This window comes from Endozoicomonas ascidiicola (genome assembly GCF_001646945.1).
GTDB classification, from domain to species: Bacteria; Pseudomonadota; Gammaproteobacteria; order Pseudomonadales; family Endozoicomonadaceae; genus Endozoicomonas; species Endozoicomonas ascidiicola.
Window position 1 is genome coordinate 315,380 of record NZ_LUTV01000002.1, and the last position, 50,244, is coordinate 365,623.

Consider the following 50,244-nt stretch of genomic DNA (forward strand, 5'->3'; position numbering starts at 1 on the left):
CCAATTATTCTGACAAACCAACACCAGAAGAAATCAGCACAAAAGCCCGTGAGTTAGTGGAGACAATGGTAACTCCGGAGAGTGTGGATCAGATTCTGAATAATCCCGTCATGCGTTTTAACTTGATTGCAGACAGGTGCCATGGCCTCACCGCATCAGAAATTCAGCCTGTTCAAATGGCTGGTCTGGCGCTGGCTGCTACTGGTAACTTGATCAGTAGAAAAACACTGTCTTCTTTTTTTACACGCACCCTTTTTCATCACCCAGCCTATCAAAATGAAGATAAACCGGCTTTTTTCAATCCGGACGATATGCTTACTGAGCCGGTGGTTTTCACGAAAGAGAATATTGTGGATGCCATCATGGCATCCGGTTCTATTCCTGCGGTGATGCAGGGGATTCGTAATATCAGTGGCGCCCCCCCTGGCATGTACCGTGACGGTGGGATTACCGATTACCACTTCGATATGCCATTTAATCACGGAGAAGGGGTGGTTCTGTATCCTCACTTCTATTCCCGAATGATTCCTGGCTGGTTTGATAAGGCACTAAAACATCGCAAGCCTTCCGCTAAAAATACAGATAATATCGTTTTGGTGTCCCCTTCCCAGTCGTTTGTAGACAGCCTTCCCTATGGAAAAATTCCAGACCGTAACGATTTTGCCAACTTGTCTTATGAGGATCGGGTGAAGTATTGGGCGAAGGTTGTTAAGGAAAGCCAACACTTGGGAGATGCTTTTCTTGAGCTGGCTGCTAATGGAGGGATTCGTCAGCAAGTGGTGCCATTGTGAGTTGAGTAATGTTCGTATATTGAACTAAATGATTGGTCATGTTGTCCACTATATCCAAAGGATTTCAAGTTGCTGCGCGTGCGCGGTCAACAAAGTAGCAACTTGAAAAACGATGGGTATATAGCTGTTTTAATTTGCCTCTAAGGGTATGTTGTGGACATTTATCAAATCGATAATCTGTATTGTGTGTTCAACTCCGCGCCAATTGGAATGGCGTATGAGCAGGCTAACGCTATTAGTCCAACGATTGATCTTACACGTTATGAAAAACAGAGTGACGGTCAATTTCTTGGTTATTGTGTAACCAGTGCTCTGGTGGGTTTTTGTACAGTGGACCGCTCGATCCTGTCCACTGACAATGGAACTCAGGGGCTGAGTATGTACGAATGTCGGCCTGTTTATTCCGTTCATCCATGTTACATATCTCCAGACCCAAGCTCGACAGTTCCACAGCTCAATCACCCACCAATGATGGCTGCGGAAAATAGCCAAATTTCCGATCTAATGGAAATTGTAGACAGAGAGATTCGGTCTAGTCCAAATGAGAAGAACGCCGAGAGGAGATGACGGGGTTTTCAATTAAAGTTAGTTGGTCTTCTGTCGTACTGAATGCTCCAATGTCTGCCATACATTCTCCAGCAAAATAGGCTGAGCATCTTCTGTCGGATGAATACCATCCGGCTGATTTAATAGTTCATCCCCTGCCACGCCATTCAAAAAGAATGGAATCACCGGCACATCGTATTTTTTACCCAGCTCGTGAAAAGTTTCTGTAAAACGTCGTGTATACACCGGTCCGTAGTTGGGTGGGATCATCATTTCAAATAGCATAAGGTCAGCATTGTACTCACGAGTCAGGATGATCATCTGCTCAAGGTTGGATTTCAGAGTTTTCAGGGGCTTTCCCTGCAGGCCGTCGTTAGCACCGAGCTCAAGTAATACCAAATCCGGTTTGGTTTGCTCAAGGGTTTTTTGGTAACGACTCAGGCCGCCAGAGGTGGTTTCACCACTGATGCTGACGTTGAGCACTTTCCAGGGGTATTGGTGCTGGTCAATTCTCTGTTGTAGCAGATGAACCCAGCCACGATTTAAATCCGTAAGACCATAAGCTGCACTGAGACTATCGCCATACACCAGCAGTGTTTTTTCCGCCGCTGAAAGAGTCAAAGAAAATAACGATAGCAGGGTAAAGGCAAGCACCCTTCGAACCAGGGATTTATTCATGAATACTATTTCAACTAACATTTCAAACTCTATTAACGAAAATACGGCTGACCATCGGATTGTCATGGCGGTTTCGGCGTCCAGTCTGGAAAAAACGGTCGTGACCCGGGATAACTCGCTCACCATCTTGTCCGGACTTGACCTTGAGATCAAGTCTGGCGAATCGGTGGCTATCGTCGGGACGTCAGGCTCTGGTAAATCAACCTTGTTGGGCATTCTCGCCGGCTTGGATTTGCCCAGTTCGGGCACCGTGTCGTTAGCCGGCAAGCGAATTGATGCGCTTGATGAAGATGCACGGGCAAAGGTACGCGGTGAACATACGGGATTTGTCTTTCAATCCTTTCAGCTGCTGGCAAATTTGACCGCTCTGGAAAACGTCATGTTGCCCCTGGAGCTTGCTGGTGTGGATAACCCGGAAGAACGAGCCAAATCGTTATTGGTGCGGGTGGGTCTTGAGCACCGTCTTACTCATTATCCAAAACAATTATCTGGCGGTGAACAACAGCGGGTTGCTATTGCCCGGGCATTTGCCGGCGAGCCGGAAATACTGTTTGCCGATGAACCCACGGGCAACCTTGATGAGCACACTGGTGAAAGCATCATCGAGCTGCTGTTTGAAGTAAATCGTGAGCGTGGAACCACCATTATTCTGGTGACCCACGATATGGATCTGGCCAGACGTTGCCAGCGGGTGTTGAAACTTCATGGTGGAAAACTGGAGGCGCAGGTATGAGTGGCGCTGCTGTGAATAACTCTGCCAGGCCAGTTACCCACAATCCGTCGTGTACTTCAAGGCTATCCTGGGCAAAACTATCCTGGCGGTTTTTACTGAGAGACTGGCGTTCTGGTGAATTGTGGTTGCTGGTGGCGGCATTATTGATGGCGGTCACCGTCAGTACCGCCATTGCTTTATTCAGCGATCGGCTGCAACTGGCACTTGGACGACAGGTGGCTGAAGTCATGGGTGCGGATATGGTTATCCGCAGCTCGAGACCAGTTCAGGAAAGCTTGCAAACCGAGGCCCGAGAACAGGGCTTGCAGTTATCCACAGTGTTGGAATTTCCGTCAGTGGTGATGGCTGGGGAGGAGATGCAAATGATCTCCGCTAAGGCTGTGGAAAATAATTATCCACTGCGTGGCCATATTCGAACCGCAGACCAACCATTTTCACCTGATCAAAGAGTAGATGACATTCCTCAGCCCGGCACCGCATGGTTGGAACCAAGATTGTTTCCACTGCTGGGTGTGGATATAGGCGACAAGGTGATGCTGGGCAATACCTGGCTTACTATCACCCGGGCAATCACGCTTGAAACCGATCGTGGAGGCGATTTCTATAGCTTTTCGCCCCGGTTAATGTTCAATCTTAATGATCTTGAAAGCACGGGGATTATCCAGCCGGGCAGCCGGGTCAGTTGGAAAGCAATGCTAGCCGGTGAGCGTGATCAGCTTGAGGGTTTTAAAGCCTGGGCAGAACCAAAGCTCGACGACAGTGAGAGATTAATTATGGCGGACGACAGCCGCCGTGATCTTCGGGATTCTGTGGTTCGGCTCAAACAGTTTCTTGGGCTTGCCAGCATTGCCGCCATGATGCTGGCAGGTGTTGCTGTGGCCATGGCCAGCCAGCGATTTGCGGAGCGACGTTTTGATAGCTGTGCCGTCATGCGTTGTCTTGGTGCCAGCCGTCAACAGGTGTTGCGTTTGCTGGTGGGTGAACTGGCACTGGTGGCATTGCTGGTTGCTCTGCCTGGTGTTTTCTCAGGGTGGCTCTTGCAGGAAGGGTTGGTGCAATTATTAAAAGGCATCCTGCCAGCCTGGTTGCCCGAAGCCGGTTGGATGTCAATGGTGGTGGGTGGTGCCACCGGCGTTATCACGTTGGCAGGCTTTGGTCTGGCGCCATTGCTCCGCCTTCAGGCGGTTTCTCCGCTTCGGGTATTAAGACGTGATCTGTCGCCTGCTCCGGCAGCTTCATGGTTGGTTTACGGCTGTTCGCTTCTGGCGGTATTTCTTCTGCTCTGGTATCACACTGGCGGATTAATGATGGCACTGATTCTTGCGGTGACTTCTGGTGTGGTTTTAGTGCTGATATCGCTGGGGATTCAATTTGCCCTTGGCTATTTTGGTCATCGCCACAGTGCTGCCGGGATACCGGTTTTCTGGCGACCGGCAGTGAGTCGGATCATTCAAGGCAAAGGCAAAACATCTGCCCAGTTACTGGCGTTTACTCTGACGTTTATCGCCATGGCCATTGTGCTGGTTCTGCGCACCGACCTTCTGGATCGCTGGCAGAATGATTTACCAGAAAATACGCCAAACTACTTCGCTATGAATATCCAGCCAGCAGAAGTCGAAGCTTACGGTGAGTTTCTTGCTGAGCATCAGGTGGATACCAGTCAGTTGTATCCAATCATTCGTGGTCGTTTAATTCGGTTGAATGATCTGCCGGTGCGGGAAGCGGTTTCAAAAGATGAGCAAGATGATCACACTTTGAATCGTGAGCTGAATCTGACCTGGTCCGAAAATCTGCCCGAAAAAAATCAGCTGGAAGCTGGGCAATGGTGGGAGTCGGGCAGTAATGATGGGTTATCCATTGAATCCGAACTGGCTCAGAGGCTGGGGATAACAATGGGAGATCGACTGACGTTTATTGTCTCCGGCACCGAATTTACTGAAACGGTCAGCAGTATCCGAACGGTTCAGTGGGAATCCTTTCGTCCAAACTTTTACATGATCTTCCCAAAAGCGGTGTTGGAGGATTTACCGGCAACCTGGCTTAACAGCTTTTATCTGGGCAGCGATAATAAGCTATTACTGAACGAATTGATTACCCGTTTCCCAACCATGACGTTACTGGATTTGGATTCGGTAATCCGTCAGGTTCAAGTCATGTTGGCGCAATCTACGATTGCTGTGGAAGCCATGCTGGCCGCGCTATTAATCGCTGGCCTGCTGGTTATGGTATCAGTAATCGAGTCCACTATTGATGAGCGGCTCAGGGAAGGTGCGCTGATCCGTTCACTGGGCGGAACGAGACGACAGCTGCTGCTTATGCAGGTGGGTGAGTTTATTCTATTTGGTATTCTGGCCGGTTTGTTAGCGGCTACGGGTACAGAACTGGCTACCTATTTCTTAACCACAAAGGTCTTTGAGTTAGCCTGGCAGCCGGTGTGGTACATCTGGCTGGCATTGCCACTGTTCGGCGGTGTAGTTTTAGGCGGTGTGGGTTGGTTGGGCATTCGTCGTGTTGTCAGTGAATCACCTGCAAATATTTTGAAAGAAGTGTGAATGAAAATGATGTTGATCAAAAAACAAACAGCACTCTCTTTGTGTAGTGTTAGTAGGGGGTAAAGGGATTTATCCACAGCTCATTCAATGGGTTGATCAGGAAATCTGTGGAAATAGTTCACAGATTTCCGTTATTCTGGATAAATGAGTAACTTCATGGAGGAGGTCAGTATGGAACAAGCCCATCAGCAGCGAATGGACGTCAACGACACACCATTAATGCCCATTGAAGATGAGTCTTATCTTTGTCTGCTCTGTCTTAGAAACAGCACTGAGCGGATCGCCATGCTCTATTTCACCTACATAAGGCTACGTCAGCAAGTTTCCGGAGATACGCCTACGGTTTTAATTGGCATGTTGCTTGTCTTGCAGGAAAAGCGGAACAGCCTGCAGGAAAAGCTGGAGAGTCATTACCCAGAGAAAATGGCAGCTGGTCTCTGGCATGACAGCAGTGAGCAAATGAGCAAACTAGACTTTTTGAGTGATGAGAGTCGGGAGTCCCTTCAGCAGATCTGTATCAGTGAAATAAAAATGGTGGTGCTGATATCAGAAATGGCGAACAGATGAGAATTTTATGTGGATAACTTTGCGGAGTTTTTGTTAGTAACTTGTGTGTTAGTTGTATAAGTCTTTATCAGAGGCCTGATGAATAACTGCTAATTTACGTTATTTCACTCAGGCTTTTTCTTTAACAGGCTGCGAAACTGATCGGCCAGGGCTACTTGTTCTTTTTCTGGTTGCTCTTTTACCACAGGCTCATCATATTCTTTTAATAGAGAAATACTTTGAGGCGTGATACCGATCAGTAAATCCTTTCCCCCAACTCTGATGAGGGACAGCTTTGATTGTGTGGATAATTGAGTGCTGGACAGAATTTCGATCTCTTTACTCATGCCCATCGTGGACAGTTTGGGGTTAAAACGTTTGACCAGCCAGGCAATCATGAAAATCAAGGCGATCACCATGAGCAAAGGCATCATAATTTGTATGAAGTTCATTTCAGCTACAGGCTGAGCAGTCTCTTCCGTATCAGCCCAAAGCAATCCCGGAAGAAGAAATATGCACGATGTGTATCTAAATAATCTGATCATTCTAAAACTATAAAGCTCATTCGCCCGTAAGAGCAAGCGAGAGAAGCTTTTTATAGAAAAAGCAGGCGAAGAGTTCGCTGGTACTTTTTAGAAGCTGTTTACAATCTTTCTCATCGTTTTCGCTATTCGCAAAAGATCATGAACAGCTTCTTAAATCGAATCAGCCCATGCTTCTACCTCGGAATCAAGATAAGCGTGCTCAAGTGCATCCGCAGCCCAGTCCTGAGTTGTGGATAAATTTCTCAACTGCCTCAGAGAAACCACCTGAACCGCTGGTACTTCACTCCAGATACCTTTTGCAGCACAACGCCAGTGATGAACATTAATACGTTTTGGATTTTCCAGCTGATCTTTGCAGGTTTCGCAAATCATCAGACAATGGTCGTAATCCGGCTCATTGGGAACCGGCTCCACTTCATAAATCGACAGTGAGACGCCAGAAGCTTCACAGGTTTCGCACTTGGACTTTGCCCGGCGAGCCAGATCTTTGCCCAGAAGGTTCAGGGCATCTTTGCGCGCCTGATGTTTTTGCAGGCCTTTGGCCATCTTGATAACTCCGAAAAAATAATGGGTCTTGAAGAGGAGGTTAATTCAGGCAATGATAAATCAAAACCCTTTTCTGAGAGACGGTAATGTCTTTAACGGTAAACAGCCTGAAAACGAAAAATCGAGATGACTGGGAGATTCCCGTGGAGTTTCTGGTGCTTCACTACACGGCTGTGAACCTTGAGGAAACGCTGGCGCTTTTCACAAACCCAGAGTCGTCAGTTTCTTCCCATTTGGTGATTGATATAACTGGCGATATTTATGAGCTGGTGGATTGCCTTGATGGCAGAGCGTTGCGAGCATGGCATGCCGGGGTCAGTGAGTGGGCCGGCATGACGGGGTTGAATGACTGCTCAATTGGTATTGAGTTGGTGAACTACAATGGCAATGTATTTTCATATACCGAAGCTCAGTACGGTGCTCTAAAGCAGGTAATGTCGCAACTGAAAAAACACTACCCCAATCTTGCGAACCCAGAACGTGTGGTAGGGCATGAACACATTGCTGGCTTTCGTGGTAAGGCTGATCCGGGATTGTGTTTTGATTGGCTGCGGTTTTATCAGGAAAACTATCCTGAAGTAACTGCGCCGGATCGCCAGTCAGTGTGCCCTGTCGATCTCCAGAGCAGTCTTGTGATGCTCAGTAAAAGTGAGCCTGAATCGCCGGAAGCAAAAAGTGACTTCTGGCGTTCTACCAGTTTACTGACTGAAACCACCATTCGCCTGATTCAACAGGCATCCAACGCTGATTAAATAACTGATTAAATATTAGTGTAACGTCGTCTCCACCGCCTGAGCAGCATCTGTCGTTGGCTGGATATTATTTTCAAGACATTCCAGAGTGGCCAGCACGGTTTCACGGATAATCTCTGTATCTTTATTTAACTCATTGTATTTCACAATACTGACCAGAATTTGTGCCAGCGGATAACTGCGTAAATTATTTTTAATCTCCACCGGTTGCATGTTGGCTGCAGCCTGTTCGACAAAATCATTGGCGCCGTGGGTAAAACCTTTATGAGCTGATTCCAGAAGGTCGGTTAGCGAATGATCCGGGGTTTTGCCCATGAGAGAATGGAGTAACTGGAACATGGTTTCTTCGTTATTATCAGACATCAGTACAGCTCCTCGTTGTGTTCTCGACAAGACTAAAGTCCTTAAAGCTGTGGATGAATTCGTAGTTCCCCTGATACGATTATGGGTAATGGTTAGTCTTCCCTCGGGTTTCGGGAAAGAAAATAGAAAAAGTAGGGGCTTTGGATTGGTAGTTAGCGCTTTCTTTAAATAGACTGCAGCTTCACATAAGAACAACGAACTAGGGGGCGTTACCAACTGGTCATACAACCAGCCACCCATGATTTGCGCTAGGCAAGGCACGAGCTGCGCTGTGTGGTTATTCCACATAAGCAGCGAGTAACGCTGTATGGCGCAAATCATGGGTGGCCCTTCGGGTTGGTTATACAAACACTCATGCTGCGTTGAACGATTTGAATAGGGAACCACCATGCCCTGCATCGTTCGCCTTTATGCCCTTTGGGTATTGCCTGAGTGTTTGTATAACCAACTGGCTGGATGACCAGTTGGTAACGCCCCCTAAAACAGGCCAAAGGCTGAGACGAAAATGTCACTGATTGCTGATACGCCAGAGCCACCTTATTTCGCGGTTATATTCACCTCACTCAGAACACCTGTGGACATCGGCTACTCTCAAATGGCTGATCAAATGATGGCACTTGCAACACAGCAGCCGGGCTTCCTTGGAGTGGAATCTGCCAGAGACGAGGCAGGCATCACGGTTTCTTACTGGGCTGATCTGGAATCCATCAAACATTGGAAAGACAACATTGAGCATCGCAACGCTCAGAAGCTTGGTCGTGAGCAATGGTATTCGTCGTACAAAACAAGAATTGCAAAAGTTGAGCGCGACTATTGAATCAGAAGACTGACCAGAAGAGAGAATCAGGTAAGCCGTCATGATTGAAGCACGTACTCACCGTTTCTGGCGAGCCACTTTGGCTCTGAGCCTTGGCTCCTTTATGGTATTTTCAAACCTCTATATCAGCCAACCTCTATTGCCAATGCTGGCGGATAACTTTCAGCTGTCGCCTGTTGAGGCAGGGCTGAGTTTTACCATTGCCACGTTTATGCTTGGTTTGTCGTTGTTGTTTTTCGGGCCAGTGTCTGACGCTATTGGGCGAAAGTCGTTAATGATCGGCTCTATGACCGGTGCTGTTTTATGCGCAGCGCTGATTTCACAGGTGAGTGATTATGAGCACATGATTGTGCTGCGTGCAGTACAAGGTTTTTGTCTTGGGGGCCTGCCGGCTATTGCTATCGCTTACATGGGTGATGAATTTGCGAAGCCCGCACTCACGTTGGCTGTGGGCATTTATATCAGTGCCAACTCCCTTGGCGGTATCAGCGGCAGATTGATTGGTGGCTTTGTTGGTGACTGGTTTGGTTGGGCTGACGCCTTTTTATTTATGGCGATGTTCAGTTTGATTTGCCTGACTATCTTTGTGTATTGGCTGCCAGATTCCAAAAATTTTCAGCCAGCACCGCTTAAGTTTCGAACCATCTGTTGCGATCTTTTTGGGCACTTGAGAAACCCGCTGTTGTTGGTGCCCTTTCTGATTGGCGGGTTTAACTTTTTCATTTTCGTCAACCAATATACCTACGCTACGTTTCTGCTGTCCGAGGAGCCGTGGCGATTGTCGTCCAGTTGGTTGGGTATGTTATTTCTGACGTACCTCAGTGGCACCATGGGGGCCGCGTTTTCTGGTCGGCTTTCCGGTTTATTTCCACAACCTTTGATTATGGCTGCCGGTGTCTGTCTGATTATTCTGGGGTCTGGCGTAATGCTGACTCAGTCGATCGGCTGGATCATTTGTGGGTTTCTGATCAATGCCTTTGGTTTTTTTGTTGCACATTCCAATGTCAGCAGCTGGGTCAGCCATAATGCAGTGAGTGCTAAAGCCAGTGCATCGTCGCTTTATTTAGTGTTCTACTACCTTGGAGCCAGCACGGGTGGTTTTTATCTGGGTATCTTCTGGCGCTGGTCTGGCTGGAGCGGTGTCATCTATGGCTCATGGATTATTTTGTTGATAACACTGAGCTTGTCTGTCTGGCTTTACTGGTATTCCCGTCGGCAGCCGTTTAAATCAAAAAGGTTATAAAATGTTGATAAAAAGATTACGGTTGAAGAACAAAGCAGATCGCCGTCTGAAATTCGGTCACCTGTGGATATACAGTAATGAAGTGGACACCAAAACAAGCCCGCTGAAAAGTTTCGAGCTTGGTGAGCAAGTGCTGGTGGAAAACGTCAATGGCAAAGCGTTAGGGATTGCCTATGTAAACCCGAACAGTTTGATCTGTGCTCGGTTGGTCAGCCGTGATAGTGAACAGATGCTGGATAAATCACTGTTGGTGCATCGTATCAACATTGCATTGAGTATGCGGGAGCGATTGTTTGATAAGCCCTTCTATCGATTAGTTTACGGCGACAGTGACGGCTTGCCCGGTTTGGTTGTGGATCGTTTTGGTGATTATCTGGTGGCACAGATATCCACAGCGGGTATGGAAAACCTGCGAGATGTTGTTATCGATGCGCTGAATAAGGCCCTCAAGCCAAAAGGCATTCTGTTCAAAAATAATGGCAATGGACGCAAGCTGGAAGATCTCACGCAGTACGTAGACGTTGTCTCTGGTCAAGTGCCAAATGTGGTCATGCTGGAAGAAAATGGCGTGAGTTTTCAGGCACCGGTGGTGGAAGGCCAGAAAACCGGCTGGTTTTATGATCACCGAATGAATCGTGATCGTTTACGTCCTTATGTTCAGGGTAAGCGAGTGTTGGATGTTTTCAGTTATGTGGGTGGTTGGGGTGTTCAGGCGGCAGCGTTTGGGGCAGATCAAGTCACCTGTCTGGATGCTTCTGCATTTGCTTTGGACAGCGTGCATGCCAACGCCGAGCTGAATGACGTTCAGGACAAAGTGGAAACCATTGAAGGCGATGCATTCGAAGCGCTGAAATCCCTGAAAAGTGCTGAAGAACGCTTTGATGTGATCATTGTCGATCCACCGGCGTTTATTAAAAAACGCAAAGATATCAAAGTGGGTGAACAAGCCTATCGTCGTATTAATGAGCTGGCTATGCGTTTGCTGGATAAAGATGGCTACTTGATAGCGGCATCCTGCTCCATGCATTTGCAGCGAGAAAATATGGTGGACTTGCTTCGTACAGGCAGTCGGAATATTGGTCGTAATCTGCAAATTCTGGAGCAGGGGCATCAGGGGCCGGATCACCCTGTTCATCCGGCCATTCCTGAGACCGATTATATTAAATCGATTTTTACTCGTTTGACCCCGTATTAATGAGTTATTAACGAAAGTCCATCACTGTCCAGCCCTGATCTCTGGCGATACTCTCGAGCTCCGGATCAGGATTGACAGCGATGGGATGATCTACCTGTTTCAATAGCGGCAGATCGTTTTTTGAATCGCTGTAGAAATAACTGCCTGCCATAGAATGCTCGGGGTGTTTATCGAGCCACTGTTGCAGGCGAGTCACTTTGCCATCCTGAAAGGTTGGCGTTCCCACGATATTGCCGGTGTAGCGGTTATCTTTGATTTCCAGATCGATCGCCAGCATCTCGTCAACGTTCAGCTGTCGTACTATTGGTTCGGTGATAAACCGGTTGGTGGCGGTGATGATCATAAGAAAGTCGCCTTGTTCCCGGTGCTTCTCGATTTGTGCTTTGCCTTTCGTCAGCATGATCGGGTTGATAACTTGCTCCATAAAGCGGTCATGCCATATCGCCAGTTCATCAAGGTTCATCTGCGTCAGTGGCTTCAGGCAGAAGGCCAGATATTTATGGATATCCAACTGACCCTGCTGGTATTGCTGGTAGAAGTAGTTGTTCCCTTCCCGGTAGATCTCTGAATCAACCAGCCCATTGGTGGCAATAAAATCGCCCCACAGTGCGTCGCTGTCGCCGGCGATGAGGGTGTTATCAAGGTCAAAAATCGCAAGAGCCATGGGGAATCCTTAAAAGCAGGTTCTTATTTTGCTGGTATTTTCTTTGAGAGTGCGCCGATGCGCCAGCAGTTCTTGCGTTAAAATAGAGAATCAAGGGATTACAGCTGCCAGGGAATATTCCCAAAGTTCTTGAAATGCCTGTTTGCTGAGAACTGGCAGTTTGTGAAACAATGCGTGATAAGAAATAATTTAAGTGGTTGCCGAATAGTGGTTGTGTTTATTCCTTTTCATAGGCACGTTTTATGCGACGATCCCTTGCTGGATGCTCGTAGGTTGTAATGAACTGAAATAAGTTGCACTGCATCGAGGTGACCCAAAGGTAACCAAAACGTGATTGATAATGATGGATTCAGGCCCAATGTGGGCATTATCCTCGCAAATCATCACGGTCAGGTATTGTGGGCACGGCGAATCAGACAGGATTCCTGGCAGTTTCCCCAGGGCGGTATTAACGACGGGGAATCACCGGAAGATGCAATGTACAGAGAACTATTCGAAGAGATTGGTCTCTGTCCCGGGGATGTGGAAATCCTGGGTTGCACCCGTGGCTGGTTGCGCTATCGTCTGCCTCGACGGCTGGTGCGCAGAGAACAGAAGCCTCTGTGTATCGGGCAAAAACAGAAGTGGTTTTTGCTGCAGCTGGTAAGCAATGAAGACCGTATCCGGGTTGACCATACCAGGTCACCGGAGTTTGATGGTTGGCGCTGGGTCAGCTATTGGTATCCCCTTGGTCAGGTGGTGTCGTTTAAGCGGGAAGTGTATCGCCGGGCTTTAAAGGAGCTGGTGCCAAGGATTGCAAAGCTACAGGCCAGTGACGATGGCTAAGCTTTTAAAAAACGAGTAATTCTAACTTAAAACAGGGTCTTTAACTGACATGCTGAATACCCTGCGCAATATTGTTCAGGAAGTCAGCGCCGCCTCCGATCTCCAGATGGCTCTGGAGATCATCGTGCAGCGGGTGCGTGGCGCCATGGAAACTGAAGTTTGCTCGGTTTATCTCTTCGATCCTGAAAATTCCACCTACACGCTAATGGCTTCAGAAGGTTTAAACCCTGAAGCGGTTGGTCAGGTGACCCTTGCCCATTCCGAAGGTCTTGTAGGGCAAGTGGGGCTGCGTGAAGAGCCCATGAACCTTGAAGACGCGGCATCCCACCCCAAATTTCATTACGTCCAGGCAACCGGTGAAGAACGTCTTACGTCTTTTCTTGGGGTTCCCATCATTCATAACCGTAACCCGCTAGGGGTTATGGTGGTTCAGCAGGTTGAACAGCGTCGTTTCGATGAGCACGAAGAGGCGTTTCTGGTCACCATGTCTGCCCAATTGGCCGGTGTCATTGCCCATGCACAGGCAACCGGTTCCATCACGATGGTGACCTCCACCCTCACAACGACTTCTGCGCCGGCGAAGAAAAAGAAAATCGCGCGTTTTAAAGGCAGTGCTGGTTCAACGGGTGTCGCCATTGGCCATGTGGTTGTGGTTTCTCCGCCAGCGGATTTGAGCTCAGTGCCTGATCGCACCTGGAAAGATCTTGATCAGGAGTTAACGCTTCTTGGTGATGCACTGATTGCCGTTCGTGCAGAAATGGAAGATACCGCTACGCGGTTGGCCAGTCGTTTACCTGAAGAAGAGCGTGCTCTTTTTGATGTGTATCAGCGCATGCTGGATGATCGTGCTCTTGGTCAGGAGATTCGTGATCGCATTCGTGCCGGCGCCTGGGCTCAGGGTGCTCTGCGTCAGGTAATTGAAGAGCACGTCCGTAATTTTGAGATGATGGATGATCATTATCTTCGGGAACGTGCTGCGGATGTGCGGGATCTGGGGCGGCGAGTGCTTGCTTACCTTCAGCAGGGTGAGCATGCTCGGGTTGAATATCCGGAAAATACGATTCTGATCAGTGAAGAGCTGTCACCGGTCATGCTGGGCGAAGTGCCTCAGGATTCTCTGGCGGGTCTGGTTTCTATCCGGGGTTCTGGTAATTCCCACGTTGCGATTCTTGCCCGCGCTTTGGGCGTGCCCACGGTGATGGGCGTCGTTGATCTTCCTTTTCATAAGTTGTCCGGTAAGAAGATGATTGTCGATGGCAATCTTGGGCTGGTGTATTCAACGCCAGCGCAGGAGCTTCTCGACTATTATGTTGAAGTGGTTGAAGAAGAAAATCAGTTCAGCAAAGGGCTCGAAGCCATTGCTGATTTGCCCTGTGAAACTGTGGATAAACATCGCATTTCACTCTGGGTGAACACCGGCTTGATGACGGATACTATTCGTTCATTAGATCGAGGTGCCGAGGGCGTTGGGCTATACCGGACAGAAGTGCCCTTCATGGTTCGGGATCGTTTTCCCAGTGAATCTGAACAGGAAAAAATTTACCGTTACCAGTTAGAGTCGTTTCACCCGCGCCCTGTCACGATGCGAACGCTGGATATTGGCGGTGATAAATCCCTCAGCTACTTCCCTATTAAAGAAGACAATCCATTTCTGGGTTGGCGTGGTATTCGGGTTACTTTGGATCATCCGGAGATTTTTCTGGTACAAGTGCGCGCCATGCTGAAAGCCAGTTTGGGTTTGGATAATCTGCGCATTATGCTGCCGATGATTTCCAGTGTTTTTGAAGTGGAAGAAGCCCAACATCTAATTCATCGCGCTTATGAAGAAGTTCTGGCAGAAGGCTGGTCTGTTAAAATGCCGCCGGTTGGTGTGATGATCGAAGTACCTGCCGCCGTTTATATTGTGAAAGATCTGGCGCTTCGGGTGGATTTTCTGTCTATAGGCTCCAACGATCTCACGCAATATTTGCTGGCTGTGGATCGAAACAACCCCAGAGTTTCTGACCTATATCATTCATTCCATCCCGCCGTATTAAAAGCGCTGCAATCGGTGGTCAATGATGCTCATGAGGCGGGCAAAACCGTCAGCATTTGTGGTGAAATGGCTGGCGATCCGGCGGCTGCTGTTCTGCTGGTGGCTATGGGGTTTGATATGCTTTCCATGAGTGCTGTGAACCTGCTGAAAGTGAAGTGGGTGCTGCGGAAAATCAGCATGGAGCGGGCTCAGGAAATCTTTGCCGAATTGCTCCAACAGGATAATGCAGAGTTGATTCGAAGCTCTCTGGAACTGGCTCTCTGCAAAGAAGGCGTTGGTAAAGTATTGGGTATCAAAAGCCGTCGCTTTTCGGAAAAGCCCGCCTGACGCTACTTGACGGGTATGCCCTGCAATTTCAGCACCACCGGGTTTGACGCCTGTTGCTGCATCTTGAATTTATAAGACACTTCCACTCTTTTAATTGGGCTTTGCTGAGCGTTGACCAGAGGAATCATTTGAGAGTACTCATAACCGGAACTCTCTGTGGTACTGGCTTTTAAGGTTTTCTGCAGGCCAAAGTGAAAAACATCACCATTCACCAGATACACTCTGGCTTGATGCAAAATGATGCTCCCTTGTGAAATATGAAATCGCAGCTTGGCAAAGCTTTTGTCACTGTTGGGCACGATGGTTAGAGAGCTCTCACTGAACCGTGCAGGCGCAGAGCCTAATTCAATCCATTGATGAGCCTGCGAAGGAACAATGGCGAAGACGGTAAAAGGTAATGTTATCAACAACGGCAGTAAAAGACGGATAGGACGGATAGGACGGATAGGACGGATAGATTGTGCAGCCATCATTCAACCTCAGACAACTTATCAACAGCCTCTAGCTTAGTTCATTTGTTTTCACTGTGTTGATACGAAAGTTTTGCCTTTCACCCACTACGCCTTTAGGTAGATAGTTTTGTTCCGTCCATTGAAGAATGCCTTCGTCATTCAGAACTAAAACGCTGGTATTGCGGGTTCCATAATTAGGGCTGGCAATGAAGCAACTGGATAACAGTTTCTCCAACTCTTTGCCAACACCGGTGTCTGGAAGTTGCTCGATCGATGGCTGAGTGCTGTCGTGCATCAGCTCGACTAATTGGTTACTGTCAATGGATGCCGTTTGAGAGATAGCATGGGAAAAATCGTCCTTTGCCTTGATCAATTTGGGCCAGGGCGTATCCAGCAGGTGATTGGTAAGACCATAGATACCTGCTGGAAGAGGTGCTATATCTATATCACCAGCGCGATTACTGAAATAGTAAATGCCGGTGTTATCCATCACCAGTAGATTAAACCCTGACCACTGGTTTGCTTGCTGTTTAATGCCGTGCAGATAGTCGTGAGCACTTTGAGAGCCTGTCACAAAGTTATTCACAAGCTCACCCCGTGATCGCGCTGTTGTTACAGATGGCATTTCACGATAGTTGGTCACAGCCGCAAAGCGGCTATTTTCATTGATGGCCAGCCAGCTGCCGCCGGCTTCAAGGTCGCGTCCGCCAAAGACATCGGGGTGGTCATCCCAATACTGGACGCTGTCAGTCGGGCGCTGATAAAACTCATCACGATTAGCGGCAAGAATCAGTGGCGTAGCAGTGTCGGGTTGCCAGGAAAAAACAATGAGGCACATGTCGTTCTTATTGGTAGTGAAAGGTACTCTCAAGAAAGTACCATTCAATCCACCGTCAGGCATAGGAAAATAACAATGAATCGTCTTGTATCCGCTGTGGTGCAGTTGAATTCAGGTGCGGACTTTGAGTCCAATCTGAGCATTATTGATGATGCGTTAAACGGTTATGTGCCGAATACGCTGGATATTGTCCTGCTGCCGGAGTGTTTTGCCATGCTGGGTAGCTCTCAGGTTGCGTTCTCAGCACATTCTGATGAGGTAATGACATGGATGTCGCAGACAGCCAAACGGCTTGGGTGCTGGTTGGCTGGCGGCTCGTTGCCAGTATCCGTTCATGGCAGTGACAAGAGTTATGCTTCCTGTCGTGTATACAGCCCGGAAGGAAAAGAAGTAGCAGTGTATAACAAGATGCATCTGTTCGATGTCGACGTATCGGATAATAAAGGAAGGTATCGGGAGTCTGATGATTTTGAACCGGGTAAAGAGCCTGTTTTGGTGGATATAAGGAAAGCCAGGATTGGCCTGTCTATTTGTTATGACCTGCGATTTCCAGAGTTATATCGTTATCTGGTTAATCAGGGTGCATCCATCCTCACGGTGCCTTCTGCGTTTACCAAAGTGACCGGTAAAGCCCACTGGGAAGCTCTATTAAGAGCCAGAGCCATTGAAAATCAATGTTATGTGTTGGCAGCTAACCAGGCTGGCACGCACCCGGATGGCCGGCAAACTTATGGTCGCAGTATGATTATTTCGCCTTGGGGAGAGATATTGGCAGAAGCACCGGAAGAAGGTGTCGCCGTAATAACAGCTGAGTTGGATTTAGAAAGGCTGGCTGAGATCAGGCAACAGATGCCGTGTCTCAGCCATCAGCAATTCAATATTACTCGGTAGCGGCAGGTTTGTTGGCGATGATAGCGAGCGTTTCCATTAAACGCTCCTGGGCATTCCGACGACGCTGGTTGCGTACCGGTCTGTTCTTTTCATACTCGCCATCACTTTGTAATTGCCAGCTCCGGGTGTTGTCGGTGAGATAATAATCCAGCTCTTTTTTCACCCGTGCCGCCAGTTTTGGATCTTCAACCGGGAAGCAGGTTTCAATCCGCATATCCAGATTACGGATCATGGCGTCAGCACTGGAGCAATAAACCAACGCATCGTCTTCACCATTTTCAAAGTAGTAGATGCGGGTGTGCTCAAGGAACCGCCCGACAATGGATCTGACACGAATATTATCCGACAGCCCTTCAATGCCGGGCCGTAGACAACAAATACCGCGCACGATCATATCGACCTCAACCCCCGCCTGAGAGGCTTTGTAGAGGGCTCGGATAATATTGGATTCCGTCAGCGAATTGATTTTGATGATGATACGAGCCGCTTTGCCTTCTTTCGCTCTATTGGTTTCCTGATTGATCAGATCGATCAGGTTCTTCTTCAAGGTAAATGGCGCATGGAACAGCTTGCGAACACGAACCGCACGGCCCATTCCCGTCAACTGGTGGAAGATTTTATGGACGTCGTTGGTCAGAATCTTGTCACAGGTGAGCAAGCTGTAATCGGTGTAAAGTCGAGCATTACCGGCGTGATAGTTTCCGGTGCCAAGGTGGGCGTAACGTTGTATCTGTCGTCCTTCCCGGCGAACAATCAACATCATTTTAGCGTGGGTTTTATAACCAACCACACCATACACGACAACGGCGCCTGCTTCCTGTAAACGACGGGCCAGCGCCAGGTTTTCTTCTTCGTCAAAGCGGGCACGGATTTCTACGACAACTGTCACTTCCTTACCCTGGCGGGCAGCTTCTACGAGAGCATCCACCATTTCGGAATGTGCGCCGGTACGATACAGCGTCTGGCGAATAGCCAATACATCCGGATCTTTGGCGGCTTGACGCAACATATCCACAACCGGCGTAAACGACTCAAAAGGATGGTGCAGCAGAATATCCTGCTTGCCCACCAGATCCATTACGTTGTTGCCATGTTTGCGTTTGCTGTGCAGGCCTTTTGGATAACCCGGCGTGAATGGGGGAAACGTCAACTCTGGTTTGTCGTTGGTGTCGCAGATGGAGATCATGCGGGTCAGGTTTACCGGCCCATTCACTCGATACAGTTCTTCTTCCTTCAGACCAAACTCATCCAGCAGAAAATCCACCAGAGGCTGTGGACAGTTATCCACCACTTCGAGACGTACGGCTTTACCATAACGTCGGGAAAGCAGCTCACCCTGCAGCGCTTTGGCAAGGTCTTCTACTTCATCTTCCAGATCAAGGTCACTGTTTCGGGTCAGACGAAACTGGTAGCAGCCTTTGATATCCATGCCCGGAAACAGATCTGCCGCATGACGATGAATGATGGAAGAGAGGAAAACGTATTCATTCTCGCGACCCTCACAAACGTCCGCTGGCATTTTCACAATACGAGGCAATGAGCGTGGGGCCGGGATAATTGCCATACCGGTATTACGGCCAAAGGCATCCTTTCCTTCCAGAGAAACAATAAAGCAAAGCAGCTTGTTGGTGAGTCGTGGAAATGGATGAGCAGGATCCAGCCCGATTGGGCTGATAATGGGCATGACTTCGTGATAGAAGAAGCGTTTGATCCATGCCTGCTGCTTTTCAGAAAGCTCATTCCGGCGCAGAAAGCGGATGCCTTCCTCTCTTAGACTGGGCAGAAGACTTTCATTCAGAATCTGGTATTGCAGCTCGACATATTCTTTGGCTTTCTTGCTGATTTCTTTGAGAACCTGCTGCGGCCCCATACCGTCCAGACCAACCTGTTCACGGGAGAAGTCCACCTGTTGCATCAGTCCGGCAACCCGGATTTCAAAGAACTCATCAATGTTGGAACTGAAAATCAGCAGGAAACGGAATCGCTCCAGCAATGGGTATTCGTCATTCAGTGCCTGCTGCAGAACCCGGAAATTGAAGGCCAGGTGGCTGAGTTCGCGGTTAATATAGTAATCAGGGTTCTGATAGTCAGTAACTTTTGGGGCGAGTGTTTTGGGGGCAACGGGTTCTGTCACTTCCGAAGGCTGGGCCTGGGTGTCCTGAACATCCGATTGTTGGGGATTATCCATGTGACCTCTGTGTAACGAAAAAGCCGTAAACAAGGTGGTAAAGCCGGACTTTCAATGATTAAAATCTGTTCGGCGAACAAACAATAAATCGGAGAAGAAACTTTTGAGCATAAAATCCTTAGATGACAAAACAAAGGAAACTATGCAGATCGTTATCTATTTTATTCTAACAGATTTCTATTGAGAATATTGCCGTCTTTCAATTCTCGTCCTTTAAGGCTGATGCTTAACTCGAAACCTGCCGATAGTTGAAATATGTCTGGATATTGAAATCCTGCTGAGTTAATGGAATGGTGGCATGTCAGTAGATAATACAGGGCCCAGAGCAGGTTTTTCTCAAAGCCCATCAACATCTTTTAGCCATGAGGCTGGCAAAAGTTTTGGTCGCAAGACCACACCGCATAATGTAAATAAGAGTTATATCAAAGACGCCTCCAGTAGGGTTAATAGCACCAGAAGGCCACTTAGAAATTATGCGGTGGCTGCTTTTTCAGATACGCATACCCAATCCGCTCTTTCTATGAGACCCAGGGCTGCTTCTGATCCTAGGCCAATTAAACAAAGCGTGTTCACTGGGATGCACAAGAACTGGCAATCTACCAGCAGTTTGCCGGGCGTTACGGTAGAACCACTAGACCTTAAAAATAACCTGTTTTTAAAAGCGGAAGGTAAAGAGCTCAACTCTCCCCCCTCATTTACTATTGGCAATCTGGGCGCTACCAACATTTTTAAAAGAGTTGCACTTGCGACAAGAAGCATCATCAGACTAAAAAAACAGGTACAGAGAGAGCCTGAATTAGATAAACAAGTTCTGATTGGCATGGAAAACGTGGCGAGTTATAAGAATCAGGGAATTCCACGACGTTACCTTGAGCAGTCACAACGAGTGGCAAATCAGGAAGAAACCATTATTGCGTATCGACCGGTTGAATCAATTTATCGTACATTAATTGAAGAAGGTTATGCATCCAAAGGACTGAATATAAAAGGAAAATCTTCGAATTGGGGGCCGATGGCGGGGTTCGTTCCCAAAGATCAGTTCTTTAGTAAGTTATCCGGTGATCCTGTGAAAGTAACAAAATATAATCAGCTCAATTTAGCCGCAATCAAGCAAGGGCATGCTGTCAGTGAGCAATTATGCATTTCAACAAAAAGGCTTGAGGAACTGACGAGTCTTGGGCAATTGAGTGATAGGCAGATCATTGAGCCTTTCGGTGAGTATGTTGCCGGTCTTTCCTTCACAAGCCTATCTCCCAATGGATCTACAGAACATTTTGAGGCTTTTCAGCGGCAGGACGATCAGTGGGAAATATTTTCAGGAGCGGGTTCTGAGCGGAAACCTTTAGAGGTGCTTCCGGTGATTGCGGATTTTGATCTGCTGTTCGTTCATGCCAAATATGAATCTGTGGATCTTGGTCAGCAAGATAGAGTTCAGGGTTTTGATAAAGAATTAGGGTTTATATCCAATAGAAAAAAAGACGTTATTACTGCACTTAACGACGCATTTGCTCGTGGAGAAGACCGAAATATGGTTCATCATGGTGCGGATACTCATAATCCGGTGTCTGAAATGTCAATCAATCTACCAACAACCGTTTTTATACCTGAGTCAATGCAGAGCAAGATGGGTATTTATAATGACTCACCGGTACTAATCAAAACGGAAGAGGAGTTGGGGCGGTTTTATCGCACCATGCGGGACAGCGGTATCCACATCGAAACAAACCCATTATGGGAGAGATTGCAGGCAGTCGCGAAAGAGCCTTTGGATGCAAGAATTGAACAATTTGGAGGGCGCAGGGAATCAAAATGAACCGTTACTTTTGAAGAGATAGCCGAAGTGACTATCTCTGAAGTGAAGTTTTTATGTTATCGCCGAAGAAGTTTTGCGGCATCTTTAGCAAAGTAAGTCAAAATCGCATCAGCACCTGCCCGACGGAAACACATCAGAGATTCCATCATCACAGCTTCTTCATTCAACCAGCCATTGGCGGCGGCTGCTTTGTGCATCGCATACTCACCACTGACCTGATAAGCAAACACAGGCACTTTAAACTCATCTTTCACCCGACGAACCACATCCAGATAAGGCATGCCCGGTTTTACCATCACCATATCAGCGCCTTCGGCCAAATCTGCTGCCACTTCGTGCAGGGCTTCATCACTGTTGGCAAAATCCATCTGGAAGCTGAACTTGTTACTCTTGCCCAGGTTGCTGGCGGAATCTACTGCATCACGGAAAGGACCGTAATAGCTGGATGCGTATTTGGCGGAGTAAGCGAGGATCTGAGTGTTAATAAAACCTTCTGCCTCCAGCTTTTGGCGAATAGCGCCAATACGACCGTCCATCATGTCGGAAGGGGCAACAATATCAGCACCAGCTTCCGCGTGAGACAGTGCCTGCTTAACCAGCACTTCAACGGTTTCATCATTCACCACGTAACCTTGCTCATTGGTCAGGCCATCGAGACCATGAGAGGTAAACGGGTCTAACGCCACATCAGTCATCACGCCCAGTTCAGGAAAGTTCGCTTTCAATGCGCGAACGGCACGTTGAGCGAGGCCTTCGGGATTCCAGGCTTCTTCGGCAAGATCTGATTTTTTGTCTGCCGGTGTTACCGGAAAAAGAGCAATCGCAGGAATGCCCAGTTCAACCAACTCTGCGGCTTCTTCCAACAGCAAATCGATGCTCAGGCGTTCAACACCGGGCATAGATGCGACGGCCTGACGTTGCCCAGAACCTTCGACAATGAACATGGGGTAAATCAAATTATCCACAGACAATTGATTTTCCCGCATCAGGCGGCGAGAGAAATCGTTATAGCGCATACGCCTTGGGCGGCTAGCCGGGAACGGGCGATGGATCATGATTGGTTATCCTTTTATATCGCTTAGATATAGAAGCGGTTTCTAATTCATCAATATGGGTGGCATTATAAGTGAAATAACGTATAAATTCCCTCGAATTGGAAAGCACTATGAACCAGAAAAAATGGATGCTGCTTGCAGTGCTGGTGATTGCCATTGCTGTATTTTATGGGCTGGATGGCCAGCAGTATCTAAACCGGGATTTCTTTCAGGAGTTGTATCAGGATAACCCAGCTCTGACTGCCGGAATTTTCTTTGCCCTCTATGTGGCGGTGACAGGGCTTTCTTTGCCCGGTGCAGCCATTCTTACTCTGGTTGGTGGTGCTATTTTTGGCTTGCTGCCCGGGCTGCTGCTGGTTTCGTTCGCCAGCACGCTGGGTGCCACATTGGCATTCATCTTCTCAAGAACCTTGCTAAGAGACTGGGTAGAGAACAAGTTTTCTGGCTACCTTGGCACCATTAATAAAGGTGTCGAGAAAGACGGTGCCTTTTATCTGGCAACGCTGAGATTGATTCCCGCCGTTCCCTTTTTCGTGATCAACCTCGTTATGGGACTGACCGCCATGCGAGCCTGGACGTTTGCCTGGGTCAGCCAATTAGGGATGTTGCCAGGCACCGCGGTTTTCGTGAATGCCGGCGTTCAGCTTGGTCTGGTTGAAGAGTTATCGTTCAAAGGCATTTTAACACCGGGCTTGATTGCCTCTTTTGTACTGCTGGGTATTTTCCCCTGGATAGCTAAAGCTGTGATGGAAACTCTGCGCCGTCGTCGTGTTTACAGCGCTTTCCAGAAACCCAAAACCTTTGATAATAATCTGACAGTGATTGGCGCTGGTTCCGCCGGGCTGGTCAGCAGTTACATTGCGGCTGCCGTAAAAGCCAAAGTTTCTCTGATTGAAAAACACAAAATGGGCGGCGACTGCCTCAACACCGGTTGTGTACCCAGCAAAGCGTTAATTCGGTCGGCCAAAATGGCCCATTACCTGAAGCGTGCGGACGAGTTCGGCCTCGAACAGGTTGCTGGTGATGTGAATTTTCGAAAAGTTATGGAACGGGTTCAGGATGTTATCAAACAGGTAGAGCCCCACGATTCCATCGAGCGTTATTCCGGTCTGGGCGTTGATTGTGTTACTGGCACTGCCAAGGTTATTAGCCCTTGGGAAGTGGAAGTCGATGGCCAACGAATTCGTACAAAAAACATTATTATTGCCAGTGGTGGCAGACCTTTTGTTCCTCAGTTAGATGGTCTTGAGCATATTCACTACTACACGTCGGATACCATTTGGGAACTCCGTGAAAACCCCGGCCGTATGCTGGTAGTCGGTGGTGGTCCTATTGGCTGTGAGTTGGCTCAAGCGTTCAACCGTTTAGGGGTTCAGGTAACTCAGGTTGACCACGGCAGTCGTCTGTTACACCGTGAGGATGAAGATGTTTCCAAGCTGGTGATGGAGCAGTTCATCCATGATGGTGTGGATTTACGGCTCGGTCATGAAGCGCAGGCCTTTAGAAATGACAATGGCCGGCAGTATCTGGAAGCCAGTGTTCAAGGACAAATCGTACAAATTGATTTTGATGTTGTGCTGTTTGCCACCGGGCGGCAAGCCAATACCAGCAACCTTGGGCTTGAGAATCTGGGCATAGAGTTAACTACCCGTGGCACCATCGCGGTGAACGATTATCTGCAAACACGCTTCCCCAATATATACGCCTGTGGAGACGTTGCAGGGCCTTATCAATTTACCCACACCGCCGCTCATCAAGCGTGGTTCTGCGCTGTTAATGCATTGTTTGGGCGATTTAAAAAATTCAAAGTGGATTATTCAGTGATCCCATGGTGCACCTTTACCGACCCTGAAGTGGCGAGAGTTGGCTTAAATGAACAGGAAGCGCAAGAGCAGGGCATTGCTTACGAAGTGACTAAATACGGGATTGATGATCTTGATCGTGCCATTGCTGATGAAGAAGCACGAGGGTTTGTGAAAGTCCTCACCGTGCCCGGAAAAGATAAAATTCTTGGTGTTACTATTGTTGGTTATCATGCCGGAGAGCTGATCACAGAATACATCAGCGCCATGAAACATGGTTTGGGCATGAACAAAATCCTTGGCACCATCCATATTTACCCAACACTCAGCGAAGCGAACAAGTTTGCTGCAGGTGAGTGGAAGCGGGCTCATGCCCCTGAAAAGGTACTGGAATGGGTGGGGAAATATCACCGCTGGATGCGGCACTGAAAAGTGTGAAGCAGTTGCTGGCGCTACCTGCCAGCAATGCCTAAGCTTAAGGGGTCTATATCAGCAAAGGGATGTTGAATGAACGACCCCGACCCGTCAGGCTACGGTTCGATAATCGAGCAATCTTCAGAACAAAAACCTGCCCTGAAACCTTCCGTCTATAATGATTCAAACCATGATGACGAGAAGAAAATACTCGCAGAATTAAAAGATATCCTGAAAAGCTGTCACGGTATTTTGGACAGCAGCTCTGCAACATTCAAAGAGAGCGTTCAATCAAGTAATCATACCCTTCGAACAAAGATCAGAAACCTTCTCCCTCTTTCTCTATATAAGTTTTTTAGCCGACAGAAACCGATTCATGACCAGAAAAAGCTGGGTTCCATGATTGCGCTTTTTGAGGAGAAAAATCAGGCAGCCTGGCAGAAATTAGGTGAGGCTCGTGCCGAAGGTGTTGGCGAAAAGAGCCTGCGCAGTTTGCAGCTGGAATGTGAACAGACACAGCTCTGGCTGGATCTCTTGGAAGGAAGAGGTGCTTCACAGGTAACCGCAGACCGTTCGCAGGTTGTGGAAAACCTGAAAGCCTGCGTGCTGGCAGAAACAGACAATGAATTTCAGCAGGCTGATGTCGCTTTTCATCAGGCGGTGCATGAAATGAAGATATCGACCGCTCATGAAACCGATCTTAAAGGTGAATTGCAGGCCATGAAAGCAGCCTGTGATGATGAGTTGAAAGAGTTCGAGAAAATGTTAATTGATGAGGCTTCGGCACTCGAAGCTTATCGTCGTTATGGTCAGAAAACGCATCAAAGAGAATGATATTAAATTATTCCATCGTTGTACTTTGCAGAAAAGTTCTATTCACAGTTTCATTATTGCTAACACTTCCTTATGACTCTACTGGTTAGTAGTAGCATGCACTCGCTTAGATGCTGTTAATGAGTGATTTTTATGAGCTTCTCTTTAAAATCTATATTCGGTGATTGCTTTTTGGGCAACAAGAATAATGACAAGTCGAGTGGTAGCGACCGGGGCAGTGGTGTAATAAAAGGTATCAGTAGCGGCCGATCGGCTTCTGGTGTTGACTTGAAGACAAAAACTAAAAGATCAGGAAATACTATTAGTGATTATTTAGGGACCTCAATTAGAGCTAGGACGATAGTTAAGGGTGATGGGTGTATTAGTAAATATAGTCATCTCAATAGAATATCATCGATTTATAGTCTCTCTGAGTCTTTGGATAAAAAGGCTTCGGAAGTAGTCAGAGCGGAGAAAATGAATGAATCCCCAGTTACCGAAACCAGTGGTTACCAGACGGAAGATGCTGAAGAACATGCTATTTACCAAGAGGGTAGTGAATCAGTGCTAAGACAGCGCATAGCCGATTACAGGTATCATTTTGGGTCTCTGGCGCAGGAAAGAGATCGCCTCGTAAAATGTTGTATGCAGCAGGGTTCGTATATTAGGACACTTGAGCAAAAGGTTATCAATTTAAAAAAGGAAGTAGAATATCAGGATCAGTTGATTGAGTTAGCTTATCAGTGCCTGAAATCTGATTTGTCCTCTCCAGAGTCCTGTATGAACTTTTCGAATTATAATCATTTCAAACAGGCACAATTGCCTATGATACCTGCTTGTGAAGTGCAAATGCGGGGGGCATTTGCACCTTCTATGCATCTCAAAAAGCGCAGCGAAACACCGATATGACTTATTGCTGCACACCTTGATCTTCTTAAGCGCTGGCAGCGTATACTCTATAATCCGTCAACCCTTGTTCAGCCCCACCAAACAACGTTGCAGGATCGTGATCCGCTAAAGCGTAACCATTTCGGATGCGCTCTGGCAGATCCGGGTTCGCTACATAGGGGCGCCCAAAACCGATCATATCCGCAAGACCATCAGCAACAGTTTTTTGTGCTTTTTCTGCGTCATACTTACCCGCATAAATCAGAACGCCAGAAAATGCTTTACGCACCGCGTGTTTAAACGAATTCGGAGTTTCCGGAGCATCATCCCAATCCACTTCGGCAATGTGCAAGTACACAATATTGTGCTTATTCAACAATGCAGCCGCAGCGGTATAGGTCTCTGCAGGCGTTGCATCCACAGTACCGTTCAGAGAAGTAAACGGCGCAAGACGTACGCCGACTCGATCTGCGCCAACAGCTTCAACCAGAGCGGAAACGACTTCATTCAGAAAGCGCAGACGGTTTTCAATGCTGCCGCCATATTCATCAGTACGGTTGTTAGCTTCAGAATCAATAAACTGATTGACCAGATATCCATTGGCGGCATGAAGCTCGATGCCATCAAAGCCAGCTTCAATTGCGTTCAAAGCAGCTTGACGATACTGAGCAATCACCATCTGGATATCTGCTTTGGTCATTTCACGGGGTTCGACCACATCAACAAAGCCAGGTTCCTGAGTGCAATTGTCGATAAAAACTTTCACGCCTTCAGCTTTAAGTGCTGAAGAAGAGATCGGTTGCTCACCACCAATATTGTCTGGATGAGTGACTCGACCAACGTGCCAAAGCTGGGCAAAAATCACACCGCCTTTTTCATGAACTGCCGCTGTCGTTTTTTTCCAGCCATCAATCTGCGCTTGTGTATAAATACCCGGTGTCCAGGCGTAACCCTGACCCATTGGCGAGATCTGAGTGCCTTCGGCAACAATCAATCCGGCCGATGCTCGCTGAGCATAGTAAGTTGCCATTATCTCATTCGCTTCATTACCTGGCTGTGTGGCACGGGAGCGAGTCATCGGAGGCATGACAATTCGGTTGTTCAGAGTATGGCGACCCAGCTGCAAAGGCTGAAATAATGTATTGTTCATTGCGATATTGCCTGTTATTCAATGTGGTAGAACGCTATAAGAAAAAGCGATTCTGCAGCCAGAAAATGAGACAATAATAAAGATTTGGTGAGGTATTAAATAATTATCATTTTTTCTTATTTTGATAATTATTTGTTATGGCGACAGCTTTGGAGAATGCAGTTCAAAGATGACGCCATAATCAATATTTGCTACTGATCCTGAGGGCGATAACGACGGGATAGGTGGCTCTCAAGGTCTGCTTTTGACAGTCTTACCGGTTTTAGATCGTGGTTAGTAAAAAGTTCCATCTGATCGTCATAGTGAGCTGATGTCTGGTTCAGTGTGGCACTGCCAAAATTATGCACAGAAGATGAGCTGACTTGCCCATGCTCATCCCACTCCACAAACATGACATAACTGTCTCCAGCGCGATTTTTCAGAATGCCACTGTCTTCTTGTAAATCCCCGTAAACAGCACGAAGCACATCAGGCCCTCCGGAAATCGGCAGGCTTTTGTTGCCGTGTACATGACGGTTAACCTGCCCGTATGGAATATCAACGGTTGCGTGTGTTTCAAGCAGTAAGTCGACAGCTTTTACAAATTCGGTGGCAATATTGACAGCCTCTTTGCTCTTTTTTCCGTACTTTAGAGACTCCTGCAACGTCAGAATGGCTAGTGCTGCCTGCCGGTTGTTTTTATCAGTATCCAGATTCCATTGTTGAAGGTGGTCAAAAGCAGAGATATAAGGCTCTTGTTGTAAGTCTTCCGGTAAACCCTGTTCTAAAAACTGCTTAAACTTGACGATCACGTCAGAATGCTCGCTGTATCGAGTATCGAATTTATACAGATGAAAATCCTGAGCACTGATGCTCGGATCACCTTTAAAGAGCTCTTCTATACGACGGGCTCTGTTAGTCCATTGCATTTCCAATCCCATTGAAGCGGGGAAGTTTTTGATATCAGGCTCACCATCCCCTTCGGAGGCGTTGAAAGGTGAATTGTTGGCGTTGTACACCATGCCGGAAGGCGGGTTTTGTGTGTGAGGAATCTTACCGACTGGCCAGTAATCGCTCCAAATCAGAGTGCTGTCATCGCCAGGTAGAATACCTTGCCAGTCTGTCGTTACTTCTCGTTTTGGCATCATGGCATTGTATAAATGGCCAATATTGCCTTTAGAGTCAGCATAGACGTAGTTGATCGATGGCATGGCCATTATGTCGAAGGCTGAAATGAATTCATCCAAGTTCTCTGCCTGATTGATTCGATACAGAAAATCCAGCGTTCGCACTTCGCCCATACCCGCCCAGCGCACCGCAAATACACCGTCGTCTGTTTGCAGTGCTGGACCATGTTTGGATATCAGTATTTCTTTATTGACTGACAGCCTGAAGTGTCCAAAGACTTTCACGACAATGGGTGCAATTCGGATATCAAAATCCAGCCATTCTCCATCCAGCAGATATTTTGTTGGATTTTCCAAGTCATCAACCGCCAGCTCATAAACATCCACAAGGTCGGGTTTGTTGACGGTGTTTGACCAGCCAACGTGTTGGTTATGACCATGGATAATCAACGGTGCGCCGGGGAATGTAGAGCCGGCAATATCCAGGCCATTCTCCGATTTTAATCGAGCTTCATACCAGGCGACCGGGCCAGTCAGTGGTTGATGAGAGTTAACCAAAAGTCGTGTATGCCCGTCATCGCTGCGATGGGGGGCAACCGCAATTCCCTGACTGCCGGTAGGTAGCGAATCTTCCTGCCCCCATAGAAATGCCGTTTGACCGGAGTTACTCATTTGCTCCCTGTGCTCTTTGACTAGCTCACCAGAAAATAGCTCACCCATTACTCGATCAAAGCCATAAAACAAAGGGGTTTTGAAAGTGAAACCCGCAACAATGTCCTGCCCTTTCACTGGCAGTAGCCACGGAGAAATAACATCCGGATGTTTTGCTGCATAGAGGTTAAGCCCGTCAGCATAGGCTTCTGCAATCTGTCGAGTATCTTCAGGCAGAGAGCTGTACTTTGCGGTAATGGCCTCACTGACACCCATAAAGTTGATAAGGAAGTCGGTTTTTGCCGCATCAAACCCTTTTTCAGCAGCAATGGTGCCACGGGTTGCCAGAATCACATCCTGAATAGTTGCAAAGTCATCTTCAGCATGGGCGTAGGCAAGGCCAAATACAGTATCGGTGTCGTTTTTTCCGTAGATATGAGGAACGCCGTATTCATCCCGCAGAATCTCAACATCGTATTTCTCAGCAGCTGTTTGAAAAGGCGATAAATCAGGCAGCGATGGGTAGGTCATCCATGCGACAAAATAAGCAACGGGCAAAGTAATGATAACTGCCAAACAACAACGTTTAAGAAATCCCAAGAGTGCCACCTGTTTATGATTATTGTAGGGTCTGGAGGATGTTAAAAAGCTTAGAGAAGTGCCGCCTGATTGAAAAGTGTTATTTCAACCAGACGGTTGCAGCAGATTCTATGTCATATTGTTTGCTGTTTTTTGATTAAGGCAATTCTTAGCTTTAGAAATTTTGCTCAATAAGAGAATGGATATCGATCCTGAGACTAAAATAAACTGCCATGGCCATGCATCAAGATAGCCGGGCCAAAAGTGGTTTGATAGGAATACTGAAGCGCCCGACAAAGTGAATCTGGTGATTTCCATCCAGAATAATCCGGAGGGCTTTTCCAGTAACCAGCCAACACTGATCAGATTCAGTGTCAGTATTCCTGTCCAGAGTATATTGAAGCCATAAGGTGTTGCGTGATTGATGGCCATCAGGGCGATGGTTGCCAGCACCAGTACAGAAAACTGAGCAATAGCATAAATCTGCAGAGTAAGGCTCGCTCCAGGGTTGTAATCCTGATAAGCGTGAATATCTGGCATTGTCATTGGGCTGGCGACGTCTGATGGGCGGTAACCGGTTCTTCTAAACCAGAGCGTGAACTTATCTTTCCAGTTTTTGGTTTGCCACGCGTCTTTACCCATGTCGATATAGAGGTGCAGATTGGCCCATAAGGGATTCCAGCTGCGCAGTGGTTTCAGAGTGCCGTAGCGAATAGGTTCGTAGTTCTCGTCTTCTTCCATAAACGTGCCGAACAGGCGATCCCAGAGAATAAAAACACCGCCGTAGTTTTTATCCAGATACTTCCGGTTTTTTGCATGATGAACCCGATGATTTGAGGGCGTGACAAAGAACCATTCAAACCACCCAAGTTTTGGGACATGACGGGTATGCACCCAGTATTGGTAAAGCAGGTTGATTAAGCTGACCGTTAAGAAGATGTGGGGAGGAATGCCCAGCACCGCCATTGGTACGTAAAAGACCCAGCCGGAGAAAAAACTGGTACTGGTTTGCCGCAGGGCTGTGGTCAAATTGTATTCTTCACTTTGATGATGAACCGAATGGGCGGCCCAGAGAATATTCATCTCATGCCCTTTTCGATGATGCCAGTAATAAAAAAAGTCCTGCAGTATAAAGCCCAGTACCCATACCCAAAGAGCATCACCATTTAATGAAATAAATGCAGTGTGGTTATAGATCAGGGTATAGATACCCAGTTTGAGGATAACGCCGGTGGTTATGCTCAACATGCCGGTGCTCAAACTACTGAGAGCATCGTTAACCCGGTAATAATCTTTCTTTCTAACCACTGTGGTGATGATTTCGATAAGAATCATCAAGAAGAAAACCGGTATGGCATAAACAATGGGATTCATGAAACGGAGCCTGTTTTTTTTATTGTTATGAGGCTATTTCTAACATGCTTGTGGGGAGAAAAAAATATTTAGGTTGAACTTGTGTTGCATCCACGAGTCTAATTTAAATGTTTTTGGGTAGGAAAATGGCATGAACGTTGGAAGCGCTGCTGGATTTGCTGCAGCAGTAGCAAGAAAAAAACCTGAGCAGTTTATGCATTTAGAGGCTCAAAGTAACCGTGGTAGGGTGAATTCGGATACTAGTCGTCGTCCAAACAAGTTATCTCTATTTGAAAGGCGAAGAGTAGCAGCGGGTATTTCTTTACCAGAGTTGCATTCAGTGGGAAATAAATCGTCTTTAGCTCTGGATCATATCATTAACGCCATTAAAAAAAAGCCTTTAAATTATGGGTTTAATGAAAAGTGTACAAACACGGTTGTATCTAGACATGAAGAAATTAAATTTTATCGATTCAAGGGGCATAATGAGCAGAATATATATGTACATTCATTGCGCCCTGAGGTCAAAAGATCAAATGACGATTATGATCAGTTTGGTAAGGATTTTTGGCTTCAGATAGCTGATAGCAAAGTACAGAGAGTCGTGGCTTTCGCAGATCCACCGTTCAAGCCAAAGTACATGCCGCCTGCAAGCAACAAAGGTTGTATATTTGCTCCAGATGATCTCAATGTTGGAGACAGTCGGTCTTTTGATGAGGATGTTGAGGTAACAGTCAAGGAAATTAACTCTCTTGAAACATTGCGGGAATTGCCTTCATCAACCACAAATGCAAGGGAAGTGATTGTTGAACTAAAAGTCTCAGACATAAATAAGTCTGTAGCTGACAAGTACAAGGTATGCGTTGATCAGATTTATGGTTGGGATGATGCAGGTTCGTTGAAGCCTGAGTTTTCTAAACAAATAGTGAATAGGTTGGACTGTGGGAATGTACAGATTCACTGTGAAGAAGGAAAAAACAGAAGCCCTGCCGCTATTGTTATGTATCAGCTCTACTTGCAAAAGGAGTCACTGAGTGCTGAAAACATAATTGAAAAAATTGCTTTAGAAGTTGCTAAAGTGAGGCACTACCGCCATATGCCAGACGCTATAAACGATGCTGCTCTGGAAACGATAATTTTGTATGCGCTCGACCTTCTAAAGCTTCAGGCTGAAGATTTGTTTCCTATCACTCCAAGCCCCCTATCGGGTTCAGTACCTGCTACCCCCCTGGCAGCCTTCGATATCCAAAAGTGCTGAGCCAACTTAAAGGGCAACACGGGCTAAGGTTATATGATCGCTATCAACCATAACCCGCATTATTTGATTTAAGGGGATGCTAGATTTTGGTTACCAAACAGAGAACGGAAAAATTGTTTGATATCTTCCACCATCAGGTAAAGCGCCGGCGTCAGCATCAGAGTAATGACTGTACCAAACAGAATGCCGAACCCCAGTGATACCGCCATGGGAATGACAAACTGTGCCTGAAGGCTTTGTTCCAACGTGATGGGCACAAGGCCGAGGAACGTGGTCAATGACGTCAGTACAATGGCCCGGAAACGCTCACGGCCAGCATTCATCACCGCATCGGTTAACTGCATGCCCTGCTCTCTGGCTTTGTTGATAAAATCCACCAAAATTAAACTGTCGTTCACCAATACACCGGCGAGGGCAATCAAACCAAAGATCGACATCATGCTTAATTGCAGATCCAAAAGCATATGCCCAATCACTGCACCCACCAAACCAAAAGGAATGATACCCATGATGATGATTGGCTGCAGATAGGACTTCAGCGGAATAGCAATCAGTGCATAAATACCCAGCAAGGCCACCATTGTTAATAGTGCCAGCTGCTGCATTGAGCTTTGCTCTTCTTGAGTTGCACCACCGGTTTGAATATCCACTGTCGGATATTTTCCTTTAAGCTCTGGCATCAACTCCTTCATGACCTCTTTGACTACCGTGCTGGCTTCCAGTTTGCTGGTATCCAAATCCGCACTGACCGACAGTGAACGTTTACCATCAGTACGGCGAATGAATGGCGTACCTTCAGAAGCTTCTACGCTGGCAACCTCAAAAAACGGCACCTGACTGCCATCAGCCGTTCGGATTCGGACGCTTTCCAAATCTTTCAGATCGTTACGTTCCTCTGTAGGATAACGAAGCATAACCTTAACTTCTTCACGACCACGTTGAATGCGCTGAACCTCTTCGCCGTAGAAACCCTGCCTGACTTGGTTGCCTAGTTCTGCAAGTGTGAGGCCTAACGCTTGCCCACTGGGCAGAATGTCCAGAATCACTTCTTCAGAGGCGCTTTCCGCCGAGTTTTCTACATCGAACAGACCTTCATAACGGTTTAGATAGGCTTCCAGCTCATCCGCGGCTTGCTCCAAGTGTTCGCTGTCTTTGCCCTGCAATTTGAAGAAAACGGGCTTACTGCCACCGGCATTCTGTGCAGCAGAAAACGTCAGCTGTTGAATACCTGGAATCTCACCGGTTTTCTCCCGCCATTGCTCTTCCACTTCTTGAGGGCTGAGGCTACGGGATTCATTTTTAATCAGCTCAACAAATGCCGAGCCTTCATTATCACCCATGGACCAGATATTGATGCTTTCGTACACACCTTTACTGTCAGGATGTGTGTCGCGGTACTCCTGATCCAGTTCCAGCATCGCCTGCTCAAGACGGGTTAATGCGTTATTTCGTTGCTCGATGGTGCTGCCAGACGTCATCGATAGATTAACCCGGACGTATTCACTGGGCACTTCCGGGAAAAAGGAGAAGCGAACCAATGGGCTGTTAATAACGCCACCCAGAACGATCATCAAGCCAACAAAACCAAAAATAGTGATATAGCGGTTAATAGTGACCCATTGAATCAACGGCAGATAATAGCGTTCAATCACCCCTTCAAACCAGAGAGCGAATCGATCCTGAAGCTTGGTGATTCTGCTTTTTGGCCCCTGATTCTGATCCAGCTTTTTCATGTGAGCCAGATGAGCTGGCAGAATGATTTTTGATTCCACCAGAGAAAAGAACAGGCAGAAAATAACAACAATGGTTATGGATTCAAAAAAGGGCGCTCCCCGGCCTTCAATAAACAATAAAGGCATGAAGGCAGCCATGGTCGTTAATACGCCAAACGTGGCAGGCACAATAACTTTATTAACGCCGATGATAACGTTATCCATAGTGTGTCCGTGACGGGAAATCCGCGTGTAAACACTCTCTCCAATGATAATGGCGTCATCCACCACAATCCCCAGCACCAGTATAAAAGCAAACAGGCTGAGCATGTTGATGGAGACGGGTAACAGTCCATTAGGCATCAACCAGATGGCGCCTAAGAAACAGACCGGAATACCCACAATAACCCAGATTGCCACCCGTATACGCAAAAACAAACTGAGCAGCAGGAAAACCAGAATCGCCCCGAAGAACATGTTCTCCATCATCATATCGATGCGGCCTTCCAGGTAGTAAGAGATATCCCCCCAGATCTTTACAGAAACGCCCTGAGGCAGCTTATTCTCGTACTCTTTTAGGAATTCTTTGACGGCTGCTGATGTTTTCAGGTCATTACTTTGAGTCTCGGAAACGATTTCAATGGAAATAGTATTCTGACCATTAAACCGGAACAATCCGCTTTCTTCTTCAAAGCCATCATAAATGGACGCAATGTCCGACAGTAAAAGTCGACTGCCGTCTGGATTGGTTCGAATGACGAAATCAGAAAAGTCGATGCCTTTATACGCCTGTCCTCGGGTTTTAACCGCAATATCGCCTTCGCTGGTTTTGATGGATCCGCCGGCAACATCAACGGAACCTCTTCTCAGGGCGTTAGCCACTTCATTAAAGGTTAAACCATACTCTCGCAATGAGGCTTCAGAGATTTGAATGGAGATTTCCAGCTCATCATCGCCGATCAGATTAGTGTTCAATACTTCCGGGAGCGTTAACAGTTGATCCTGAAGGTTTTGCGCCGTTCTTTGCAGGGAGAGTTTGTCTATATCACCGTATAGGCCTACAAACAAAACCTGCTCATTGGGCTCCAGCTTGGAAACTACCGGGTCTTCTGCATCGCCGGGGAGATTGGTGATTCCATCCACTGCTGTTTTTACATCGTCGTATAGCTGGTCAATATCGTAGCCAGAGTCCAGTTCAGCCTGAACTTGACCATAGCCTTCCCAGGCCAGAGACTTTACTTCTTTAATACCCTGAATATCCCGCAAAGACTCTTCAACCTTCAGAAGAACACTTTGTTCAATATCCAGCGTGCCTGCACCAGGATAGACAACAGCAACCTGTACCGTATTGGTGGCAAAGTCGGGAAACATCCGTTTTTTAATGGTGAAGGCAGACATCAGACCCGCTGCAATGATCAGAATCATCAGCAGGTTTGCAGCCACCGGGTTATTGGCAAACCAGGCGACAATGCCCTTATTGCTTTGCGTGCTATCGGAGGACGAAGTGCTCATAAATTGCCTCCTTTAAGCCGCGTCAGGGCGGTCGATGGTTTCTGCGGTAAGAAGTTCGCCTTTGATGCGCACTTTCATGCCTTCGATGGGAAGTGAAAGTGGGGTTAAACAAATTCTGTCGCCTGATTTCAGGCCGCCATTCACGAAAACCGCCGTATTATCGCTGTAGATCAGGTTGATAGAGCGGAACTGAACAGTGCTATTTTCATCAATGATCAACACTTTGCCATCACCGTAGATCGCATTTCTGGGTAAACGGAATAAGCCATCAAGGGATTTTCCAGTGATTGCTGCCTGCGCAAAGCTACCGGATTTTAGGGGTGTTTGTGGTATTGTCGCGTTCAAACCATAAGGGTCAGTAACTTCTGCCACCACATAGTGCATCCGACTTCGGTCGTCGACGACACCTTCCGCTCTCGTCAGTTCGGCGTTCCATTTTACCTCCTGAAGACCAAAGCGCTGGGTGAGTTTCACCGGTGCAGGCATAGCAATAAAAGCCAGATCCGACGATTTAACCGGTAAACGAATTTCAGCCTTGTCCACAGAGAAAATCGAACCAGCCTGACTGCCAGCCATAACAAATTGCCCAAGGTTGAGCGTGCGTTCTTTGACCATGCCATCATAAGGGGCTTTAATCTGCGTGCGCTCGAGGTCTCTTTGAGCTTTGCGCAATTGGGCTTCTGCCGCCTTTACATTGGCGCGAGCTTCGGCAACGTACGGTGTTCTTAACAAGAGTGCTGGAGCCGCATCCAGTTTTTTACCGCTTTTCAGCCAACTTTTCTTTTCCGCTTCGGCACGGGCGCTTTCTTCCTGTAAACGTGCGGTACTGGCCGCTAATGAGGCTTCAGCCTGGCTTAGTGAAACTTGATAGTCACTGTCGTCAATACGCGCCAGCACATCGCCTTTCTTGAAGACACCACCACTGACAAAGGCGGTAGAAACCGATTTAACAACACCAGATACTTCAGAAACCATTGTCGTTTCTATGGATGGGGACACGACACCTTGACTGTTAATGGTCAACTGCAGTGATTGTGGTTCCAGTATTATGCTATCGACGAGAGGAACCGGATCAGGCTCACGCTCTTTTTCAGGTGTTTCCTTCCAGCTGGAAAGGGCAACGGCAATGAGAATGCAGATAACCAGAATGCCAACGGATAGGGTTAGCTGACGAGGTGCGAATTTTTTTGCCACGGTAACAGTCCGTATCAATATATTATTATTTTGGTCAGGTGCTTTCTGATAACACCGGGGAAATTATTATCTCGGGTATCTGTACGCTATTGCTATATGGGTGTAAAGGAGTCTTACTCAAACCTTTAATAGTGAGCTAAGGAACTGTCACAAAATAACTTCCACATTTAACCAGAACCGTTGTTCGTTTACCGTAAAATCCTTGCTGCTTGTGCTTTTACGGACAACGGAAAACGCTTCTCTGAGCAGTGAAGTTATTCAGGGACAGTTCCTAAGCATTAGAGTATGTGCTTTTTCTCAGCAAGTCTTTTGAAATTGGTGAAAAACGTTGCCTTTTTCAGGGTTTGTAACAGAAAAGTTTGGTCGTCTGGTATTTTTATAAAAAGCATCTCTGATGTCTGCTTTTTGTGATCTGTGTCACAAATTTTAGTGATCAATAGTCATACAGTGCATTTGTACATAAAACGTATTTTTGTGTTGCTTGACGCTGGAATTTGAAGATACAGAACTATGCCATCAATTTTTGCAACGGGCTCATTTACCATCTCATTGATCATTACACCGGTCATTAGCATGAATGTGAGGGTAATACCATTGAACTTCCAAAACCTGAAAGTCGTCAATATCAGGTGATTAGGGAAGTTGTGAACGACATAAATTGGAAGAATTTTAAAAACTATAAAGTCATCTGTGCCACTTAACCGTTACTACTGAGTTATTAATGAATGTATTTCAAAATTAAGCCATCCTGCAGCAATGCTTTTCTTACCAGCGTAAATCCGCCATACCAGGGGCTATCATAAAGGGATGAACAGACGACATCGGTTTCCAGGTTAGGATTCACCGATACGGTCTGGGTATGAAGGCAGTGTTTGATGACCGGATGAATAACATCGAATGCCTGACACATTTCTCCAGCCAGAACGACCTTGTCTGGTCGCAACAGATTAACACCCATAGCAATGGCTCGGCCAAGATTGCCAGCGGCTTCTTTCAAAAGGTCAGTGGCTAATTTGTCACCTTTATTGGCCGCTTTACAGATGGCAGTCATGTCCGCTCTGGCTTTAAGCGTGCTGGGAACACCAGACGCCAGTAGTTTATGACACCGCTCTTCAATGGCTGAATTGCTGACCAGCGTTTCCAGACAACCAAAATTTCCACAATAACAGCGGGCGCCCAGTGGTTCGATCTGGATATGGCCAATTTCACCGACGGCTAACGTGCTGCCTTCGTAGAGTTTGCCATCCAGAATCATGCCTGCACCAACACCATTGTGGACGCTGACCAACAGGCTGTTTTTCACATCACGGGTCACTCCAAAGTGATGTTCAGCCAATGCCATGGAGGCTATAAAGTTGTTGATATAGCAGGGAATGCCAAGGGCATTGGAAACGTGCTCAGCCAGTGGCAGGTTATGCACTGACAGGTGTGGCATAAAGGTCACGATGCCGGTGGCAGAGTTCACCAGGCCGGGTGTTGTAATACCAACACCCGCCAGGCAACGGATATGTTTTTTCTGTTTCCGGAGAAAAGTTTTCAGAGCGGATAACAACTGTTCGGTAAATTCATTTTCACTGTGGGGGTGCAGTGGTTCTGAATATTTAGCAAGCAGCTTACCGGAGATATCACAAAGACCAATATGAAGCCGTGTTCTACCGGCCCGGGCTGCAAGAATCTGCAGCTGGCCTTGAGTCGGCGCCAGAGAAGTAGCCCGACGACCGCGCTCAGAGGTTTGCTGCTCCTGCTCAACAATCAGATCTGCATCCATTAGCTGCCGGGTGATGCGGGTAACGCTGCCGGCAGCAAGACGACACTGTCTGGCAATCTGAATTCTGGATATAGAGCCATGTTCAACAATCGCCTTATAGACGGCTGAAACATTGCGCTCTTTGACAAAATCCAGATTGGCAATTACAGATGTCATGATATCCCTATCACTGTTGATTCAACTTTAATGTTCCGCCACTGACCGTTCCACGCATCTGGAAACTGTCGTTAAAGATCGCCAGATTGGCATACTGCCCAATAGCGATGCTTCCCATATTTTTCGCTTGATGGATGGCTCTTGCTGCATTGATGGTTGCCATACGAATCACTGCATTCGCATCGATTCCGGCGTCAATGCTATTGGCAACCGCTTCAATCATGGTCAGCGCTGAGCCGGCAAGCGTACCATCGGCGTTAGTGCACTTTCCATCTTTGTGGTAAATGGTCTGACCAGCGAAGAGGAACGTTTCCATTTCAGTGCCGGCAGGCGTTGTAGCATCAGTGACCAATACCAGACGATCGCCCATTATGCGATGAGCAATGCGCAGGTTTTCAAAGGCCAGATGATGGCCGTCCGCAATAATGCCGGCACCAAGACGCTGGCTATCAAAAACAGCACCGACAACGCCGGGTTCACGACTGCCCAACGGGCTCATCGCATTGTGTAGATGCGTGGCAAAGGAGGCTCCGGCCTGTTCTGCTATTTTGGCCTGAGCACAGGTCGCATTGGTATGACCAAGAGAAACGACAATGCCCGCCTTGCTGAGCTTTTCAATGGTGCCTTCCGGACAGGATTCCGGTGCCAGTGTCATCATGGCAACCACATCGGCATTGTCGCAGATGTAATCGATCATTTCGGCAGAGGGCGTGCGGATAATCTCCGGGTCGTGGATACCTTTGCGCTTTTTATTCAGGTATGGGCCTTCAAGGTGAACACCGGGAATACGATCCGGGTGCTTTGCCATGTACTCACGGGTGACCTGAATAGCACGGCGAATGTCCTCATCCGCGCTGGTGATCAGTGTGGGAAGAAACGCTGTGCAACCGGATCGAAGGTTTGCTTCGTGCATGGTATCCAGTGTGTCGGCGGATATATCGGCATTAAACAACACACCACCACAGCCGTTTAATTGGAGATCAATGAATCCCGGGCTGAGGGTTAGGCCATGAAGATCGATCTTCTCAACGTTTTCAGGGATATCCTGAACGGAGCAAGTGGCTGAAATACGACCATTATCTATAATGATAGCGTTGAAGTCAGGCTGCTCCGGTTGACCGGTCAATGGTTTGAAATTAACCAGTGCATAAGTTTGCTCCGGGCTGAAAGGCGACTCTTCAGACATGTTGAATCACTCCGTTCAGGCAAAATCTTTGATGTTGTCGTGTTCAATATCCTGGAAATAACGCAGGGTACGAACTTTCAGATCCAGCGTAGCAGGATCGTCGCAGACCATGATGGACTTTGGGTGCAGCTGCAGGGCAGAGATGGTCCACATATGGTTGACAGAACCTTCCACTGTCGCCTGTACGGCGCGTGATTTATCAGCACCAGTGGCCAGGATCATTAATTCACGGGCATCCAGAACCGTACCGACGCCGACAGTCAGGGCCAGCTTGGGTACCAGGCTGATGTCCTGATCAAAAAAACGGGCGTTTGCCTGACGGGTTTCAGTGGTCAGGGTTTTGATGCGAGTACGGGATGCCAGTGAAGAGCCCGGTTCGTTAAAAGCAATGTGACCATCATGTCCCACGCCGCCCATGAACAGTTCAATACCGCCATAGCTTTTGATGACTTCTTCGTAACGCTGACATTCTGCTTCCAGATCACTGGTGTTGCCATCCAGAAAGTTGATGTTGACTGCCGGGATGTCCACATGATCAAAGAAGTTTCGATGCATGAATACCCGGTAACACTCAGGGTGATCTGCCGGAAGTCCAGCATATTCATCCATATTGAATGTGACAACATGAGCAAAGCTAACCTCTCCCGCCTGATGTAGGCGAACCAGTTCCTGATAAGTCGGAATTGGGGTGCCGCCCGTAGGGAGGCCGAGTACAAACGGGCGTTCCGCTGTTGGGTTAAAAGCGTTGATGCGCTGAACAATGTAGCGGGCAGCCCATTGACCAACAGAAGGTTTGTCCTTGAGAGGGATGAATCGCATGTTTCAGTACTCGAATTTTGTGTCTGGTGGAAGGTGTTTCATTTATAATAGATTATATATTTTTCGATGGAAAATAAATGGCGTTAAATTTGTCTGTCAAGGCGAATAATGACTGGTTTTTGTTGATCCTTATCAAAGTTTTGAGGGTTTATATTTTTTTTCGAAAAATAAATGGGTAAGCTGTAGCGGTAATACGTACAGATGTACCTACTCACTAAAACTATATAACGGTTGATCGATCATGAACGTTTTGGGTTACTTACAGAAACTCGGCAAGGCGCTGATGCTGCCCATTGCCGTTTTGCCTGTGGCGGCGCTCTTGCTTCGCCTGGGTCAGCCAGACTTGCTTGGCATTCCATTTATGGCAGAGGCGGGTAACGCCGTATTCAGTAATCTTGCATTACTGTTTGCCATGGGTATTGCCGTTGGTCTGTCTATTGATGGCGCAGGTGCTGCTGCCATCGCTGGTGCTGTTGGCTTTTTCATTTTAAAAGCAACCACCGCTACCATTAATCCGGATATTGATATGTCGTTCTTTGGCGGCATCATCAGCGGTATTGTCGCCGGACATTCTTATAATCGTTTCCATGCGGCTTCTTTACCAGACTACCTTGCTTTCTTTGGTGGTAAACGACTGGTGCCGATCATGACCGGTCTGTTTATGCTGTTGATTGGTTGGGTCAGTGGGTATGTATGGCCTGGCATTCAAAGTGGCATTGATGCCTTTGGTCACGCTGTTGCCGATTCTGGCGCCATTGGCCAGTTCGTTTACGGTACGTTAAACCGAGGCTTGATTCCTTTCGGTTTGCATCACGTACTGAACTCCTACTTCTGGTTTGGTCTGGGTGATTTCACTAACGTTGCCGGCGATATTGTTAACGGTGACCTGCATCGCTTCTTTGCTGGCGATCCAACCGCAGGTGTCTTCATGACCGGCTTCTTCCCGGTAATGATGTTTGGTCTTCCTTCTGCTGCATTGGCTATGTATCTGACTGCTGATAAAAGTCGTCGTGCGCAGGTTGGTGGTGTGCTGTTCTCAGTAGGCCTGACGGCGTTTCTGACCGGTATTACTGAGCCTCTGGAGTTCCTGTTCATGTTTATGGCGCCAGCGCTTTATGCGGCACACGCCGTATTAACTGGTCTCTCTCTGGTAGTGACTAACGCCATGGGCACCCTGCATGGATTCGGTTTCTCCGCCGGTCTGTTTGACATGGTGCTAAACTGGGGATTGGCAACTAATCCATGGACACTGGTCGTCATTGGTCTTGTATTTGCGGTTATCTACTTCTGTGTTTTCTACTTCGCCATTAAAATCTTCAACCTGAAAACGCCGGGTCGTGAAGATGAAGATGAAACTGCTGGCGCTGCAGTATCAACAGAAGACAAGCAGGGCATGAGTGATAATGCTTACGAGGCACGCCAGTATTTAAAAGCTATTGGTGGTCTAAATAACGTCACCAGTATTGATGCCTGTATTACTCGCCTGAGATTGTCGCTGAAAGATCCAGCGGTGGCAGACGAGCGTGTAGTTAAGGCGCTGGGCGCCAGTGGCATGATCCGAGTCGGTGAGAAAAATCTGCAGATTATTCTTGGTCCAAAGGCAGAAATTATTGCCGGAGAGATGAAAAAGATTGCTGCAGATGAAGATCTGGGTAGTATACGCCTCCCTTAAAAAGGGTAATTAGTTCAAAGTCCTGACCTGCCAGGAATGATGTGCCGGCCATAATAGTGAATACTACTTAACTGGCTGGCATTCATGTTTAGTGAGATTGCCAAACTCTGTGCATGTGGAGTGAAGCACTTTCTAATTTCTCGGGCAGGTCACAGAAGGGCTGTGATAAGAGTGCCGCGTTTGCGGCATTTTTATTGGAGCATTTCTGCGAATGTATGAGTAGTAACTGGTGGTTGATGAATCATGAGTAGTTTAGGTTTCTTCCAGCGGCTGAAAAAAGCCCTGAATTTATCCGGTGATGATGCCGTTTCATCAAAACCATCAGCGCCTGTCAGCGAACCACCCGTGTCCGCCAGCACTCCTGCCACAACCGCTTCTGAAACCAGAAAAGCAGTTGAAATCAATGCTTCACTGTTTGCAAAGCAGTGTCTGAAACTGGTGGGTGGGTATGGCAATGCTACCCGAATTGACGCCTGTGTCACCCGTATACGTCTGACCCTGAAAGATAACACTGTAGTCACCGACGCCCAGCTGAAAGCCATCGGTGCGGCAGCTGTCGTGCGTGTAGGTGATAATAATCTGCAGGTAGTGGTTGGACCAATGGCTCAGGACATCGCTGAAGAAATGAAAAAGATCCCTGCTACGGAGGATCTGTCCAAAATTGAGGTTCCTGCATGACTTCTACTGTAACTCTCTCTCTGGTGGCACCTCTCTCAGGTACGTTACGTTCCATTGATGAGTCTGTTGATCCGGTTTTTGCTGGTCGACTGATTGGTGATGGTGTTGCCATTGATCCGGCAGATTCTGTAGTCCTTGCACCCTGTGAAGGCACGATCAGCCAGTTACACGACGCTAAGCATGCGGTCGCTATTAAAACCGACGCGGGCTTGGAGATACTGATTCACGTTGGTGTTGATACGGTTGTTTTGAAGGGTGAAGGTTTCGAAGCCTTTGTCAGCATAGGCGACAAAGTCACTGTTGGTCAGAAGTTGCTGTCTTTCGACGCCGAGGTCGTGGGTGCCAAAGCTGCCAGTCTTCAGACCGCTATCATGATCACCACCGGCGAAACCGGTGTCGTCATTAATCAGGGCAGCAAAGTGACCGCTGGCCAGAGCAAAGTATTTGCCATCGGTGATAACGCTGAGCAAGAAGCGGCGAGCTTGGTATCTGAAGCCGTTCCGGCAGTTCAGCAGGAATCCATCACGTTGGTGGAGCCTTTTGTACTGAAGAATCCGGTTGGCCTGCATGCCCGTCCTTCTGCCACGCTGATTCAGATCATCAAACGTTTTAACTCTGATGTCACCATACTGAACCGTGATAACAGCAAAGAGTGCAAAGCCAACAGTCTGACAGCCATGATGGGCTTGTCGACAGTGATGGGCTCTAATCTCGAAATCACAGTGACGGGGCCTGATGCTCAGGATGCCATGACTGCTGTACTTGAAGGATTCGAGAGCGGTCTGGGAGAAGATGTTTCCGGATTTGTTGCGCCAACAACAGTTGAAGCTGAACCTGAAGAAGCACCGCTGCTGGGGCCAGTAGAAGGCGAGGATGGTCGTTTACCGGGCGTTAAAGCAGCACCGGGCATGGCGATTGGTAAGCTGCGTCACCTTGAGCAGGAACTTCCAAGCTACCCGGAAGAAGGTGTTGGCATTGCAGATGAGCTTGGGCAGTTGGATTACGGTATTCAGCAAGCCCGCGAAGCATTGCAAAAGCTGGTTACCAAAATGGAAGCTGAACACGTTGGCGGTCATGCTGAAGTGTTTGTTGCCCATCAGCAGCTGCTGGACGATCCAGCCATCAGTGAGCGAGCTCACAAGCTGATTGAGACCGGCAAAAGCGCTATGTGGGCCTGGCACAAAAGCTTTCTGGCAGAAGCCGACGATATGCGCAAGCTGGATAACCCTATGCTGGCGGCTCGCGCTATCGATGTAGAAGACGTTGGTCTTCGGGTGCTGCGTGTGCTCATGGGCATTGACGATGCCAACGAACAAATGCCGGAAAATACCATTCTGTGTCTGGAAGATATTACGCCGTCTGAAGTGGTCACGCTGGACCGCAGTCGTGTGATTGGTATTGTCACACTTCACGGTGGCGCGACTTCCCACGCAGCCATTTTGGCCGGTTCTCTGGGTATTCCATACCTGGTGAACGTGCCTGCCAGCGTACGTGACTACGACAATGGCACCGACGTTATCCTGAATACCAACAAGGGTTATGTTCTGGTTAACCCGACGCAGGAAGAAATCGGTAGAACCGTTGCCCGTCAGGAACGTGCTGCTACGGAACATGAAGAAGCCCTGAAAGTCGCGGATCAGCCTGCGGTGACTCAAGACGGACATCATGTTGAGATTGCTGCCAACATCGCTAACAACGATGATGCAGAAAAAGCGGTGAAAATGGGCGCTGAAGCGGTGGGTCTGTTGCGTTCAGAATTTCTTTATATGGAGCGTGCGGTTGAGCCGTCGATGGATGAGCAGGTGAAAGCCTATGAAGCCATTTTGACGACGATGGGCAAAGATCGTCCGGTAATTATTCGTACCCTCGACGTAGGCGGTGACAAACCGCTGGCTTATTTGCCATTGCCAAGAGAAGAGAATCCGTTCCTGGGTGAGCGTGGCGTGCGTATCGGTATCAATCGTCCGACCATGTTGCGCAAACAGGTTCGTGCGATTCTTCAGGCGGCACATGCCGGCTATGCCCGCATTATGTTTCCAATGGTCAGCTCCATTGATGAATTCCGTGCGGTGAAAAAGCTGGTTCTGGAAGAGCAGGAAAATTCCGGCGTTAAAGTAGAAGTAGGCATTATGATCGAAGTGCCTTCTGCTGCATTGTTGGCGGATCACTTTGCCAAAGAAGTGGATTTTTTCTCAATCGGTACCAACGACCTGACCCAGTACACCCTGGCAGTTGACCGTGGTCATCCAAAACTGGCGGCTCGTGTGGATGGTCTGCATCCTGCGGTTCTGCGCCTGATTGATATGACCGTAAAAGCGGCCAACAAAGAAGGCAAGTGGACGGGTATCTGCGGTAGCCTGGCCAGTGATCCGGCAGCGGTTCCTGTGCTGGTAGGTCTGGGTGTTCAGGAGTTGTCGGTGAGTGTGCCGGCTATTCCGGTGGTCAAAGCCCGTGTTCGCAGCCTGAACTACGAACAGTGCCAGCAAATCGCCCGTGAAGCACTGACTCTGTCCTTGGCGGAAGAAGTACGTCAATTGTCGGCTTAATGATGATGGAACGGCCCCATTAAAAAATGGGGCTTTCTTCGGCGTCTCGTGTCTATGCTCCGAGGCTGCTGCAGAACTCAAAACACCTCGTTCCCACGCAAAGCGAGGTTGTCGCAAAACTCCAAACACCTCGTTCCCATGCTCCGCGTGGGAATGCATACCTCGTAATTTTCAAATAGATAGATGTATGGGTTCCCACGCAAAACATGGGAGTCAGGGCTTTTGCGACACCCTCAAAGCATGGGAGCCAGAGGGGTTGTGACAATCTCTTGAATTGTTTAATTACGGGGGCAGAATACCCGGAGTGAAGCGACTAAGCCGTCGTTTCAGATGACGATTTTCGTGTTTCAGTTGATCGAGCTTCCTCAACAAATCCATCGCCAGAGCAATGCCTGGCCAGTCCACATCAAGTTCGCGGTGTAAGCGCACAGCCTTATTGGTTATCAGCAGCATCGTCGGGCTGAATTGCCATTCCTCTGCTGAAGTGCCTGACGGCTCAATAATTCCCTGCTCAATAATTTCAATAACGGTTTCTTTGGTTGCGCCGGTTCGCAGGCAGACTTCGGTGAAGCTGAAGAGGGTTGTTTGTGTCTCACTCATGATGCTTCACTCCACTCGGCTCTTGGATTGAACGGCGCCAGCTCAGCTATTTTCTGCCAATGTTCTTTAATGGGCTCATTGTTCTCCGGCATGACCACTTTCAGTAATGCATAAAGATCACCATGCACTTTTTTTCCCGGAAGGCCTTTGCCTTTCACTCTCAATCGTTGACCGCTTTGACTGTTTTCCGGAATGGTTAAACTGATTTTTCCGGAGAGTGTAGGTACCGTGATTTTTGCACCCAAAGCGGCTTCCCATGGAGCGATTGGCAGTGTGATGATCAAATTATGCCCCTCTATGTCAAACAGTGGGTGAGGGACTAACCGGATACGTAAATACAAATCGCCATTTTCTCCTCCTCCGACTCCTGGTGCCCCCTGCCCTTTCAAACGGATATGCTCGCCATCAGTAACACCGGCTGGAATTTTGACCTTCAAGGTTTTGTTCTTCTCCGTTATACGACCGTTATCGTCGTATTGGGGAATGCTGTAAGAGATCGTTTTTGATTCTTGGGACATAGTATCTTCAAGAAATACAGGCATCTCTTTTTCCAGATCTTGTCCACGCTGACTAAATGATTGGCGTCCTTCAAAACCTCTGGATCGTGAACCGCCGGAGGAGCCAAAAATGGATGAGAAAAAATCTGAAAAATCGCCCTGAAAATAATCGTCATTCCCTTCTTGTGAGCCTGACGATTGCCAACCCGGTGGTGGACGAAAGCTTTGTTGAGAGCCGCCATATTGTCGAAGCTCATCGTACTCTGCCCGTCGGGCATCGTCTTTGAGCACTTCATAGGCTTCAGCAACCGCCTTGAACTGGTTTTCAGCATCATGATGATCACTGACATCCGGATGATACTTTCTGGCGAGCTTTCGATAGGCGGCTTTGATCGTTTTTTTATCCGCGTCAGGATCGACACCCAGAATCTTGTAGTAGTCTTTGAACTCCATCGTGCATCCCGTTTTGGAACATCGGTGAGCCAAATATAGACCAAAGGGGTATCAGGTCATGTTCTCGATTTGATAAGGATGGCGGTTGAGTCTTAGCAGCTGTTCACAATCTTTCTCCTCGTTTTCCCTTTCGCTATTCGCAAAAGATTATGAACAGCTTCTTAGTGCCCGATTACCATGTTCCTGTGGACGGATGCGATTTATCGCCATTCTGAAATGACGGATAAAACCGATGGTATTCGTCGCGCTGAACGACTGAATCAGTCTATCAAGTTTATCTGGAACTATGCGGGTAACTGCATTATCAACCAGCACTCCGATATCAATCGTACTCATGAAATTCTTCAGGACGAATCTCAGTGTGAAATGATTGTGGTCATTGAAAACCACATTACGTCCAGTGCCCGTTATGCGGAAATATGGGGTATGCGATTTTCTGTGACACCGCTGTTGAGCCACTGTATGAGTGTCGTTCTGTCTACGATATGTGTTCTGAAGTGGCTAAACGACTGGGCGTTGAAGAAGCCTTCACAGAAGGGCGTGATCAGGAAGCCTGATTACGACATATCTACGCGATTTTCAAGACCCTCTCCCAATTTTCTAAAAAGGCAGGCTTCGCCCTGATGGATCTTTGTTCCGGCCAGGGGGGTGCTCAGCCTGAATAATGTAACTCCTTGGAAAGTCACGTTACTCAAGGGATCAAGCACTTTATGTGCTTTATATAGGCACATATCATCAGTAGAACCAGCAGTATTTATGCCCCTTAGGCAAGCAAGACTTCGCGCACATAATTCATACATCAATCAGGCGGAGCACCCGGCCAGGGTTTTCAGGGGGATTTACTGGCAGCAGCATCAAACCCCGAAAATGCCCGGATGATGTCGGTACTGGATGCAATCAATCAACGCTTTGGAAGCCAAACAGTGCAGCCTGTTTCAGTAGGGTGTGAGTCTCAGCAGTGGCATATGAACCAGCAGGCATTGAGTCTCTGATAATCCGACTCAGTGGGGGGGATATTATCAAAGTCCAAGTTTGATCCATTTAGAGTACTGCGCCAATTTAGAGTACTGCGCCAAGTCTGACGCAATATGAAGTGAAATTTTGAGGTTACAGTTCAAGAGTCAAGTTGGATTCAAGCAAGCTCCGGCCCAATTTTCTGCGATTTTTTGAACTAAAGTAGCTAAAAATGAGTCAAAGAGGGTTCTGAATTTTATTGAAGCTCTATAAATATACTATGAATGTAATTGCTGATAACTTTAACACTTTGAATTACACACTACTTGAGCCAAGATCTGATGGGAGGGTCGCTGTTTCCAAAAAAATTTCCGATGCCATTAGTCAAAGTCCCGCCATTGCCTTGAAAATTAGGTCCATTATTCGTTTAGATAACCCAGAAATTGATCGGTATGTAAATTGTGCTGAGAGGACTCGAAACTCAGAAGTCCGTGAAAAATTAGTTCAAAGTATTTGTTATCTTTTAACTCAAAACAAATTTACACCTGACATTGAAAATAAGATTTTGACACAGATCGCTAGACCAAGACTGAAAAAAATAAACATGACTCCCGCTGATTTACAGGATAAGCAAAAATTTGAAATCAGTGATTGCCCTGACAAATCTCATCGCATAGATCGAGAATCTCATAGTGTAAAATTACGAAATACAAACCTTCAATGGAAGTCTCATCCTCAAATAGCCAGTAATGAGTCAAGATTACATACGATTAATAATGTACTTAATTGGGTTCACCAATCTTTCGATCCTGACCAAGCCATACCGCTTACTCTAATTTCAATAGGTGCAGGTAATCTTTTAATGGAGCAAATGATTCACCTCAACTTAGTCGAAATGGGTGTTCCTGAGCAATACATCCGCTGGTGTTGTATTGATACATCCTACCGAAAAGATCTTGATAAAAATAATGGAATGTTTGAATCCTATAAAAAATCGAGAAAGAACTTCTCTGAAAACAAAGATAAAGACTATGCTCGATACTTTTCAACCGTAAATGCCTATTTATCTAAATCAACAGATGCGGGCAAATTGTGTGCTCAAGCAAGAGCAAATACTCATATTTTGTTGCTAACACTTGATCCGCCAACACCTCTTCAAGGAAGCGTACCAGAAGATTGCCTTACTCTAACAGGACGACCGACTGCGCCTGATAAGGCTAATACGGTTTTTTTTGTTTTTTCAGCAGCAGAAGATAAAGAACAACTTGAACGGATTGATCAGAGTATTGGTGCTTCCAGTCCATTAGTAGTGACTCATGGTGTGAGGCTTTGTTTCGATCAAGGAAAGATCAATTTCACACTCTCGAAGGGGTTAGAAGGCACTCTATTTAGCCAAGAATTAAAGCGTTTGCTGACAACTGCGTTTGAAAAAACATCTCAGAAAGTCAGAGATGGATCAACCACTGAGCAGATTCAGTACTTACAATCTGTATACAAAACTATCGTAGAGAAGTGTGCCATGAAGTATGGCTTGGCTGGCACAGCCATTCCGCTTTCAGAATATCAGGAAAGTGTCAATCAGCTGAAAAGATTCTTTTTTGATTCGCATGAGCTTACTTTGCCATCTGCTCATTTCAATCTTGAAAATAGTAAATCAACAGCTACTTCCTACTCTTACTCTGATCTGAGGCAGTAAAAATAAAGGCCTAAACCCAATTGCATTTATAAGCCTATAAATATCTTCGATATCAATAAGTTATAGATAATTATATTGTTGCTTAAACCAAAACTCATTTGAAACATACGGTTCTAAATGAGCAGATAAATTGATCCAAAGCATGAAACGAAAAACGATTCAAGACGTATAATTACAGATCATTTTTTGCCATAACTATTCGATTCATGCTTAAAGTCCTACACGATAAATGGAATCAATCCCCAGAATGCCTCTATCAATCTGGATTATCAGAACCTCACCATAGGACGCGCGAACGCTTTATGGCCCTTTATCAAGTCTGTTGTGAGCAATCCGCTTCACAGGTGGCCTTCAGCACCAAACGCGCAACACACACCTTGTGGAAATGGATC

Annotated in this window: 41 protein-coding genes (1 of these 41 running past the window's edge); 22 read left to right on the plus strand and 19 right to left on the minus strand. The window is 47.3% G+C overall.

The genetic code is table 11. The features are described 5' to 3' along the window. Positions 1–791, plus strand: partial view of a patatin-like phospholipase family protein gene (locus AKL11_RS05470; protein WP_067515608.1) — the 3' portion only. The gene continues 283 nt to the left of window position 1, outside the view; 791 of the gene's 1,074 nt are visible here — the last part of the coding sequence; the start codon falls outside the window, past its left edge; its stop codon occupies positions 789–791. 585 nt (positions 792–1,376) lie between these two features. Here AKL11_RS05470 and AKL11_RS05480 read toward each other — a convergent pair. Beyond that, positions 1,377–2,015, minus strand: a complete 639-nt coding sequence (locus AKL11_RS05480) for an arylesterase (RefSeq protein WP_067515977.1) — start codon at positions 2,013–2,015, stop codon at positions 1,377–1,379. Positions 2,016–2,079: 64 nt separating this feature from the next. Here AKL11_RS05480 and AKL11_RS05485 point away from each other — a divergent pair, with 64 nt between their 5' ends. From AKL11_RS05485 to AKL11_RS05495, 3 genes are all read left to right on the plus strand, one after another. Next, positions 2,080–2,748 carry an ABC transporter ATP-binding protein gene (locus AKL11_RS05485; RefSeq protein ID WP_067515976.1) on the plus strand — a complete coding sequence of 223 codons (669 nt, stop codon included), beginning with the start codon at positions 2,080–2,082 and terminating at the stop codon, positions 2,746–2,748. After that, positions 2,745–5,300: an ABC transporter permease gene (locus AKL11_RS05490; RefSeq protein ID WP_095210205.1), complete on the plus strand. Its 2,556-nt coding sequence runs from the start codon at positions 2,745–2,747 to the stop codon at positions 5,298–5,300. The genes AKL11_RS05485 and AKL11_RS05490 overlap by 4 nt, the downstream gene beginning before the upstream one ends. A gap of 171 nt (positions 5,301–5,471) precedes the next feature. Next, a complete protein-coding gene (locus AKL11_RS05495; protein WP_157673429.1) occupies positions 5,472–5,867 on the plus strand; it encodes a hypothetical protein in 396 nt (131 codons plus the stop codon). Positions 5,868–5,971: 104 nt separating this feature from the next. Here the strand turns inward: AKL11_RS05495 and fliO are convergent, their stop codons facing one another. Both fliO and AKL11_RS05505 read right to left on the minus strand, forming a co-directional pair. Continuing rightward, positions 5,972–6,298: a flagellar biosynthetic protein FliO gene (gene fliO / locus AKL11_RS05500; RefSeq protein ID WP_157673430.1), complete on the minus strand. Its 327-nt coding sequence runs from the start codon at positions 6,296–6,298 to the stop codon at positions 5,972–5,974. A 243-nt stretch (positions 6,299–6,541) separates the two neighbouring features. Further along, entirely contained in the window at positions 6,542–6,937 is a 396-nt protein-coding gene (locus tag AKL11_RS05505) for a phnA protein (protein WP_067515612.1), read from the minus strand. Between the two features lie 86 nt (positions 6,938–7,023). On the opposite strand from AKL11_RS05505, the gene AKL11_RS05510 reads away from it, so the two are divergent. Beyond that, the gene (locus AKL11_RS05510; RefSeq protein WP_067515613.1) at positions 7,024–7,689 is read left to right on the plus strand and encodes an N-acetylmuramoyl-L-alanine amidase; all 666 of its coding nucleotides are present in this window, start codon (positions 7,024–7,026) and stop codon (positions 7,687–7,689) included. A 15-nt stretch (positions 7,690–7,704) separates the two neighbouring features. Here AKL11_RS05510 and AKL11_RS05515 read toward each other — a convergent pair whose 3' ends face one another. After that, positions 7,705–8,052, minus strand: coding sequence for a hypothetical protein (locus tag AKL11_RS05515; RefSeq protein WP_067515614.1), 348 nt, complete (start codon positions 8,050–8,052; stop codon positions 7,705–7,707). Positions 8,053–8,557: 505 nt separating this feature from the next. Here AKL11_RS05515 and AKL11_RS05520 point away from each other — a divergent pair. From AKL11_RS05520 to AKL11_RS05530, 3 genes are read left to right on the plus strand one after another with little or no spacing between them, the layout of a single operon-like run. Next, complete coding sequence (locus AKL11_RS05520; protein WP_067515615.1) at positions 8,558–8,869, plus strand: antibiotic biosynthesis monooxygenase family protein; 312 nt, start codon at positions 8,558–8,560, stop codon at positions 8,867–8,869. A 40-nt stretch (positions 8,870–8,909) separates the two neighbouring features. Next, complete coding sequence (locus AKL11_RS05525; protein ID WP_067515616.1) at positions 8,910–10,112, plus strand: MFS transporter; 1,203 nt, start codon at positions 8,910–8,912, stop codon at positions 10,110–10,112. Position 10,113: 1 nt separating this feature from the next. Continuing rightward, positions 10,114–11,307: a class I SAM-dependent rRNA methyltransferase gene (locus tag AKL11_RS05530; protein WP_067515617.1), complete on the plus strand. Its 1,194-nt coding sequence runs from the start codon at positions 10,114–10,116 to the stop codon at positions 11,305–11,307. A 7-nt stretch (positions 11,308–11,314) separates the two neighbouring features. Here the strand turns inward: AKL11_RS05530 and AKL11_RS05535 are convergent, their stop codons facing one another. Then, positions 11,315–11,971, minus strand: coding sequence for a histidinol-phosphatase (locus tag AKL11_RS05535; protein ID WP_067515618.1), 657 nt, complete (start codon positions 11,969–11,971; stop codon positions 11,315–11,317). Positions 11,972–12,301: 330 nt separating this feature from the next. Between AKL11_RS05535 and rppH the strand changes: the two genes are divergently transcribed. Together rppH and ptsP (AKL11_RS05545) are read left to right on the plus strand one after the other, a co-directional pair. Next, a complete protein-coding gene (gene rppH / locus AKL11_RS05540; RefSeq protein ID WP_067515619.1) occupies positions 12,302–12,796 on the plus strand; it encodes an RNA pyrophosphohydrolase in 495 nt (164 codons plus the stop codon). Between the two features lie 49 nt (positions 12,797–12,845). After that, positions 12,846–15,158: a phosphoenolpyruvate--protein phosphotransferase gene (ptsP, locus tag AKL11_RS05545; protein ID WP_067515620.1), complete on the plus strand. Its 2,313-nt coding sequence runs from the start codon at positions 12,846–12,848 to the stop codon at positions 15,156–15,158. Positions 15,159–15,160: 2 nt separating this feature from the next. Here ptsP (AKL11_RS05545) and AKL11_RS05550 read toward each other — a convergent pair whose 3' ends face one another. Continuing rightward, the gene (locus AKL11_RS05550; RefSeq protein ID WP_157673431.1) at positions 15,161–15,631 is read right to left on the minus strand and encodes a DUF2541 family protein; all 471 of its coding nucleotides are present in this window, start codon (positions 15,629–15,631) and stop codon (positions 15,161–15,163) included. Between the two features lie 28 nt (positions 15,632–15,659). Further along, on the minus strand, positions 15,660–16,448 hold the full coding sequence (locus AKL11_RS05555; protein WP_067515979.1) for an NRDE family protein: 789 nt from the start codon (positions 16,446–16,448) through the stop codon (positions 15,660–15,662). Between the two features lie 75 nt (positions 16,449–16,523). Here AKL11_RS05555 and AKL11_RS05560 point away from each other — a divergent pair, with 75 nt between their 5' ends. Further along, positions 16,524–17,339, plus strand: a complete 816-nt coding sequence (locus tag AKL11_RS05560) for a carbon-nitrogen hydrolase family protein (RefSeq protein WP_067515622.1) — start codon at positions 16,524–16,526, stop codon at positions 17,337–17,339. Here the strand turns inward: AKL11_RS05560 and ppk1 are convergent. Further along, complete coding sequence (ppk1, locus tag AKL11_RS05565) at positions 17,329–19,527, minus strand: polyphosphate kinase 1 (RefSeq protein WP_067515623.1); 2,199 nt, start codon at positions 19,525–19,527, stop codon at positions 17,329–17,331. The genes AKL11_RS05560 and ppk1 overlap by 11 nt on opposite strands. 298 nt (positions 19,528–19,825) lie before the next feature. On the opposite strand from ppk1, the gene AKL11_RS05570 reads away from it, so the two are divergent. Continuing rightward, positions 19,826–21,340, plus strand: a complete 1,515-nt coding sequence (locus AKL11_RS05570; protein ID WP_067515624.1) for an anthrax toxin-like adenylyl cyclase domain-containing protein — start codon at positions 19,826–19,828, stop codon at positions 21,338–21,340. A gap of 56 nt (positions 21,341–21,396) precedes the next feature. Here AKL11_RS05570 and hemB read toward each other — a convergent pair whose 3' ends face one another. Beyond that, positions 21,397–22,395, minus strand: a complete 999-nt coding sequence (gene hemB / locus AKL11_RS05575) for a porphobilinogen synthase (protein ID WP_067515625.1) — start codon at positions 22,393–22,395, stop codon at positions 21,397–21,399. A gap of 110 nt (positions 22,396–22,505) precedes the next feature. Here hemB and AKL11_RS05580 point away from each other — a divergent pair, with 110 nt between their 5' ends. The 3 genes from AKL11_RS05580 to AKL11_RS05590 all read left to right on the plus strand — a co-directional run bounded on the left by AKL11_RS05580 (position 22,506) and on the right by AKL11_RS05590 (position 26,333). Then, the gene (locus AKL11_RS05580; protein WP_067515626.1) at positions 22,506–24,626 is read left to right on the plus strand and encodes a dihydrolipoyl dehydrogenase family protein; all 2,121 of its coding nucleotides are present in this window, start codon (positions 22,506–22,508) and stop codon (positions 24,624–24,626) included. Positions 24,627–24,704: 78 nt separating this feature from the next. Next, positions 24,705–25,445 carry a hypothetical protein gene (locus AKL11_RS05585; RefSeq protein ID WP_067515627.1) on the plus strand — a complete coding sequence of 247 codons (741 nt, stop codon included), beginning with the start codon at positions 24,705–24,707 and terminating at the stop codon, positions 25,443–25,445. Positions 25,446–25,577: 132 nt separating this feature from the next. Continuing rightward, on the plus strand, positions 25,578–26,333 hold the full coding sequence (locus AKL11_RS05590; RefSeq protein WP_067515628.1) for a hypothetical protein: 756 nt from the start codon (positions 25,578–25,580) through the stop codon (positions 26,331–26,333). Positions 26,334–26,358: 25 nt separating this feature from the next. Here AKL11_RS05590 and AKL11_RS05595 read toward each other — a convergent pair whose 3' ends face one another. The 3 genes from AKL11_RS05595 to AKL11_RS05605 form a co-directional block, all read right to left on the minus strand. Next, positions 26,359–27,462 (minus strand): alkene reductase, encoded by a 1,104-nt coding sequence (locus tag AKL11_RS05595; RefSeq protein WP_067515629.1) that lies wholly within the window; start codon positions 27,460–27,462, stop codon positions 26,359–26,361. A gap of 191 nt (positions 27,463–27,653) precedes the next feature. After that, a complete protein-coding gene (locus AKL11_RS05600) occupies positions 27,654–29,819 on the minus strand; it encodes a penicillin acylase family protein (RefSeq protein ID WP_216636446.1) in 2,166 nt (721 codons plus the stop codon). A 108-nt stretch (positions 29,820–29,927) separates the two neighbouring features. Further along, the gene (locus AKL11_RS05605) at positions 29,928–31,172 is read right to left on the minus strand and encodes a sterol desaturase family protein (RefSeq protein WP_067515631.1); all 1,245 of its coding nucleotides are present in this window, start codon (positions 31,170–31,172) and stop codon (positions 29,928–29,930) included. 130 nt (positions 31,173–31,302) lie between these two features. Here AKL11_RS05605 and AKL11_RS05610 point away from each other — a divergent pair, with 130 nt between their 5' ends. Then, complete coding sequence (locus AKL11_RS05610) at positions 31,303–32,409, plus strand: hypothetical protein (protein WP_067515632.1); 1,107 nt, start codon at positions 31,303–31,305, stop codon at positions 32,407–32,409. Positions 32,410–32,477: 68 nt separating this feature from the next. Here the strand turns inward: AKL11_RS05610 and AKL11_RS05615 are convergent, their stop codons facing one another. From AKL11_RS05615 to nagB, 5 genes are all read right to left on the minus strand, one after another. Beyond that, entirely contained in the window at positions 32,478–35,633 is a 3,156-nt protein-coding gene (locus AKL11_RS05615; protein ID WP_067515633.1) for an efflux RND transporter permease subunit, read from the minus strand. A 12-nt stretch (positions 35,634–35,645) separates the two neighbouring features. Further along, a complete protein-coding gene (locus tag AKL11_RS05620) occupies positions 35,646–36,827 on the minus strand; it encodes an efflux RND transporter periplasmic adaptor subunit (RefSeq protein ID WP_067515634.1) in 1,182 nt (393 codons plus the stop codon). Between the two features lie 718 nt (positions 36,828–37,545). Continuing rightward, the gene (locus tag AKL11_RS05625; RefSeq protein WP_067515635.1) at positions 37,546–38,751 is read right to left on the minus strand and encodes an ROK family transcriptional regulator; all 1,206 of its coding nucleotides are present in this window, start codon (positions 38,749–38,751) and stop codon (positions 37,546–37,548) included. A 10-nt stretch (positions 38,752–38,761) separates the two neighbouring features. Then, a complete protein-coding gene (gene nagA, locus AKL11_RS05630) occupies positions 38,762–39,937 on the minus strand; it encodes an N-acetylglucosamine-6-phosphate deacetylase (protein ID WP_095210208.1) in 1,176 nt (391 codons plus the stop codon). 15 nt (positions 39,938–39,952) lie between these two features. Beyond that, positions 39,953–40,756, minus strand: coding sequence for a glucosamine-6-phosphate deaminase (nagB, locus tag AKL11_RS05635; protein WP_067515636.1), 804 nt, complete (start codon positions 40,754–40,756; stop codon positions 39,953–39,955). Positions 40,757–40,997: 241 nt separating this feature from the next. Between nagB and nagE the strand changes: the two genes are divergently transcribed. The 3 genes from nagE to ptsP (AKL11_RS05650) all read left to right on the plus strand — a co-directional run bounded on the left by nagE (position 40,998) and on the right by ptsP (AKL11_RS05650) (position 45,652). Further along, a complete protein-coding gene (nagE, locus tag AKL11_RS05640; protein WP_067515637.1) occupies positions 40,998–42,428 on the plus strand; it encodes an N-acetylglucosamine-specific PTS transporter subunit IIBC in 1,431 nt (476 codons plus the stop codon). 243 nt (positions 42,429–42,671) lie between these two features. Further along, positions 42,672–43,106 (plus strand): PTS sugar transporter subunit IIB, encoded by a 435-nt coding sequence (locus tag AKL11_RS05645; RefSeq protein ID WP_067515638.1) that lies wholly within the window; start codon positions 42,672–42,674, stop codon positions 43,104–43,106. After that, a complete protein-coding gene (ptsP, locus tag AKL11_RS05650; RefSeq protein WP_067515639.1) occupies positions 43,103–45,652 on the plus strand; it encodes a phosphoenolpyruvate--protein phosphotransferase in 2,550 nt (849 codons plus the stop codon). Before AKL11_RS05645 ends, ptsP (AKL11_RS05650) begins: the two co-directional genes overlap by 4 nt. Before the next feature lie 282 nt (positions 45,653–45,934). Here ptsP (AKL11_RS05650) and AKL11_RS05655 read toward each other — a convergent pair whose 3' ends face one another. Both AKL11_RS05655 and cbpA read right to left on the minus strand, forming a co-directional pair. Further along, positions 45,935–46,252 carry a chaperone modulator CbpM gene (locus tag AKL11_RS05655; protein ID WP_067515640.1) on the minus strand — a complete coding sequence of 106 codons (318 nt, stop codon included), beginning with the start codon at positions 46,250–46,252 and terminating at the stop codon, positions 45,935–45,937. After that, complete coding sequence (gene cbpA, locus AKL11_RS05660; protein ID WP_067515641.1) at positions 46,249–47,202, minus strand: curved DNA-binding protein; 954 nt, start codon at positions 47,200–47,202, stop codon at positions 46,249–46,251. The genes AKL11_RS05655 and cbpA overlap by 4 nt, the downstream gene beginning before the upstream one ends. Positions 47,203–47,379: 177 nt before the next feature. On the opposite strand from cbpA, the gene AKL11_RS05665 reads away from it, so the two are divergent. From AKL11_RS05665 to AKL11_RS05670, 3 genes are all read left to right on the plus strand, one after another. Further along, positions 47,380–47,826 (plus strand): molybdopterin-dependent oxidoreductase, encoded by a 447-nt coding sequence (locus AKL11_RS05665; RefSeq protein WP_067515642.1) that lies wholly within the window; start codon positions 47,380–47,382, stop codon positions 47,824–47,826. A 254-nt stretch (positions 47,827–48,080) separates the two neighbouring features. Further along, positions 48,081–48,194: a DUF4113 domain-containing protein gene (locus tag AKL11_RS26590; protein ID WP_366556849.1), complete on the plus strand. Its 114-nt coding sequence runs from the start codon at positions 48,081–48,083 to the stop codon at positions 48,192–48,194. A gap of 242 nt (positions 48,195–48,436) precedes the next feature. Beyond that, a complete protein-coding gene (locus AKL11_RS05670) occupies positions 48,437–49,852 on the plus strand; it encodes a hypothetical protein (protein ID WP_067515643.1) in 1,416 nt (471 codons plus the stop codon). The last annotated feature ends 392 nt before the right edge of the window (positions 49,853–50,244 follow it).

What these genes read in the sequence shown, in the direction of transcription:
- AKL11_RS05480 (WP_067515977.1), bottom strand. Translation starts at nt 2,015, where the DNA reads ATGAATAAATCCCTGGTTCGAAGGGTGCTTGCCTTTACCCTGCTATCG.
- AKL11_RS05485 (WP_067515976.1), top strand. Translation starts at nt 2,080, where the DNA reads ATGGCGGTTTCGGCGTCCAGTCTGGAAAAAACGGTCGTGACCCGGGAT.
- AKL11_RS05490 (WP_095210205.1), top strand. Translation starts at nt 2,745, where the DNA reads ATGAGTGGCGCTGCTGTGAATAACTCTGCCAGGCCAGTTACCCACAAT.
- AKL11_RS05495 (WP_157673429.1), top strand. Translation starts at nt 5,472, where the DNA reads ATGGAACAAGCCCATCAGCAGCGAATGGACGTCAACGACACACCATTA.
- fliO (WP_157673430.1), bottom strand. Translation starts at nt 6,298, where the DNA reads ATGAACTTCATACAAATTATGATGCCTTTGCTCATGGTGATCGCCTTG.
- AKL11_RS05505 (WP_067515612.1), bottom strand. Translation starts at nt 6,937, where the DNA reads ATGGCCAAAGGCCTGCAAAAACATCAGGCGCGCAAAGATGCCCTGAAC.
- AKL11_RS05510 (WP_067515613.1), top strand. Translation starts at nt 7,024, where the DNA reads ATGTCTTTAACGGTAAACAGCCTGAAAACGAAAAATCGAGATGACTGG.
- AKL11_RS05515 (WP_067515614.1), bottom strand. Translation starts at nt 8,052, where the DNA reads ATGTCTGATAATAACGAAGAAACCATGTTCCAGTTACTCCATTCTCTC.
- AKL11_RS05520 (WP_067515615.1), top strand. Translation starts at nt 8,558, where the DNA reads ATGTCACTGATTGCTGATACGCCAGAGCCACCTTATTTCGCGGTTATA.
- AKL11_RS05525 (WP_067515616.1), top strand. Translation starts at nt 8,910, where the DNA reads ATGATTGAAGCACGTACTCACCGTTTCTGGCGAGCCACTTTGGCTCTG.
- AKL11_RS05530 (WP_067515617.1), top strand. Translation starts at nt 10,114, where the DNA reads ATGTTGATAAAAAGATTACGGTTGAAGAACAAAGCAGATCGCCGTCTG.
- AKL11_RS05535 (WP_067515618.1), bottom strand. Translation starts at nt 11,971, where the DNA reads ATGGCTCTTGCGATTTTTGACCTTGATAACACCCTCATCGCCGGCGAC.
- ptsP (WP_067515620.1), top strand. Translation starts at nt 12,846, where the DNA reads ATGCTGAATACCCTGCGCAATATTGTTCAGGAAGTCAGCGCCGCCTCC.
- AKL11_RS05550 (WP_157673431.1), bottom strand. Translation starts at nt 15,631, where the DNA reads ATGATGGCTGCACAATCTATCCGTCCTATCCGTCCTATCCGTCCTATC.
- AKL11_RS05555 (WP_067515979.1), bottom strand. Translation starts at nt 16,448, where the DNA reads ATGTGCCTCATTGTTTTTTCCTGGCAACCCGACACTGCTACGCCACTG.
- AKL11_RS05560 (WP_067515622.1), top strand. Translation starts at nt 16,524, where the DNA reads ATGAATCGTCTTGTATCCGCTGTGGTGCAGTTGAATTCAGGTGCGGAC.
- ppk1 (WP_067515623.1), bottom strand. Translation starts at nt 19,527, where the DNA reads ATGGATAATCCCCAACAATCGGATGTTCAGGACACCCAGGCCCAGCCT.
- AKL11_RS05570 (WP_067515624.1), top strand. Translation starts at nt 19,826, where the DNA reads ATGTCAGTAGATAATACAGGGCCCAGAGCAGGTTTTTCTCAAAGCCCA.
- hemB (WP_067515625.1), bottom strand. Translation starts at nt 22,395, where the DNA reads ATGATCCATCGCCCGTTCCCGGCTAGCCGCCCAAGGCGTATGCGCTAT.
- AKL11_RS05580 (WP_067515626.1), top strand. Translation starts at nt 22,506, where the DNA reads ATGAACCAGAAAAAATGGATGCTGCTTGCAGTGCTGGTGATTGCCATT.
- AKL11_RS05585 (WP_067515627.1), top strand. Translation starts at nt 24,705, where the DNA reads ATGAACGACCCCGACCCGTCAGGCTACGGTTCGATAATCGAGCAATCT.
- AKL11_RS05590 (WP_067515628.1), top strand. Translation starts at nt 25,578, where the DNA reads ATGAGCTTCTCTTTAAAATCTATATTCGGTGATTGCTTTTTGGGCAAC.
- AKL11_RS05595 (WP_067515629.1), bottom strand. Translation starts at nt 27,462, where the DNA reads ATGAACAATACATTATTTCAGCCTTTGCAGCTGGGTCGCCATACTCTG.
- AKL11_RS05605 (WP_067515631.1), bottom strand. Translation starts at nt 31,172, where the DNA reads ATGAATCCCATTGTTTATGCCATACCGGTTTTCTTCTTGATGATTCTT.
- AKL11_RS05610 (WP_067515632.1), top strand. Translation starts at nt 31,303, where the DNA reads ATGAACGTTGGAAGCGCTGCTGGATTTGCTGCAGCAGTAGCAAGAAAA.
- AKL11_RS05615 (WP_067515633.1), bottom strand. Translation starts at nt 35,633, where the DNA reads ATGAGCACTTCGTCCTCCGATAGCACGCAAAGCAATAAGGGCATTGTC.
- AKL11_RS05625 (WP_067515635.1), bottom strand. Translation starts at nt 38,751, where the DNA reads ATGACATCTGTAATTGCCAATCTGGATTTTGTCAAAGAGCGCAATGTT.
- nagA (WP_095210208.1), bottom strand. Translation starts at nt 39,937, where the DNA reads ATGTCTGAAGAGTCGCCTTTCAGCCCGGAGCAAACTTATGCACTGGTT.
- nagB (WP_067515636.1), bottom strand. Translation starts at nt 40,756, where the DNA reads ATGCGATTCATCCCTCTCAAGGACAAACCTTCTGTTGGTCAATGGGCT.
- nagE (WP_067515637.1), top strand. Translation starts at nt 40,998, where the DNA reads ATGAACGTTTTGGGTTACTTACAGAAACTCGGCAAGGCGCTGATGCTG.
- AKL11_RS05645 (WP_067515638.1), top strand. Translation starts at nt 42,672, where the DNA reads ATGAGTAGTTTAGGTTTCTTCCAGCGGCTGAAAAAAGCCCTGAATTTA.
- ptsP (WP_067515639.1), top strand. Translation starts at nt 43,103, where the DNA reads ATGACTTCTACTGTAACTCTCTCTCTGGTGGCACCTCTCTCAGGTACG.
- AKL11_RS05655 (WP_067515640.1), bottom strand. Translation starts at nt 46,252, where the DNA reads ATGAGTGAGACACAAACAACCCTCTTCAGCTTCACCGAAGTCTGCCTG.
- cbpA (WP_067515641.1), bottom strand. Translation starts at nt 47,202, where the DNA reads ATGGAGTTCAAAGACTACTACAAGATTCTGGGTGTCGATCCTGACGCG.
- AKL11_RS05665 (WP_067515642.1), top strand. Translation starts at nt 47,380, where the DNA reads ATGTTCCTGTGGACGGATGCGATTTATCGCCATTCTGAAATGACGGAT.
- AKL11_RS26590 (WP_366556849.1), top strand. Translation starts at nt 48,081, where the DNA reads ATGTCGGTACTGGATGCAATCAATCAACGCTTTGGAAGCCAAACAGTG.
- AKL11_RS05670 (WP_067515643.1), top strand. Translation starts at nt 48,437, where the DNA reads ATGAATGTAATTGCTGATAACTTTAACACTTTGAATTACACACTACTT.